General features: G+C 64.7%; 46 protein-coding genes and 1 riboswitch (2 of these 47 only partly in view). Of the genes, 18 read left to right on the top strand and 28 right to left on the bottom strand.

The genetic code is table 11. From position 1 onward, the window contains the following. The 7 genes from AC25Y4_RS08110 to AC25Y4_RS08080 all read right to left on the bottom strand — a co-directional run. Positions 1–33 carry the start of a cytidine deaminase gene (locus tag AC25Y4_RS08110; RefSeq protein WP_488119883.1) on the bottom strand. It extends 402 nt beyond the left edge of the window, so 33 of the gene's 435 nt are visible here — the first part of the coding sequence; its start codon is at positions 31–33; the stop codon falls past the left edge of the window. Positions 34–48: 15 nt separating this feature from the next. After that, positions 49–1,278 carry an ABC transporter permease gene (locus AC25Y4_RS08105; RefSeq protein WP_488120451.1) on the bottom strand — a complete coding sequence of 410 codons (1,230 nt, stop codon included), beginning with the start codon at positions 1,276–1,278 and terminating at the stop codon, positions 49–51. 65 nt (positions 1,279–1,343) lie between these two features. Further along, positions 1,344–2,594 (bottom strand): ABC transporter permease, encoded by a 1,251-nt coding sequence (locus tag AC25Y4_RS08100; RefSeq protein ID WP_488119882.1) that lies wholly within the window; start codon positions 2,592–2,594, stop codon positions 1,344–1,346. Continuing rightward, the gene (locus AC25Y4_RS08095) at positions 2,591–4,111 is read right to left on the bottom strand and encodes an ABC transporter ATP-binding protein (RefSeq protein ID WP_488119881.1); all 1,521 of its coding nucleotides are present in this window, start codon (positions 4,109–4,111) and stop codon (positions 2,591–2,593) included. The genes AC25Y4_RS08100 and AC25Y4_RS08095 overlap by 4 nt, the downstream gene beginning before the upstream one ends. A 245-nt stretch (positions 4,112–4,356) precedes the next feature. Then, the gene (locus AC25Y4_RS08090) at positions 4,357–5,457 is read right to left on the bottom strand and encodes a BMP family lipoprotein (protein WP_488119880.1); all 1,101 of its coding nucleotides are present in this window, start codon (positions 5,455–5,457) and stop codon (positions 4,357–4,359) included. 184 nt (positions 5,458–5,641) lie between these two features. Next, on the bottom strand, positions 5,642–6,703 hold the full coding sequence (locus AC25Y4_RS08085) for a BMP family lipoprotein (RefSeq protein WP_488119879.1): 1,062 nt from the start codon (positions 6,701–6,703) through the stop codon (positions 5,642–5,644). A 74-nt stretch (positions 6,704–6,777) separates the two neighbouring features. After that, a complete protein-coding gene (locus tag AC25Y4_RS08080) occupies positions 6,778–7,899 on the bottom strand; it encodes a mannose-1-phosphate guanylyltransferase (protein WP_488119878.1) in 1,122 nt (373 codons plus the stop codon). A 193-nt stretch (positions 7,900–8,092) separates the two neighbouring features. On the opposite strand from AC25Y4_RS08080, the gene sdhC reads away from it, so the two are divergent. From sdhC to AC25Y4_RS08060, 4 genes are read left to right on the top strand one after another with little or no spacing between them, the layout of a single operon-like run. Beyond that, positions 8,093–8,509: a succinate dehydrogenase, cytochrome b556 subunit gene (gene sdhC, locus AC25Y4_RS08075; protein ID WP_488119877.1), complete on the top strand. Its 417-nt coding sequence runs from the start codon at positions 8,093–8,095 to the stop codon at positions 8,507–8,509. A 13-nt stretch (positions 8,510–8,522) separates the two neighbouring features. Next, entirely contained in the window at positions 8,523–8,978 is a 456-nt protein-coding gene (locus tag AC25Y4_RS08070; RefSeq protein WP_488119876.1) for a succinate dehydrogenase hydrophobic membrane anchor subunit, read from the top strand. An 18-nt stretch (positions 8,979–8,996) separates the two neighbouring features. Beyond that, positions 8,997–10,814, top strand: a complete 1,818-nt coding sequence (gene sdhA / locus AC25Y4_RS08065) for a succinate dehydrogenase flavoprotein subunit (RefSeq protein ID WP_488119875.1) — start codon at positions 8,997–8,999, stop codon at positions 10,812–10,814. A 2-nt stretch (positions 10,815–10,816) separates the two neighbouring features. Then, complete coding sequence (locus AC25Y4_RS08060; protein ID WP_488119874.1) at positions 10,817–11,575, top strand: succinate dehydrogenase iron-sulfur subunit; 759 nt, start codon at positions 10,817–10,819, stop codon at positions 11,573–11,575. Between the two features lie 154 nt (positions 11,576–11,729). On the opposite strand, the gene AC25Y4_RS08055 is transcribed toward AC25Y4_RS08060, so the two are convergent. Continuing rightward, positions 11,730–11,861, bottom strand: coding sequence for a hypothetical protein (locus AC25Y4_RS08055; RefSeq protein WP_488119873.1), 132 nt, complete (start codon positions 11,859–11,861; stop codon positions 11,730–11,732). A gap of 4 nt (positions 11,862–11,865) precedes the next feature. Beyond that, entirely contained in the window at positions 11,866–13,932 is a 2,067-nt protein-coding gene (locus AC25Y4_RS08050) for a DUF7927 domain-containing protein (RefSeq protein WP_488119872.1), read from the bottom strand. Between the two features lie 183 nt (positions 13,933–14,115). On the opposite strand from AC25Y4_RS08050, the gene AC25Y4_RS08045 reads away from it, so the two are divergent. From AC25Y4_RS08045 to AC25Y4_RS08025, 5 genes are read left to right on the top strand one after another with little or no spacing between them, the layout of a single operon-like run. After that, a complete protein-coding gene (locus AC25Y4_RS08045) occupies positions 14,116–15,249 on the top strand; it encodes a YihY/virulence factor BrkB family protein (protein ID WP_488119871.1) in 1,134 nt (377 codons plus the stop codon). A gap of 9 nt (positions 15,250–15,258) precedes the next feature. After that, positions 15,259–16,104, top strand: coding sequence for an exodeoxyribonuclease III (locus AC25Y4_RS08040; protein ID WP_488119870.1), 846 nt, complete (start codon positions 15,259–15,261; stop codon positions 16,102–16,104). Positions 16,105–16,134: 30 nt separating this feature from the next. Then, a complete protein-coding gene (gene trpS, locus AC25Y4_RS08035; protein WP_488119869.1) occupies positions 16,135–17,142 on the top strand; it encodes a tryptophan--tRNA ligase in 1,008 nt (335 codons plus the stop codon). Further along, the gene (locus AC25Y4_RS08030) at positions 17,142–17,720 is read left to right on the top strand and encodes a GNAT family N-acetyltransferase (RefSeq protein WP_488119868.1); all 579 of its coding nucleotides are present in this window, start codon (positions 17,142–17,144) and stop codon (positions 17,718–17,720) included. Before trpS ends, AC25Y4_RS08030 begins: the two co-directional genes overlap by 1 nt. Beyond that, positions 17,717–18,463: an HAD family hydrolase gene (locus AC25Y4_RS08025; protein WP_488119867.1), complete on the top strand. Its 747-nt coding sequence runs from the start codon at positions 17,717–17,719 to the stop codon at positions 18,461–18,463. Before AC25Y4_RS08030 ends, AC25Y4_RS08025 begins: the two co-directional genes overlap by 4 nt. A gap of 177 nt (positions 18,464–18,640) precedes the next feature. Here the strand turns inward: AC25Y4_RS08025 and AC25Y4_RS08020 are convergent, their stop codons facing one another. The 4 genes from AC25Y4_RS08020 to AC25Y4_RS08005 form a co-directional block, all read right to left on the bottom strand. Beyond that, entirely contained in the window at positions 18,641–19,525 is an 885-nt protein-coding gene (locus tag AC25Y4_RS08020) for an endonuclease domain-containing protein (RefSeq protein WP_488120450.1), read from the bottom strand. A gap of 559 nt (positions 19,526–20,084) precedes the next feature. Next, positions 20,085–21,599, bottom strand: a complete 1,515-nt coding sequence (glpK, locus tag AC25Y4_RS08015; protein WP_488119866.1) for a glycerol kinase GlpK — start codon at positions 21,597–21,599, stop codon at positions 20,085–20,087. A 54-nt stretch (positions 21,600–21,653) separates the two neighbouring features. Further along, positions 21,654–22,415 carry an MIP/aquaporin family protein gene (locus tag AC25Y4_RS08010; protein WP_488119865.1) on the bottom strand — a complete coding sequence of 254 codons (762 nt, stop codon included), beginning with the start codon at positions 22,413–22,415 and terminating at the stop codon, positions 21,654–21,656. Between the two features lie 140 nt (positions 22,416–22,555). Further along, the gene (locus AC25Y4_RS08005) at positions 22,556–24,277 is read right to left on the bottom strand and encodes a glycerol-3-phosphate dehydrogenase/oxidase (protein WP_488119864.1); all 1,722 of its coding nucleotides are present in this window, start codon (positions 24,275–24,277) and stop codon (positions 22,556–22,558) included. A 118-nt stretch (positions 24,278–24,395) separates the two neighbouring features. Here AC25Y4_RS08005 and AC25Y4_RS08000 point away from each other — a divergent pair, with 118 nt between their 5' ends. The 5 genes from AC25Y4_RS08000 to ribH all read left to right on the top strand — a co-directional run bounded on the left by AC25Y4_RS08000 (position 24,396) and on the right by ribH (position 29,111). After that, on the top strand, positions 24,396–25,382 hold the full coding sequence (locus AC25Y4_RS08000; RefSeq protein WP_488119863.1) for a sugar-binding transcriptional regulator: 987 nt from the start codon (positions 24,396–24,398) through the stop codon (positions 25,380–25,382). Between the two features lie 68 nt (positions 25,383–25,450). After that, a riboswitch (FMN riboswitch) is annotated at positions 25,451–25,582 on the top strand. A 110-nt stretch (positions 25,583–25,692) separates the two neighbouring features. Then, a complete protein-coding gene (ribD, locus tag AC25Y4_RS07995; protein ID WP_488120449.1) occupies positions 25,693–26,688 on the top strand; it encodes a bifunctional diaminohydroxyphosphoribosylaminopyrimidine deaminase/5-amino-6-(5-phosphoribosylamino)uracil reductase RibD in 996 nt (331 codons plus the stop codon). Position 26,689: 1 nt separating this feature from the next. After that, on the top strand, positions 26,690–27,349 hold the full coding sequence (locus tag AC25Y4_RS07990; protein ID WP_488119862.1) for a riboflavin synthase: 660 nt from the start codon (positions 26,690–26,692) through the stop codon (positions 27,347–27,349). Then, the gene (gene ribA / locus AC25Y4_RS07985; RefSeq protein ID WP_488119861.1) at positions 27,346–28,644 is read left to right on the top strand and encodes a GTP cyclohydrolase II; all 1,299 of its coding nucleotides are present in this window, start codon (positions 27,346–27,348) and stop codon (positions 28,642–28,644) included. The genes AC25Y4_RS07990 and ribA overlap by 4 nt, the downstream gene beginning before the upstream one ends. Then, the gene (gene ribH / locus AC25Y4_RS07980) at positions 28,641–29,111 is read left to right on the top strand and encodes a 6,7-dimethyl-8-ribityllumazine synthase (protein ID WP_488119860.1); all 471 of its coding nucleotides are present in this window, start codon (positions 28,641–28,643) and stop codon (positions 29,109–29,111) included. The genes ribA and ribH overlap by 4 nt, the downstream gene beginning before the upstream one ends. 84 nt (positions 29,112–29,195) lie before the next feature. Here ribH and AC25Y4_RS07975 read toward each other — a convergent pair whose 3' ends face one another. Continuing rightward, on the bottom strand, positions 29,196–29,639 hold the full coding sequence (locus AC25Y4_RS07975) for a DUF2269 family protein (protein WP_488119859.1): 444 nt from the start codon (positions 29,637–29,639) through the stop codon (positions 29,196–29,198). Between the two features lie 172 nt (positions 29,640–29,811). Between AC25Y4_RS07975 and AC25Y4_RS07970 the strand changes: the two genes are divergently transcribed. Both AC25Y4_RS07970 and AC25Y4_RS07965 read left to right on the top strand, forming a co-directional pair. Beyond that, complete coding sequence (locus AC25Y4_RS07970; protein WP_488119858.1) at positions 29,812–31,176, top strand: MFS transporter; 1,365 nt, start codon at positions 29,812–29,814, stop codon at positions 31,174–31,176. A gap of 114 nt (positions 31,177–31,290) precedes the next feature. Next, a complete protein-coding gene (locus AC25Y4_RS07965; protein ID WP_488119857.1) occupies positions 31,291–33,243 on the top strand; it encodes an ABC transporter ATP-binding protein in 1,953 nt (650 codons plus the stop codon). Between the two features lie 12 nt (positions 33,244–33,255). Here the strand turns inward: AC25Y4_RS07965 and AC25Y4_RS07960 are convergent, their stop codons facing one another. The 3 genes from AC25Y4_RS07960 to AC25Y4_RS07950 all read right to left on the bottom strand — a co-directional run bounded on the left by AC25Y4_RS07960 (position 33,256) and on the right by AC25Y4_RS07950 (position 41,992). Then, positions 33,256–37,134, bottom strand: coding sequence for an SCO7613 C-terminal domain-containing membrane protein (locus tag AC25Y4_RS07960; protein ID WP_488119856.1), 3,879 nt, complete (start codon positions 37,132–37,134; stop codon positions 33,256–33,258). A 138-nt stretch (positions 37,135–37,272) separates the two neighbouring features. Next, entirely contained in the window at positions 37,273–40,332 is a 3,060-nt protein-coding gene (locus AC25Y4_RS07955; RefSeq protein ID WP_488119855.1) for an alpha-mannosidase, read from the bottom strand. A gap of 160 nt (positions 40,333–40,492) precedes the next feature. Beyond that, complete coding sequence (locus AC25Y4_RS07950; RefSeq protein WP_488119854.1) at positions 40,493–41,992, bottom strand: MFS transporter; 1,500 nt, start codon at positions 41,990–41,992, stop codon at positions 40,493–40,495. A gap of 55 nt (positions 41,993–42,047) precedes the next feature. On the opposite strand from AC25Y4_RS07950, the gene AC25Y4_RS07945 reads away from it, so the two are divergent. Further along, positions 42,048–42,614, top strand: a complete 567-nt coding sequence (locus AC25Y4_RS07945; RefSeq protein WP_488119853.1) for a TetR/AcrR family transcriptional regulator — start codon at positions 42,048–42,050, stop codon at positions 42,612–42,614. Positions 42,615–42,651: 37 nt separating this feature from the next. On the opposite strand, the gene AC25Y4_RS07940 is transcribed toward AC25Y4_RS07945, so the two are convergent. Next, a complete protein-coding gene (locus tag AC25Y4_RS07940) occupies positions 42,652–44,499 on the bottom strand; it encodes a phosphoenolpyruvate carboxykinase (GTP) (RefSeq protein ID WP_488119852.1) in 1,848 nt (615 codons plus the stop codon). Between the two features lie 131 nt (positions 44,500–44,630). Between AC25Y4_RS07940 and AC25Y4_RS07935 the strand changes: the two genes are divergently transcribed. Then, entirely contained in the window at positions 44,631–46,073 is a 1,443-nt protein-coding gene (locus AC25Y4_RS07935) for a helix-turn-helix domain-containing protein (protein ID WP_488119851.1), read from the top strand. A 30-nt stretch (positions 46,074–46,103) separates the two neighbouring features. Here the strand turns inward: AC25Y4_RS07935 and AC25Y4_RS07930 are convergent, their stop codons facing one another. The 10 genes from AC25Y4_RS07930 to AC25Y4_RS07885 form a co-directional block, all read right to left on the bottom strand. Further along, a complete protein-coding gene (locus AC25Y4_RS07930; RefSeq protein ID WP_488119850.1) occupies positions 46,104–46,871 on the bottom strand; it encodes a 3-hydroxyacyl-CoA dehydrogenase in 768 nt (255 codons plus the stop codon). 1 nt (position 46,872) lies between these two features. Further along, on the bottom strand, positions 46,873–48,054 hold the full coding sequence (locus AC25Y4_RS07925) for a thiolase family protein (protein ID WP_488119849.1): 1,182 nt from the start codon (positions 48,052–48,054) through the stop codon (positions 46,873–46,875). 69 nt (positions 48,055–48,123) lie between these two features. After that, entirely contained in the window at positions 48,124–52,524 is a 4,401-nt protein-coding gene (locus tag AC25Y4_RS07920) for an FtsK/SpoIIIE domain-containing protein (protein ID WP_488119848.1), read from the bottom strand. Then, positions 52,521–53,402: a hypothetical protein gene (locus AC25Y4_RS07915; RefSeq protein ID WP_488119847.1), complete on the bottom strand. Its 882-nt coding sequence runs from the start codon at positions 53,400–53,402 to the stop codon at positions 52,521–52,523. Before AC25Y4_RS07915 ends, AC25Y4_RS07920 begins: the two co-directional genes overlap by 4 nt. 26 nt (positions 53,403–53,428) lie before the next feature. After that, entirely contained in the window at positions 53,429–54,106 is a 678-nt protein-coding gene (locus tag AC25Y4_RS07910) for a hypothetical protein (protein WP_488119846.1), read from the bottom strand. Continuing rightward, entirely contained in the window at positions 54,103–54,708 is a 606-nt protein-coding gene (locus AC25Y4_RS07905) for a hypothetical protein (RefSeq protein ID WP_488119845.1), read from the bottom strand. The genes AC25Y4_RS07910 and AC25Y4_RS07905 overlap by 4 nt, the downstream gene beginning before the upstream one ends. After that, entirely contained in the window at positions 54,705–56,171 is a 1,467-nt protein-coding gene (locus AC25Y4_RS07900) for a hypothetical protein (protein ID WP_488119844.1), read from the bottom strand. The genes AC25Y4_RS07905 and AC25Y4_RS07900 overlap by 4 nt, the downstream gene beginning before the upstream one ends. Before the next feature lie 49 nt (positions 56,172–56,220). Next, positions 56,221–56,511 carry a hypothetical protein gene (locus tag AC25Y4_RS07895; protein WP_488119843.1) on the bottom strand — a complete coding sequence of 97 codons (291 nt, stop codon included), beginning with the start codon at positions 56,509–56,511 and terminating at the stop codon, positions 56,221–56,223. A gap of 81 nt (positions 56,512–56,592) precedes the next feature. After that, entirely contained in the window at positions 56,593–56,889 is a 297-nt protein-coding gene (locus AC25Y4_RS07890) for a WXG100 family type VII secretion target (RefSeq protein ID WP_488119842.1), read from the bottom strand. A gap of 273 nt (positions 56,890–57,162) precedes the next feature. Continuing rightward, positions 57,163–57,671, bottom strand: the 3' portion of a protein-coding gene (locus tag AC25Y4_RS07885) for a TrmH family RNA methyltransferase (RefSeq protein ID WP_488119841.1). It continues 289 nt past the right edge of the window; 509 of the gene's 798 nt are visible here — the last part of the coding sequence; its start codon lies beyond the right edge, outside the window; the stop codon is at positions 57,163–57,165.

The raw sequence follows: 57,671 nt of genomic DNA, 5'->3' as shown, positions 1-57,671 counted from the left end.
GGCTGACACCTGGTTGTCGGATACTGAATCCACGCTCTGACTTCCTGCCTACGACTTTATGTACGGTTTACCGGATGCGGCAGGGCCTCTGGACTTGCCCACCAGCCCCGCCACGGCAAAGATCGTGACCAGGTACGGCAGCATGAGCATGAACTCGCTCGGCACCGGGGACCCGATAATGCTGAGCACGTTCTGCAGGTTGCTGGCGAAGCCGAACAACAGGGCGGCGAGCGTGGCCCTGATGGGATCCCAGCGGCCGAAGATGACGGCGGCCAGGGCGATGAACCCGGCGCCCGCTGTCATTTCCTTACCGAAGGCGCCCACCGAACCAAGCGTGAAGTACGCGCCGCCGAGTCCGGCGATCGCGCCGGCGAGTGAGACGTTCCAGAACCGAGTCGACGTCACATTGATACCGACGGTGTCTGCCGCCTGCGGGTGCTCACCGACGGAACGAAGTCGGAGTCCCCAGCGCGTGTGGAAAATGCCGAAGTACACGGCGGCAACGGCGATGTACATGATGTACACGATGAGCGTCTGACGGAAGAAGACAGGCCCGATGATCGGGATCTCAGACAGCAGCGGAATGTTGATCCTGTCGAACCGCGGCGGCTGGTTGAGGGTCGCGGCGTTCGGGGCAAGCACCTGGGAGTAGAGGAACCCGGTGAGACCGGTGACGAGCACGTTGAGCACCACACCGACGATGACCTGGTCAACGAAGTACTTGATCGCGAACGCGGCGAGCACGAACGACACCAGCACACCGGCGACCATGGCAGCCACCAGACCGAGCAGCGGCTGACCGGTGAGCGAGGCAACCAGGGCAGACGTGAAGGCGCCGGCGAGCAGCTGACCCTCGATGGCGACGTTGACGACACCGACGCGCTCAGAGATCACGCCGCCGAGCGCACCGAAGATGAGCGGCACGGCCAGGCTTAGCGACCCGAAGAGCAGTCCGGGGACGGGGATCGTCGCACCAGCGGATGCCCAGGCCAGGAAGCCGAGCAGCGCCAGGAACGCAAACACCGAGATGAGCCAGAGTGGCGTCTTGCGGTGCGTCTGCACCATCCAGACGCTCAGCAGGGCGATGGCGAGCAACAGGATCGTCACGACGATACCGGTGGCCCTGGTGGGCAGCAAGAGATCGGGCAGCTGGATCAGGTCGTCTGAGGTGGACAGCTGCATGGTGCTGACACCGTCACGGCCGAAGACGACAAGCAGCACGAACGAGAGCACGGTGAACACACCGAGTGCGATCGGCGTCTTCCAGCTCTTGATCATGGCGACGGCCGGTCCGGCAGTCGGTTCAACCGGCTGGGTGGGCTGTGAAACGTGGGCTACCGTACTCACTTTGCAGCCACCTCCTTGGTGACAGACGGGAGTGCGCGGCGCGGAGTTGAGCCCGGCGCCGGCAACCGGAAGATCGCGCGCACCAGCGGCGGTGCTGCGATGAAGAGAACGATGAGCGACTGCACGACGAGCACGATGTCGACCGGCACACCCTCGGCCGCCTGCATGGCGAAGCCACCAGCCTTGAACGCACCGAACAGGATGCCGGCGACGAAGACGCCCCACGGCTTCGAGCGACCGAGCAGCGCAACGGTGATGGCGTCGAAGCCGATGCCGGAGTCGATGCCGGCGCCGAAGCCACTTGTGGTTGTACCGAGGACCTGGTTGATTCCGGCCAGGCCGACGAGGCCACCGGAGAGCAGCATCGCGTAGACGTACATGCGGCTGACGTGGATGCCGGCAACGCGCGCAGCGTTCGGATTCACACCGACTGCCTTGAACTGGAAGCCCAGGTTCGAGCGGGAGAGCAACCACCAGGTGAAGATCGTTGCCGCGATCACCAGGATGAAACCGAAGTGCAGGTTGTAGTTCGGACCGAGCAGGTCGAAGAACACGGCTGTCTCCTTGGCCGCCGGGCTCTTCGGGTTGTTCGATCCAGGCGTCTTCAGGAATCCGTCGCGCAGCAGGTAGCTGACCAGGTAGAACGCCACATAGTTGAGCATGATCGTGGTGATCACCTCATGGGCTCCGGTGCGAGCTTTCAGCAGACCGACGATTCCGCCCCAGAGCGCACCGCCCAGGATGCCGGCGACGAGCGCGACGACCATGTGGAGGCCGTACGGCAGGTCGAGTGCGAACGCCACCCAGCCTCCGAGGGCCGCTGCGATGAGCATCTGGCCACGGCCACCGATGTTGAACAGTCCGACGCGGAAGCCCAGCGCGACACCGAGGCCGGCAGCGATCAGCGGTGTGGCGAAGGTGAGCGTCTCGGTGAGTGGCTTGATGCCATCAGCGAATGACGGGCGACGGAAGTTGTAGATCGAGCCCTGGAAGAGCGCAGAGTATGCCCCTGACACCGAGTTCCATACAGCGGAGAGCAGGTCGCCAGGACGGGAGAAGAAGTATCCGGCGCTGGCCTGCACCTCTTTGTCGGTGAACGCGATCATGATCGCGCCAACAATGAGTGCGAGCACGACGGCAAGGACGGAGATGATCGCGCTGCCCGTCGTGATCTCGCGGAACATGGTGTGCCAGCGGGAAGGTTCCTCCACCTGGACTGGTTTGTCGGGCACGTGACTGTCGCTCATGCGGCAGCTCCTTCTCCTGCGGGCGATTCGCCAGCCATCATGAGACCAAGGTCAGAGCGGGGGGTGTCTCCTGGGACGATGCCGATGATGCGTCCGCGGTACATGACCATGATTCGGTCGGCGAGGGCTGCAACCTCGTCCAATTCTGTTGAGATGACGATGACCGGCGTGCCGGCATCGCGAGTGGTGACAATGCGTTCGTGGACGAACTCGATAGAGCCGACATCGAGGCCACGGGTGGGCTGGGCCGCGACGAACAGGCGGAGGTCACGGCTGAGTTCGCGGGCGAGCACCACCTTCTGGGCGTTTCCGCCCGACAACTGACTGACCTTCGTCTCAATGCCCTGCGAGCGAACGTCGAATTCCTTGATCTTCTCCTCGGCGAATGTCGCCAGGTAGTCAAGCTGCAGGTTCCAGTGCTTCACGAACGGCTCCGTGTCGGAGCGGTCGAGCATCAGGTTCTCTGCAATGGTGAATTCGCCGACCAGGCCATCTTCGTTGCGGTCTTCAGGCACAAAGCCGACGCCGGCGTTGAGTACCTTGCGCACAGAGAGCCCACGCAGCGATTTTCCGTCGAGAGAGATCTCCCCGACGACACGCGGCTGCAGGCCGAGAAGCGCTTCGGTGAGTTCGGTCTGGCCGTTGCCCTGCACGCCGGCGATGGCGAGGATCTCGCCTTCCTTGACGTCGAAGCTGACGTTGTCGACGACGATGTTGCCAAGCGGGTCGAGCACGGTGAGGTTTGTGACGACCAAGGCCGGCTTGCCCGGCGTGGCCGGAGCCTTGTCAACGGTGAGGTCGACGGCACGGCCGACCATCATCGTGGCCAGCTCTTCGTTGCTGGCTGTCGGCGATGCTTCGCCAACGACCTTGCCCAAGCGGATGACGGTGATCCGGTCAGCGACTTCGCGCACCTCCCGCAGCTTGTGCGTGATGAACACGATGGAGGTACCGGTCTCCTTGAGCTGGCGCATGATGGCCATGAGCTCATCGGTCTCCTGCGGGGTGAGCACAGCCGTCGGCTCATCGAAGACCAGCACGCGTGCGTTCTGAGACAACGCCTTGATGATCTCAACGCGCTGCTGCACACCAACGGGCAGGTCTTCGACAAGCGCATCGGGGTCAACGTCGAACCCGAAGCGGTCAGAGATCTCCCGCACGCGCTTCCGCGCCGCGGCCAGGTCGAGCCGACCACCGAATTTGGTCTCTTCGTGCCCGAGCATCACGTTCTCCGCCACGGTGAAGACGGGAATCAGCATGAAGTGCTGGTGCACCATGCCGATGCCGGCGCCCATGGCATCGCCGGGACCTGAGAAGCGCTGGACGGTGTCGTCCAGCAAGATCTCGCCCTCGTCGGCCTGATACAGGCCGTAGAGAACGTTCATGAGCGTGGACTTGCCCGCGCCATTCTCGCCAAGGAGGGCGTGGATCTCGCCGGCCTCGACAGTGAGGTTGATGTGGTCGTTCGCGACCAGGGCACCGAATCTCTTCGTGATACCGCGAAGTTCAAGCTTCATAATTCCTGATTCTATTGAGTGGACCAACGAATGCATGCTCGTCTGCACCAAAGTTGTGCCGTCTCGGTACTCGCCGCTCATATGTTAGCGAAGGGACGCGACTGAGCCGGGGCGCCGCCCGTCGGCGACGCTCTCGACCCAGCCTTTAACGAAGTTGGGGAGGCCAGCAATCGCTGGCCTCCCCCTCCATGTATATCTGTGTTGCTGTACTGCTGTGTTGCTCTACTGCGTGATAGCTAGAAGCGTTACTTCGGTGTTGCGGGCGACTCGACCGTGATCTTGCCGCTGATGATGTCTGCCTTCAGTGCGTCTACTTCCTTGACGAGAGCAGGGTCAACCTTGGACTCCCAGTCGTGGAGCGGTGCGAGGTCAACGCCCTTGTTCTCCAGCGTTCCGATGTACGGGTCAGCTGAGAAGTCGCCGCCTGCCGCGTCAACGATGATCTGCTGGGTGGCATCCGTCATCTGCTTCATGACTGAGGTGAGGTACAGCGGCGCGAAGTCAGGCGCGGTCTCGAAGAGGTCGCTGTCGACACCGATGATGGCGACGTCCTTGCCGGAGTCTTCGATGGCCTGGGCAGTGCCCTGGAAGAGCGGGCCGGCGACCGGGAGGATGATGTCTGCGCCCTGGTCGATGAAGCCCTGGGTGATGACCTTGCCCTGGTTGATGTCGTCGAACGAACCGGCGAAGTTACCGGTCTGAGCGTCCTTGTCCCAGCCGAGGACCTTGACGTCAGTGCCCTTTGCCTCGTTGTAGTACGCGACGCCGTCAGCGAAGCCATCCATGAAGATGGTGACGGACGGGAACTGCTGTCCGCCGTACGTGGCGACGGTTCCGGTCTTGGTGGTTCCTGCAGCCAGGTAGCCGGCGAGGAATGCGGCCTGCGCGGTGTCGTACAGAACCGGCTTCACGTTGTCGAGTGTCAGCGGGCTGAAGTCGTCGTTCGACAGCGAGGAGTCGATGATGGCGTACTCGACGTCGGTGTTGTCCTGTGCGGAGTCGCGCGTGGCGTTGGCCAGTGCGAAGCCGACGGTGAGGATGAAGTTACAGCCCTGGTCGACCATGCTGCTGACATTGCTGTCGTACTGGTCGTCGGACTTCGACTCTGCCTGCTTGAACTCGACGCCGAGTTCATCGGCAGCCTTGGTCATGCCGTCGTAGCTCGACTGGTTGAAGGACTTGTCGTCGAACCCACCGAAGTCGGAGACGATGCAGGGCAGGAAGTCCGCCGCAGCTGCGCTGCCCGAGTTGTCTTCAGTCGGGGCAGGGGCACACGCGGCGAGCAGTGCGACTACTCCCAGCGCGGCAAGGCCGCCAAGCGTGGCCTTACGGGTCGTGATTGTCAAAATGACCTCCAAGATGCGCCCTGCGGCGGATCGCACGGGCTGTGTGGAGTCAACGTTACCGAATGTTGCACTGCTCAGATGAGCAAACTGGGGCTACGAACGAATGGTTACAAAGTCGCTACATTTCAGGCGACTGTTCGTAACAATTACCCCCCTCAACACCGCTCTGTGAGCGACGCCTGCCCTACTTCGGCGTCGAGGGTGACGTCACCGTGATGGTGCCGTCGATGATCTCGGAGCGCAGCCCGTCGATCTCCGCGTCGAGCTCGGCCGATACCCGGTTGGCAAGATCGTGATAGGGCGCGATCTCAACGCCGCCGTTCGCGAGAGTGCCGACGAATGGGGTGTTGTCGAATGTCCCGTCGATGTCGTCGCCGATGATCTTCACCACGGCATCCTGGGTGTTCTTCAGGACGCTGGTCAGCAGGACGGGCTTGAACTCAGCCGGCAACGTGTCGTAGCCGTCGTTATCGACCCAGATCACGGCGACATCGGTGTTCTCGGCTGCAGCAGCCGCTGCGCCCTCGCCCACCTGCCCTGCGACAGGCAGGATGACATCCGCTCCCTGGTCAATGAACGCCTGGGTGTACGTCTTTCCCTTATTGATGTCTTCGAAGTCACCCGTGAACGTGCCGTCCTGGGCTGCCTTGTCCCAGCCGAGCACCTGCACGCCGGTGCCGTGCACCTCGTTGTACTTCGCGACGCCGTCGACGAAGCCGTCCATGAAGAGGGTGACAGGGGGCTGGTTGCCGCCGCCGAAGGTGGCGACCTTGCCGGTCTTGCTCACACCGGCAGCCAGGTAGCCGGCCAGGTATGCCGCCTGCGCCGTGTCGAAGACGATGGGCTTGATGTTCTCTCCGTCGACCTGCTCATCGACGATGGAGAAGTGCACGTCGGGGTTGGCCGTCGCCTCTGCGATTGTCGCATCTGCCAGTTCCCATCCGACAGTCAGCACGAACTGGCATCCGGTATCGACGGCCTGGGTGACGTTGGGCGCGATGTCACTCTCGGAGTTCGACACGATGGCGTTCACATCGATGCCGAACTTCTCCTCTGCCGCCTGCAGCCCTTCCCAGCTTGACTGGTTGAAGGAGCGGTCTTCCAACCCGCCGGAATTCGTCACCATCCTGGCGCAGTAGTCGGCCTCAGACGACGCGCTGTCCGTGCTCGGAGCTGGCGCGCATGCCGCGAGCATGGCAACGGATGCCAGGGCAACGGTGATTGGGATGAGACGACGGCGTGACATGGAACCCCTCTGTATCCTGCAACGGATGTGTCCTGCAATATTCAGCGCGCCTCATGGCCACGCTGGGATCGATCTTAGAGAACGTCGCTCGAGCCCGATAGCTTGAGTGCGTCGACGACGGACTTTACCTTCTGCGCGTTCGCGCTGGTGGTAACCAGGAGTGCGTCTGGCGTGTCGATCACGACGATGTCTTCGACGCCGATGAGCGCGATCATGCGACCGGTGTGGCTCACGACGATTCCGCTGCTTGAGTCGGCAAGCACGCGGGCGCCCTCCCCCAGGATGGCGAGGTCACGCTTGCGTCCGCCGGAGTGCAATTTGGCAATGGAGGCGAAGTCGCCGACGTCGTCCCAGTCGAACTGGCCGGGGATGACGGCAAGGCGACCGGCTGCCGCGGCCGGCTCTGCGACCGAGTAGTCAATGGCGATCTTCTTCAGCGTCGGCCAGACCTTGTCGACGACGGCGCCGCGTTCAGGGGTGTCCCAGGCCTCGGCGAGTTCGAGGATGCCGGCCAACAGCTCCGGTTCTGACTCACCGAGCTCTTCGAGCAGGCGGTCGGCGCGGGCAATGAACATGCCGGCATTCCATAGGTAGTGGCCGTTGTTCACGTACTTCTTGGCCGTGGCGAGGTCAGGCTTCTCCACGAACGAGTCAACGGAGAGCGCGCTCGGGGCGCCCTCGATCTCCAGCTGCTTCGCACACTTGATGTACCCGAAACCAATGGAGGGCTCGGTGGGCTGGATGCCGATGGTCGCGATGTAACCGGCATCGGCGGCAGCAACGGCCTCCGCAACGGCAAGTCGGAACAGCGGCTCGCTCTTGATGACGTGGTCGGCGGCGAACGAGCCGATGATGACGCCCGGCTCGCGCTTGTTCAGGATGGCGGCGGCGAGACCGATGGCAGCAGACGAGTCGCGCGGCTCGCTCTCCAGCACCACGTTCTGGTCTTCAAGCTCTGGCAGCTGGGCTTCAACGGCTGCGCGGTGTGCCCTGCCTGTGACAACCATGACGCGGCCGGGGCCAGACAGCGGCACCAGCCGGTCCCAGGTGTCGCGCAGCAGGGTCTGGCCGGAGCCGGTGAGGTCGTGCAGGAATTTGGGGGCATCCGCTCGGGAAAGCGGCCACAGCCGCGAGCCGATTCCGCCCGCGGGAATAACGCTGTAGAAGCGGTCAATCGGTCGGTTGGAAGTGCGCATCAGGCCAGACTAGCCGGTGGTGTGCGTTCGGGCATGGGAGCTCGAACCCGCCTCGCGTGTCAGGAGGGTCTCGCCGATTAGGGTGTCCTAAACGGCGCGCGCGCTTCAGCCACAACTAGACTGGACCCACGTGCTCATGGAGCATCGACTGCCCCTGTTCAATGGGGCACTACTCAGCCAGGGAGGGTTGTTCATGCCAGATACGACGGCAGGAACACTGACATCTCAGCAAAGGACGACGTCGCGTCGCCCCGCAGGAACCTTGTACAGGGGCCGCGAGGGCATGTGGTCGTGGGTTCTTCACCGCATTACCGGTGTCGCAATCTTCTTCTTCTTGCTGGTGCACATTCTCGACACCGCGCTGGTGCGCGTGAGTCCCGAAGCGTACAACGCAGTGATCGGAACCTATCAAACGCCCATCATGGGCCTCGGCGAAGTGGCCTTGGTCGGGGCAATCGTGTTCCACGCATTCAATGGTTTGCGCATCATCCTGATCGACTTCTGGAATGCGAAGTACTCGAAGATCATGTTCTACATCGTCATCGCACTCTGGGTGATCACGATGCTGGGCTTCGCTCCCCGCCATCTCATCAACGTCTTCAGCCACTAGGAGGGGGAACACAATGTCAACCACCATCGAAGCCCCCCGCAGCCCGTACTCCCGTGACGCACGCGCCAAGCGCGGTGTGAACTGGGAGAAGTGGGGCTGGATCTACATGCGCGTCTCCGGCGTGCTGCTCGTTGTGCTGATCTTCGGCCACCTCTTCGTCAACCTGATGCTCGGTACGGGTGTCAGCGCCCTCGACTTCGCGTTCGTCGGCGGCAAGCTGTCCGACCCGTTCTGGAAAGTCTGGGACGTGCTGATGCTGTGGCTCGCCCTCATTCACGGCGGCAACGGCATGCGCACCATCGTCAACGACTACGCCACCAGCCGCACGACGCGCGGCATCTTCAAGGGCGCCATCCTCGCGGCAGTCGTCGTGCTGATCGTGCTCGGCACCCTCGTCGTCTTCACCTTCGACCCCTGCCCGGCCGGCGCGCCAGCCGACCTTCTTCCCTCGTTCTGCCCGGCCAGCTAGGAGCTGCAAAAACCCACCATGACTACGGATGCATCAGTGACAGCGCCCGCGGAGTCCACCGTTATTGACGGCGTGCACTACCACCAGTTCGACATCGTGATCGTAGGAGCCGGTGGTGCCGGTATGCGTGCCGCCATCGAAGCCGGCCCCAATGCCCGCACTGCGGTCATCTCGAAGCTCTACCCGACCCGGTCACACACCGGTGCCGCGCAGGGTGGCATGGCTGCCGCCCTCGCCAACGTCGAGGAAGACAACTGGGAGTGGCACACGTTCGACACCGTCAAGGGTGGCGACTACCTGGTTGACCAGGACGCGGCGGAGATCCTCGCGAAGGAAGCCATCGACGCGGTCATCGACCTCGAGAACATGGGTCTGCCGTTCAACCGCACGCCTGAGGGCAAGATCGACCAGCGTCGCTTCGGTGGACACACCCGTGACCACGGCAAGAGCCCGGTTCGTCGGGCCTGCTACGCCGCAGACCGCACCGGCCACATGATCCTGCAGACGCTGTACCAGAACTGCGTCAAGCGCGGCATCAACTTCTTCAACGAGTTCTACGTGCTCGACCTGATCATGACCAACGTCGACGGCGTCGACCAGCCGTCTGGTGTTGTCGCATACGACCTGTCGAGCGGCGAGCTGCACGTCTTCCAGTCCAAGGCGATCATCTTCGCCACCGGCGGTTTCGGCAAGATCTTCAAGACGACCTCCAACGCACACACCCTTACGGGCGACGGCGTCGGCATCATCTGGCGCAAGGGCCTGCCGCTCGAGGACATGGAGTTCTTCCAGTTCCACCCGACCGGACTCGCCGGCCTCGGAATCCTCCTTACAGAGGGCGCCCGCGGCGAGGGAGCAATCCTCCGCAACGCCTCTGGTGAGCGGTTCATGGAGCGCTACGCCCCGACTATCAAGGACCTCGCACCCCGCGACATTGTCGCGCGCTGCATGGTGAAAGAGGTCGCAGAGGGTCGCGGCGCTGGTCCGAACAAGGACTACGTCTACCTCGACTGCACGCACCTCGGTGCAGAGGTGCTCGAGACCAAGCTGCCAGACATCACGGAGTTCGCACGCACCTACCTCGGTGTCGACCCGGTCACAGAGCCGGTGCCGGTCATGCCGACCGCGCACTACGCGATGGGTGGCATCCCCACCAACGTCAACGCCGAAGTGTTGCGCGACAACACCACCGTCGTTCCCGGCCTGTACGCCGCCGGCGAATGCGCCTGCGTCTCCGTGCACGGCTCCAACCGCCTCGGCACCAACTCGCTGCTCGACATCAACGTGTTCGGCAAGCGTGCAGGCAACAACGCCGTCGAGTACGTGAAGACGGCCGAGTTCACCCCGCTCCCAGAAGACCCCGCCGGTTTCGTGCGCGGCCTGCTGGAGAGCATCCGCACCTCGACCGGCACTGAGCGCATCTCCGTCATCCGCAAGGAACTGCAGGAGATGATGGACCAGAAGGCCCAGGTGTTCCGTACAGACGAGTCCCTCGCCGAGGTCACGCAGACGATCCACCTGCTGCGCGAGCGCTACAAGAACATCGGCGTGCAGGACAAGGGTCGTCGCTTCAACACCGACCTGCTCGAAGCCGTTGAGCTCGGATTCCTGCTCGACCTCGCAGAGGTCGTCGTCTTCTCCGCCCGCAACCGCAAGGAAAGCCGCGGCGGACACATGCGAGACGACTACCCAGACCGCGACGACGCGAACTACATGAAGCACACGATGGCGTACCTGACCGGCGACCCGCATTCAGCGGATGCCGCTGACCACATTGCGCTGGACTGGAAGCCTGTCGTCATTACGCGCTACCAGCCCATGGAGAGGAAGTACTAACGGTGAGCACAGCAGTAGTCGAGACGCCGGTGATTTCAGACACCATCGAATCATTCACCGTCACCCTCATCATCCGCCGCTTCAACCCAGAGGTGGACGACGAGCCGTACTGGCAGGACTTCGACGTCGAGATGTACCCGACGGATCGCATCCTCGACGCACTCCACAAGATCAAGTGGGAACAGGACGGCAGCCTCAGCTTCCGTCGTTCCTGTGCACACGGTGTCTGCGGATCGGATGCCATGCGCATCAACGGCCGCAACCGCCTGGCCTGCAAGACGCTGATCAAGGACCTCGACATCACGAAGCCCGTCTACGTGGAGGCCATCAAGGGCCTGCCACTGGAGAAGGACCTCATCGTCGACATGGAGCCGTTCTTCGAGTCGTTCAAGGAGGTGCAGCCGTTCCTCATGGCAACGAGCGCCCCCAAGGACGGCAAGGAGCGCATCCAGACCGTCGCCCAGCGCGAGCGGTTCGATGACACCACCAAGTGCATCCTGTGCGCTGCCTGCACGTCGAGCTGCCCGGTGTTCTGGACGGACGGCCAGTACTTCGGCCCAGCCGCCATCGTGAACGCCCACCGCTTCATCTTCGACTCCCGTGACGAGAACGCCGCAGTGCGCCTCGACATCCTGAACGACAAAGAAGGCGTGTGGCGCTGCCGCACCACCTTCAACTGCACAGAGGCATGCCCACGCGGCATCCAGGTGACCCAGGCCATCGCCGAGGTCAAGCAGGCCATCATGCGCGGCAAGCCCTAACAGGCTCTGCACAAAGAAACGAACGCCCGGACAAATGTCTGGGCGTTCGTTCTTTTTCGCGGGCTGGGTAGTCCTTCACTGAGCCAGCCGAGTGTTCGGTCAGTGTGCCTCAGCCAGTTCCTGCCCAGCCGGTGCCTGCTCAGTCAGCGCCTACTCAGTCAGCGCTGCGGTCCCGCGTCGAGCGTCGGGCAGCGGCGAGGCACAACGCCCCGAGGATGGCGAGTCCCCCGCCAAGCGGGATCAGCAGCCCACCGTCGAACCCTGCCGTCGCCAGCCGGCCGCTCACATGGCTAGTTGTCGTTCCGGGGGGGCGTCACGCCTGGTGGGTTGACCGGCGGTGTGACCGGCGGTGTGACCGGCGGCGTTGTCGGTGGGAGGCAGCTCGCTCCGTCTGTCGGGTACGCCAGTGTCACTGCCCCTGTCGGGTTGATCCTGAATTCCACAACGGCGTCAGTGCGCAGGTCATAGAACGGTGCAGCTGGATTGAGCACCCAGGTACCGTTCGCCTGCTGCTCGTACCCAGGCCACCCGATGCCGACGCCGTCCGCATTCACCACGGTCCCCGGCCAGATCGACACTCCCGTGATCGGATCACCACTCACCCATCCGCTCGGATAGGCAATGAGCTCGACCCGCGATGCACCGTTTGCAAGGAGGGCGTCGATGTCGCTCGGCGGAATCGAGGGGTCACGCTGCTCGTACGCTGCCGGTGTCCACCAGATCAACGCGAGCGGCTGTGTTTCCGGGTTGACGTTGAACGGCGTGACGGAGAATCCGACCCGCGCTGCGTCGTTCACGCACTGGGGAATCGCGGCAACGTTCATCGATGCGACCGGTGTCCGTGCGGTGTCGCAGTTGTTGGTCAGGTCGCTGTCGAACCCTGGCCCCTCAACTGTTGAATCTGGGCGCTGCTCGCTTGCCACACAGGCGCCGTTGACCAGGTCGGCGAACGGCTCTGTGTCTGCTCCTCGCTCGAGCTCGCCGACTGTCCCGACGAAGCTCACGCCCTGCACGTCACCCGGCTCGAACCAGCCATCGTGCTGCGCGACGAAGAGACCATCGGAGACGGTGACGGTCCAGTGCCCGTCTGGGTCGGCAGGCGTGAACGTGACGGATGTCGGATCGGCCGTCAACCCGACCGGCAGAGTATCGGTGATCGAGGTGCGCCACGACGGGTCATCGCCCACGTTCGTGATGTCGAGGGTGTGCGTGACCAGATCATTGACTCCGGATTCGACAGCATTGCCATCCGGCGTCGTCGCCGTCTTCAGCAATGCCAGGTCAATGTCGATGACACGGTGATGAGTGGTGCACTTGGCTTTGTCGTGGGGTGGTTTCCCGCCGTGCCCCTTGCCGCCAGAGCCCTTGTCTGAGTCCTTGTCTGAGCCCTTGTCTGAGCCCTTGTCTGAGCCCTTGTCGGAGTCCTTGCCATGGTCCTTCGGTCCATGGCCACCGGAAGACACGCACTCGCCGTTCTCGCCCGGCGTTGCCACGTTGTCGAATTCCTGCCCGAACGCGTCGGTGTTGACCGTCACCACGTAGCTGACGCTCACCGGGTCATCCCCTGGTTCAAGGGTGGGCACGCTCCAGGTGAGCTGGCTGCCGTCGAGGCTGAGATCGTCAGCCAGCGGCTCGACCAGGGATGCATGGGCGGGAATGACATTACTGAGATCGTCGGTCGCCTCTGCATCCGTGATCGTGACGTCTGAGGTGTTCTCGGCCGTCAGCGTATAGGTGACGTTCTGACCCGGGCTCACGGACGAACCGCTGACGGGGTCAGAGGTCTTAGCGAGTTCCCACGACGGGTCAGACGGCTTCGGACCGCCGTGGTGGCCACCCTTGTCGCCGCCCTTGTCGTCGCCCTTGCCTGAACCCTTGTCGTCGCCCTTGCTTGAACCCTTGTCGTCGCCCTTGCCTGAACCCTTGTCGTCGCCCTTGCTTGATTTCGTGCTGTCATCAGCGCTGGTGGCTTCGGTCGGGGCGATCGGTGTCTCTGCCGATGCCGCTGCCGGCACGTCAGCGGGTGATTCTGCGGGGGTTTGGGCTGTTGCCTCTACAGGCGTCTCAGCAACCACTGCTGCGGGTGTGTCGGGTGCTGACCCAGCCGAGTCTCCGCCGGGCGTCGGGTCGCCATCATCCGGAACAGCGGAATCGTCAGAACCCACCGTCCCCTCATCAGCCGCCGCCGGTGAGGACGTCGTGTCGAGTTGCAACAGTACGTCGTCAGCGAATGCGGTGGCCGGCACGCTCAACCCGACAACGGCGAGTATTGCGATGACGGCCAGTGAGAGTGGGGTGCGATTCCGTGTTCCCTGTGCCCCCTTTTTAGGAGGGCGTTTATGCATGTGCGTAGACATGATCAAACCATCCATCTTCGGGTTATGGATAGCTGGCTCGGCTGGGTCAGCACCCGCATACTCTCAGGGGTACCGAGACCCGACAAGACATGAGGAACGTTCAGTTATGCAAAGGCCCCCGAAGTGGGGGTACGGCGCGATCCTTCAGCCGAGAGAGTCGCATCGACTGGTTAGGCTGGCCGGATGACGATCCGCACGCTGATCACCCGAATTACGGCGCTCATCACCCGGATCACGGCCTGGGTCATGGCGCTGAAGCCCGTGCGCGTCTTCACCCACTTCGCGGAGAGCAACGGGGCCATCCTGTCTGGCGGCATGGCCTACCAATCGATCTTCGCCGTTTTCGCCGCAATCTGGGTGGGCTTCTCGATCGCCGGCCTGTGGCTGAAGGCACATCCTGCCGTCCTCGACGCGCTGATCCAGCTGATCAACCAGTCGGTTCCCGGCCTCATCGGCAGCGATGGCAATGGCGTCATCAACCCCGACCAGTTGACGAGCGCATCCATACTCGGCTGGACTGGCGCGCTCGCCCTCGTCGGCTTGATCGGAACAGCTCTTGGCTGGCTGTCGACCACCAAACTTGCCGTCCGCACAATCTTCCAAATGCCACGAGACACCACCTTCTTCGTGCTTGAAAAGGCGCGTGAGCTCGGATTGGGCGTCGGCTTCGGCCTGCTGCTGATCGTGTCAGCGTTGATTTCGATCGCCAGCACCGAGGCGCTGTCCTGGCTGCTCGGCCTGGTCGGCATCCCGCAGGATTCGTTCTGGGCAACTCTCTTCGTTCGTGTCAGCGGTCTCCTCCTGGTGTTGGCCATCGACACCGTGACGCTGGCCGTGCTCTTCCGCGTGTTGTCGTCGGTGCGCATCCCACTCCGCCGTCTGGTCACCGGATCCCTGTTCGGCGCCATGGGACTGGGCGCACTCAAAGTCCTCGGATCATCGCTGCTCGGTGGCGCAGAGCGCAATCCGTTGCTCGCCGCGTTCGCCGTGATCGTCGGTCTGCTGATCTGGTTCAATCTGACGAGCACCGTCACCCTGCTCGCCGCATCCTGGATCGCCATTGGGATGCAGGACGCAGGCCTCTCCCCCCGCACCCACGCCGCCGCCGATGTCGAAGAGGCACAACGGCAACGCGAAGCGGAGGCGCTGCGGCTGGCGTCGGAGGTTGAGCTCCGCGAAGCGCGCGAACGATACGAAACTGCTCCCTGGTACAAGCGGCGGTCGGCGGCCAGGCAGGTGCGCGAAGCGGAGGACAGGGTCAGGGCATACGCCGCGGACGATGACGGCGAGGGCAGCGATGTCACCGGCCCAAAGTAGGATTGAACCATGCCGTCTACGCCTGCCAAGCCGCTTCGCATCGCCAGCATCAACACGAACGGCGTCCGCGCTGCGTTCCGCAAGGGAATGGGTGATTGGCTGAATGCACGCGATGTCGACATCCTCGCAATACAAGAGGTACGAGCATCCACTGAAGACCTGCAGGGACTCCTCGGTCCGGAGTGGAGCATCCTGCATGACCCGGCAACCGCAAAGGGTCGCGCCGGCGTTGCAATTGCCAGCCGAGGGGCCGCCAGTATTCACCGTGTCGAATTCGGTGCAGACGACTTCGACAGCGCAGGGCGCTGGCTCGAGGCCGACTATGACGTCAACGGTCGCATCGTCACCGTCGTGAGTACCTATGTGCACTCCGGTGAGGTGGACACCCCCAAGCAGGTCGAGAAGTACAAATTCCTCGACGCCATGATCGAGCGCCTGCCAGAGGTCGCCTCCCACAGTGAATTCGCCGTCGTGATGGGCGACCTGAACGTTGGACACCGAACGCTCGACATCAAGAACTGGAAGGGCAACGTCAAGCGTGCCGGCTTCCTTCCAGACGAGCGCGCGTACTTCGACCGCATCCTCGGCGCCGAAGGCGACGCAGACTACAACGCGGGCGCAGGCCTCGGCTGGGTCGACGTCGGACGCGCGGCCGCCGGCGAGGTCGAAGGACCGTACACCTGGTGGTCATGGCGCGGCCAGGCATTCGACAATGACACCGGCTGGCGCATCGACTACCAGCTCGCGACTCCCGCCCTGGCAGCAACCGTCACGAACTATGTCGTGGATCGGGCGAACGCCTACGACGAGCGATGGTCCGACCACGCGCCCGTCGTCGTCGATTACGCCATCTAACCTCGCCTACCCACACCGAAAGTTTGTTCAATGACCGCTAAGACCCGCCTGTATTCAGGCATGCAACCATCCGCTGAATCGCTGCAGCTGGGCAACTACATCGGAGCGCTCCTCAACTGGAAGTCGCTCCAGGAGTCCCACGACGCGTTCTTCTCCATCGTCGACCTGCACGCCATCACCGTTGCGCAAGATCCTGCCCTGCTCAGGGAGAACACGCGTCGCACCGCTGCGCAGTACATCGCGGCCGGCATCGACCCGTCATCATCGACGCTCTACGTGCAGTCGCACGTCGCTGCCCACTCCGAACTGGCCTGGTTGCTCAACACAATCACGGGCTTCGGTGAGGCCAGCCGCATGACGCAGTTCAAGGACAAGTCCCTGCGCCACGGCAATGACGCCGTCACCGTCGGCCTGTTCGCCTACCCGGTGCTCATGGCCGCTGACATCCTGCTCTATGACGCCAAGATCGTTCCGGTGGGCGAAGACCAGCGCCAGCACGTCGAACTCACCCGCGACCTCGCCGCTCGATTCAACTCGCGCTTCGGTGAGACATTCGTGATTCCAGAGGCAGACATCCAGAAGGAGACGGCGAAGATCTACGACCTGCAGAACCCGACGTCAAAGATGTCGAAGTCGGCAGAGTCGCACGCCGGCGTCATCTGGGTACTCGATGAGCCGTCTGTCACCGCCAAGAAGATCATGCGCGCCGTGACGGATGCCGACGGTGCGGTTGTCTTCGACCGGGAGAACAAGCCGGGCGTCTCCAACCTGCTCACCATCTACTCGGTGATGGCCGGCCGCTCGATCAGCTCGCTGGAAGACGAGTATGCCGGCCGCGGCTACGGCGACCTGAAGAAGGGGCTCGCTGAGGTCGTCACCGGAACATTCGGTACGATTCGGGAGCGCGTCCTCGAGCTTCTCGCCGACCCGGCAGAGCTCGACCGCCTGCTCGCCCAGAACGCCGATCGTGCCGCAGAGGTCGCCAACGCGACGCTCGCGAAGGCATTCGATCGCGTTGGCCTGCTCCCCCGCCGCTGATGCAACCTGTCGCACTTCAGTCCGATCGGATTCGGCTCAACCAGCCGGTCGCCGCTGACGCCGGACCGATGTATGAGTACTGCCAGGACCCGCTGTTCGAGCGGTTCCTCACCGTGCCGTGGCCGTACAACCACTCAGACGCAGAGACCTTCATCACCCGGTACATTCCGGGCGCGTGGAAGTCCGACCAGGAGTACAGCTGGGTGTTGCGGCTGCTGGACTCAGACGAGCTCATTGGCGTGATCAGCCTGCGCGTCGCGAGCGGCTCCATCGGCTTCTGGCTCGGCGCGCCCTATCGCGGCAACGCATACATTCCAGAGGCGCAGCGCCTGGTCGCCGATTGGGCATTCAGTGAGGGCATCGTCGACGCGATCCACTGGGAGTGCCTGGTCGGAAATGTTGCGTCGGCCCGCGTCGCTCGAAAGTGCGGCTTCACGTTCACCGAGTCAGGGCCCTCGTTGTCCGTGTACCGCGACGGGTCGCACCCTGAGTCCTGGCAGGGCGTCCTGCGCGCAGGGGACGACAGGTCGATCAAGGATGGCTGGCCGAGCATCGTCGAGATCGTCGAGTCTGTATGACGACAACGGCCCCCGCCGTCGTGCTGTTCGATCTCGACGACACGCTGTTTGAACATCGGCGGGCCGTCGACGAGGGGATCGTGCGCCACATCCACGCGCTCGGTGGCGTTTTCGCCGAGACATCCCCTGAGGCTGCCGTCACACTCTGGCATGCGCTGGAGGAAGAGCACTACCACGCCTACCTGGCCGGAGAGCTGGACTTTGAGGGCCAGCGCCGCGCCAGGGCCCGCGACTTCGCTGCAGCGCACGGGGTTAAACTCGGCGACTCAGACTCCGGCGTGTGGTTCGACTCGTTCTTTGAGCGCTATGTGGAGCGCTGGACGCTGCACCCAGATGCGCTGCCATGCCTCGACGCCCTCTCAGCTGCCATTCCCGGTGTGCGGTTCGGCATCATCACCAACGGCGATCTGGCCTTCCAGACCCGCAAGATGACAGCCATGGGGCTCACCGACCGGTTCGAGCACCTGGTCACCTCTGGCGAACTGGGCTTCGCAAAACCGGATGCCCGCATCTTCATCGAAGCGTGCGATACCTTCGGGGTGTCGCCGGCAGACGCCGTCTACGTGGGCGACCGGCTCAGGACGGATGCCATCGGGGCTGCTGCTGCCGGGCTGACGGGAGTCTGGCTCGATCGGATCAACGCGCCGGTGTCTGCCGAGGACGAAGCGGATGCCAGCCGATATGGCGTCATCCGTCTGACAAGCCTGGCCGAACTGCCAGCGGCGCTTCTGGCACTCGCCTAGGGGCGGAGACCCACACGTCGCCCCGCGCCTGTGCGCGTGTGAGGGTGTGTGAGTGTGTGGGTGTGTGGGTGTGTGGGTGTGTGGGTGTGTGGCATAACTCCTGCAGATCACCGGCCGGCAGGCGCCAAACGCCTCAATGTCGCGGGACTATTCGTCCCCTCGATGTTTCTGCAGGAGTTACGCGTGGCGACTGCCCGTGCGGCAGATTTCGACTAGCGCCCGGACGGCAGCGATCGACCGGTCTGGGTTGAACATGATGTCCTGGTACAGCAACCTGAGCGTGATGTAACCGCGCTCTGCAAGTGCTCGATCCCGACTTCGATCGCGCACATGCTCGTCCCAGCTCTTGTGGTGGGCCTGGCTATCGGCTTCAAGGACAACGCATTCTTCGACCACCAGATCTACGCGCCCGATGCCCTCAAACCAGACCTGAAGGGCGTACCGCAGGCCCGCTTGCCTGATGAGTTCCCGCAGTACGGTTTCTTGCCCGGCTTCGGATCGGGCGTCGATCAACGGGCGGAGCGTGCGACGTTTCAGCGGCACCGCAGCAAAGATCGCATCGAGGTCGTGAGTAGAAATACACCTGGCATGAAGCGCCGTGTCGAGCGCAGCCAAGGCGAATACGGCCGGCTGGCAGCGAATGATCTGCGCAACGGCATCCATCGGCCCCACGCAGTATTCGGTACCGTCGGCAGGAGCGAGCAGCGGCTGCCAATGGAGCTCAATTCCGTTTCGCGGAAGGGCGTCGAGCGAGTGCGCGCGGCTAGTTGCGCTCCGGAGCCGGGAGGCTTCGCGATCCAAATGAATGTGGGTGCGGCTGCTGTCGAACGCGAAGATTCCGAGCTCCGCAGCGGCGGAGACACAGGCCAGCCTGCCGCCGACCCGTACGGCTTCGATTGTGTGTTGATCTGTCGCGGGCAACGCATAGTGATCCCGCCGCACTCGTATCAGCTGTATGTCGCGCACGGCTTCGGTGATCTGTGCGCCGGTCATCCCGGATGCCAGCAGGTCTCGCCTGGAGAATATTCGTTGCGTGGTGAACTGCGTGTTTGTTGTGGTCATGCCGAGCACAGTCGCGCAGCCACCCTCCGTGCGGCGTGGCATCCCCGAGACTGTGGAGAGACAGCTCGCGACACCGGTTGTGCATGAGTCCTGCTCCGCGAGTTGATCCCGGGCCAGGACCGCCGAATTCCGGGCATCGTTCCTTGCTATGCACGAATGTGCAGGAGTTACGCAGGTGAAACCCGGTGTAGCCGAACTCGGGCAATCCGTAGCGGACGGGGTGCCAGCGGTCGGCACCTGCCCGGCGGCTCAGTACGCCTAGCTCCATGGGTGCACAACTCCTGCCGGTTTGAGCAGCCCAGCTGCGTGACCGCGAACTTCCGAGGATGCCGTGCGGCGCGATCGCCAATTGCAGGAGTTATGCAGAACTACAACAGCGGGAGGTTGCTGTGCCGCGACCGGGAGCGAGGAGCGAGGGCGGGGAGTGGAGAGCGGGGAGCGGGGAGCGAGGAGCGAGGAGCGGGGGGCGGGGGGCGTGCGGTGTGGGGTGTGGGGGGTGCGCAACGAAAGGCCCGGCCCCGCGTGAGCGGAACCGGGCCTTCGTGTATCGGTGCTGGTGTTACTTCACGTCTTCGTCGACCCAGTCGAGGGTCTTCGTGACGGCCTTCTTCCAGTTGCGAAGCAGACGCTCGCGCTCTGCGGAGTCCATGTTGGGCTCCCAGCGTGCGTCTTCCTGCCAGTTGGCGCGAAGCTCGTCGAGTCCGCTCCAGAAGCCGACGGCCAGGCCTGCAGCGTACGCAGCGCCAAGTGCCGTGGTCTCAGCAACGACGGGGCGAACGACAGGAACGTCGAGGAGGTCAGCCTGGAACTGAAGCAGCAGGTTGTTGGCGGTTGCACCACCGTCGACCTTGAGCTCGGTGAGGGGAACACCGGAGTCAGCGTTGACAGCGTCAAGCACCTCGCGGGTCTGGAATGCGATTGCCTCCAGCGCTGCACGAGCAATGTGTCCCTTGTTCACGTAGCGGGTCAGACCCACCAGTGCGCCACGAGCATCCGAACGCCAGTACGGCGCGAACAGTCCGGAGAACGCCGGCACGAAGTAGGCTCCACCGTTGTCTTCGACGGTGGCGGCCAGAGCCTCAATGTCTGCAGCAGAGTCGATGATGCCGAGGTTGTCACGCATCCACTGCACGAGTGAACCGGTGACAGCGATCGAGCCCTCGAGCGCGTAGTGCACGGGAGCGTCGCCCAGCTTGTAGCCGACGGTAGTGAGCAGGCCGTTCTTCGAGTGGATGATTTCCTCACCCGTGTTGAAGATCAGGAAGTTGCCGGTGCCGTAGGTGTTCTTGGCTTCACCCTGGTCGAATGCTGCCTGGCCGAACGTCGCGGCCTGCTGGTCGCCCAGGATGCCGGCGATCGGAACTTCGCGGAGCAGGCTGTGCTCGTTGACGGTGCCGTAGACCTCAGAGGAGGACTTGATGGCGGGAAGCATCGACTTCGGCACGTCGAACGCTGCGAGGATCTCGTCGTCCCACTGCAGGGTCTCGAGGTCCATGAACAGGGTGCGCGAGGCATTGGTCACGTCGGTGGCGTGGACGCCGCCTTCGATTCCGCCGGTCAGGTTCCACAGCACCCAGGAGTCGGTGGTGCCGAAGAGCAGGTCGCCGGCTTCAGCCTTTTCGCGGGCGCCTTCAACGTTTTCCAGGATCCAGACGATCTTGGTGCCGGAGAAGTAGGTGGCCAGCGGAAGGCCGACCTTCTGCTTGAAGCGCTCGATGCCGCCGTCTGCTGCGAGGCGGTCGACGATGGACTGCGTGCGGGTGTCCTGCCAGACGATGGCGTTGTACACGGGCTCGCCGGTGTTCTTGTCCCAGACAACAGCAGTCTCACGCTGGTTGGTGATACCGACGGATGCGATGTCGTGGCGGGTCAGGTTGGCCTTGGACAGTGCCTGGCCGATGACCTCACGGACGTTGTTCCAGATTTCCTTGGGGTCGTGCTCGACCCAGCCGGCCTGGGGGAAGATCTGTTCGTGCTCGAGCTGGCCGGTCGAGATGATCGACCCTGCCTTGTCGAAGATGATGGCCCTGCTACTGGTCGTTCCCTGATCGATGGCGAGTACGTATTTTGCCATGGCTAACTCCTTCGTTGCGATTTGCGGGGATTATGCGGGTTCAGACGGATGCCGTTAGGCGAGGATCGGCAGCAGGACGAGCGAGGCCCAGCCTGCGAGAACGCCACCGATGATCGGGCCGAAGACGGGAACCCACGAGTAAGCCCAGTCCGAGCTGCCCTTGCCCTTGATCGGCAGGAAGAAGTGCGCGATACGCGGGCCGAGGTCACGCGCAGGGTTGATGGCGTAGCCGGTCGGTCCACCGAGGGACGTACCGATCACGATCACGAGCAGCGCGACCGGCAGTGCTCCGAGAGCAGCGAGGCCGCCGTCGCCCTGACGTCCGCCACCGAAGCCGATGACGACGAAGACGAGAACGAACGTACCGATGATCTCGGTGACCAGGTTCCAGCCGTATGAACGGATGGCAGGACCGGTTGAGAAGACGCCGAGCTTGTTCGCGGCATCCGGTTCAGCGTCGAAGTGCTGCTTGTACGCGAGCCAGACGAAGACTGCGCCGATGATGGCACCGATCATCTGGGCTGCGATGTACGTCAGCACAGAGACGGGGTTGACCGGAACGCCTGAGCCGAACTCGGTGGCACCTGAGGCAACGAGGCCCAACGTGACAGCGGGGTTCAGGTGTGCGCCTGAGTTGTACGAGACGATGACGCCAGAGAAGACCGCGAGGCCCCAGCCGATGTTCACCATCAGGAAGCCGCCGTTAAAGCCCTTGTTCTTCACAAGCGCGACGTTGGCTACAACACCACAACCAAGCAGCACGAGGAGGGCAGTTCCCACCAGTTCCGCGAGAAATACAACACCAAGATTGTCCACGTTGACCTTATTTCTTTATTTCTGGGAGGCGCCAGTCATGGCGCGCCGACTAAGGGATTCAAGAACCCTGTAAAACCGTACCGAGGCCCGGTGGGGGCCTCGGTACGGTTTACGCGCACGTTCGTGCAGAATTCCCAGCCTTAAGCCGCGGTCAACGTTCCCGATGTCGTGCCGGAGAGCTGGACGCCATGGGCGTCAGAAAGTTCAGCTACGGCAGCATCAATCTCGCTCTGGCGACGCTCGGCGCTCCAGCCGAGAACGGGAGCAACGATGTCGGTGATTTCGACGAGGAGGTCGGTGGTGAGACCACCGACGAACGCCATGCTCGTACGGCGCAGCAGGATGTCGATAAGGTGCACCACTGACTCGGTGCGAGCCAGGTATTCGATCTCCCTGCGCGAGTAGTCCGCGTTGTTCGCGAGCGGCTCGTCGGTGTCTTCGGTCATGAACTCGATGACGTCGGTAGCGCGAGTGCCGTAGCGTGCGAGCAGCGCAGCAGCACGGGGCGCACCCACCTCATCGCCGTTGGCGGCGATCCATACCTGGTGCGCGGCATCCGTCATGGGGAAGTCGCGGCCGCCGCCGATGGCGAGGCCCTCGGTGGAAACCTTGCGCGGCATATTGATGAGCTTCAGGATGTCGTTGCTCAGGTGTTCTGCCAGGGCGCGGAACGTGGTCCACTTGCCACCGACGAGGCTGAGCAGGGTGCCGGTGCGAGCCTCAAGCGGGCTCGACTCGATGCGGTAATCGCGCGACACGAACCCGGGTGCCTCGTCGTCGTGACGGGGCAGCGGGCGAACGCCTGCGAAGCGGTAGACGATGTCAGAACGGTCAACGGCAACATCTGGGAAAACGTGCGCGACCAATTCGAAGAAGTAGTCGATCTCCTCGTCGGTGCAGCGAATCGGCTTGGTCATGTCGTGTTCGAGGTCGGTGGTTCCAACCATGACGCGGCCCTTGAGCGGGTAGATCAGCACGATGCGGCCGTCGCTGTGCTCGAAGAAGATCTCGCGTCCGCCGGTGGCGGCCAGGAGTGCCGGGTTGTCCATCACGATGTGTGAGCCCTTGGTGCCGCCCATGAAGGTGCTGGCCGCGCCAAGCGCCGAGTTGGTGAGGTCGGTCCATGGGCCGCTCGTGTTGACGACGACGTCAGCTTCGAAGCTGAACTCTTCGCCGGTCACGGTGTTGCGCAGGCGCACGCCGTTCTCGTCCATACCGATGGCTTCGACGTAGTTCGCAGCGCGAGCGTGCTCGCCGGCAGCCAGGCCATCGCGCAGCACGTCGAGAGCGAGGCGCTCAGGGTCGTGCATCGACGCGTCGTAGTAGGTGGCGGTGTACTTCACGCCGCTGTTGAGCTTCGGCAGCTGCTTGAGGGATTCCTTCGCCCCACGGAACTCGTGGCGCGGAACGCTGCCACCGTCACGGGAGAAGGAGTCGTAGAGCACGAGTCCTACCTTGATGAGCAGTGCGCCACGTTCCTGCGGAGCACCCTGCTTGTGGGTGAGGAAGCGCAGCGGGGCGCTCATGATGCCGGAGAACGTGGAGAAGATCGGCACCGTCGTCTTCAGGGGCTTGACGTAGTGCGGAGCGATCTTGATCAGGGCGTTGCGCTCGGTCACCGACTCCTTGACGAGACGGAATTCACCGTTCTCGAGGTAGCGGATGCCGCCGTGAATCATGTGCGACGACGCACTCGAAGCGCCGGAGACGAAGTCGCCCTTGTCGACGATGGCCACGTCAACGCCCTGCAGGGCGAGGTCGCGGAATGTTGCGATCCCATTGATGCCAGCACCGATGATGAGCACGCGTGCTTTCGGTCGGCCCTGGAGTACGGCCTGGGAGTTCGCCACTGATTCCTGCATTTGTTTCTCACCTCTTGTGTAAAGCCGGCAGCCCGCTGGGCCACCGTACGAATCTCTTAAGCTTGGACGGTTCGACACAAACGGTCAAGCTGTGTGAACATATGTGCAAGGAGTAATCATGACCCTAGCCGAATATCCATCCCACTCAGACCGCACTCGCGATGCCCTCACCGCCGCGCACCTGTACTACATGCAGGACCTCACGATGGATGCCATCGCCCACGAACTCCACACGTCACGGTCGTCGGTGTCTCGTTTGCTCAGTCACGCGCGCGCCAGCGGCCTCGTCGACATTCAGATCCGGTCTCCCCTCGACGCACCGAGCCGCCTTGAGAAGGAGATCCTCTCCCAGTTCCAGGTGACCGCGCATGTTGTGCCCGTCCCCGACCACGCCAGCGACGTCGATCGACTGGAACGCGTCGCCCTGTCCGTTGCACGGATTCTCGGCCAGTACTTCGACTCAAACATGACAATGGGCGTCGCCTGGGGTTCAACAATGAGCGCCATCAGTCGCCATGTCACCCCCAAGCAAACCCACAACTCGCAGATCGTGCAGCTGAACGGCGCCGGCAACATGCGCACGACCGGAATCGCTTACGCGAGTGAGATCCTGCGCCGGTTCGGAGACGCATTCGGCGCCCACGTGCAGCAGTTCCCCGTGCCGGCGTTCTTCGATGACCCCGCCACCAAGGAGGCGATGTGGCGGGAGCGCAATGTGACGCGACTCATCGATATCCAGGCCCACATGGATGTTGCACTCTTCGGCCTTGGCTCACCATTCTCTGAGGTGCCGAGCCACGTGTATGCCGGCGGCTACCTCGAAGAGGCCGAATACGCCTCGCTCAGCGAATCCGGCGTGGTTGGCGACGTGGCGACGGTGTTCTTCAGGGCAGACGGCTCGACTGACGACATCCCGCTGAATCTGCGCGGCACCGGCCCAGACTTCTCGGTGCTGCGCCGCACCCCGCGACGCATCTGCGTGGTCTCTGGCAGCTCCAAACTCTCCAGCCTGCGTGGCGCCCTGGCCGCCGAACTCATCACCGACCTCTACGTCGATGAAGGAACCGCGCGAGCGCTGCTCTATCCCTCGGCGGCCGGCAGCTGACCGTTTCATCGGCAAAGTTCGCCGAACACCCCGAAGCAGCACGCTTTCGGCTATAACTGAAGATAAGAAACGTGCTCCGGGGTCGGTGTGAGTCCGAACCGGCGGTGAAAGTCCGCGAGCTGGTACTTCTTTGCGAAGTGCCGGTTGAGCTGGTGAAATTCCAGCACCGACGGTTAAAGTCCGGATGGGAGGCGCACGAATCGGCGAGTCTTGCGACCCGTCGACGGCAACGCCTGCGTGCACGCCAATCCCCGGAGTTCGTACCAAACGAACGAGGGTGGCGGTGGACGAAGCACTGATCGAGCGCACAATGCGCCGCGCACTCTCCCTTGCCGCCAACGGCCCTGCCGATGGCGTCAATCCGCAGGTGGGCTGCGTCATCCTCGCTGCAGACGGCTCCGTGCTCGCCGAGGGCTGGCACAGGGGCGCAGGCACCGCACACGCAGAGGTCGATGCCCTGTCGCAGCTCGCCCCAGGCCAGGCCGCCGGCGCCACCGCCGTTGTGACCCTTGAGCCCTGCAACCACACGGGCCGGACAGGACCATGCGCGCTCGCCCTCATCGAGAGCGGGCTTGCCAGGGTCGTCTATGCGACCGAAGACCCCGGACACCACTCCGCCGGCGGGGCAGAACGCCTCCGCGACGCCGGAGTCCGGGTGACGCCCGGCGTGCTCCGCGACGAGGCCGAGGCGTTTCTGGCCGACTGGCTCGAGGCGGCCAGCCTCGGCCGCCCCGTCGTGACGGTGAAATGGGCATCAAGCCTCGACGGTCGCGCTGCGGCCAATGACGGCAGCAGCCAGTGGATCACCGGCACGATCGCGCGAGCGGATGTCCACACCCGGCGCGGTGCCGCCGACGCCATTGTGGTCGGAACCGGCACCGTCCTGGCCGATGATCCGTCACTCACCGCCAGAAATGCCGATGGCACGCTGCTGCCGCACCAACCCATTCCTGTCGTCATCGGACGACGGATGATTCCGTCGACCGCCGCCGTGTTCAGGCACCCGCATGCTCCCCTGTTCTACCGGACCGGTGAGCTCACGGAGGTGCTGGCCGACCTCCGAGAGCGCGGCATCCGGCGCGTATTCGTCGAAGGCGGTCCGACGCTGGCCAGCGCCTTCGTCAAGGCTGGGCTCGTCGACCACTACCTGATCTACCTTGCTCCCACGCTTCTCGGCGGCTCACGGCTGGCGCTCGGCGACCTCGGCGTCGGCAGCATCGCCGACCAGCTGAAGCTGACCATTGACAGCGTCGAGCGACTCGGCGATGACCTGCTCGTTTCTGCACACCCAGATAGAAGGATCTGACATGTTCACTGGAATCATCGAGGAGCTCGGCGTCATCGAGAAGATCGAGAGATCGCGGGACGCTGCACGCTTCACGATCAGGGGTCCATTGGCCGTGGCAGACGCCTCGCACGGCGACTCGATCTCGGTGAGCGGGGTGTGCCTCACCGTCGTCGACCAAACGCCTGACACGTTCACCGCTGACGTCATGGCGCAGACGCTGCGCATGTCGACGCTCGACGCCGCCAGCGTTGGTGCGCCGGTCAACCTCGAACGCGCCGCCCTGGTCGGCGACCGGTTGGGTGGACACATCGTGCAGGGCCACATCGACGGCACAAGCACCGTGCTCGAGATTCGCCCAGGCGACGCCTGGCGCGTGTTGCGCTTCAGTCTCTCCCCTGAGCTCGCCCCCCTCGTCACCGACAAGGGGTCCATCGCCATCGATGGCGTCTCCCTCACCGTGAGCGCCATCAGTGACGCTGACGAGCTCGACCAGTGGCTTGAGGTGTCCCTCATTCCAGAGACACTCATCGCAACGACGCTCGGCGGCCTGGCCGTCGGCGACTCCACGAACATCGAGACCGACATCCTCGCCCGCCACGCCGCCAGGATCCTGGCGCTGGCTGAAGCCGAACGGCGCCGCAGCACCACCGCGCAGACCCCAACAAGGAGGGCATCATGAGCCTCGCCGATATCCCCACAGCTCTCGCACAGCTCCGCCTCGGACGGCCCGTCATCGTGGCAGACGACGAAGGCAGGGAGAACGAGGGCGATGTCATCATCTCCGCCGAACTCGCGTCCCAGGAATGGCTGGCCTGGATGGTTCGCAACTCCTCCGGCTTCATCTGCGCGCCGATGACGAATGAAATCGCCGATGCGCTCGAACTCCCAGTGATGGTGGCGGAGAACCAGGACCCGCGCGGCACGAACTACACGATCACGGTAGACGCCGCCGATCGGTTGAGCACCGGCATCAGTGCGGCAGACCGGGCGCACACGCTGCGTGTGCTCGCCGATCCGGCATCCGTTCCCGCCAGCCTGAATCGGCCCGGCCACATCCTGCCGCTTCGCGCCATGGACGGCGGCGTGCGCGAGCGCGACGGGCACACCGAAGCAGCCGTCGACCTGATGAAGCTGGCCGGGCTGTCCCCTGTCGGCGCCATCTCAGAGATTGTGGCCGACGACGGCGAGATGATGCGCCTCCCAGGCCTCATCGAGCTCGGGGAACGGGAGGGCATCGCTGTCATCACGATCGCTGAGCTCATCGATTACCTGAACGACGTGCACCCTGACCCCCTCGATGCCGTGCAGCCAATGGTTGAATCGTCGCGGGTCGACTTCGAGGTGGAGACGCTGGTGCCGACCGTGCACGGCGACTTCAGGATTCGGGCATACCGGGACCGCATGACCGGCGCAGACCACGTCGCCATCGTCGCCGGGGCGCTGGGCGACGGAGCTCTCGTCCGCGTGCACTCAGAGTGCCTCACCGGCGAAGCGTTCGGGTCGCTCAAGTGCGAGTGCGGTCCGCAGCTTGATGCTGCGCTGGAGACCATCCACCAGTTCGGCGGCGTTGTCATCTACCTGCGCGGCCACGAGGGTCGGGGCATCGGCCTGATCAACAAGCTGCGCGCATACAAGCTGCAGGAAGAGGGGCTCGACACTCTCGACGCCAATGTGGCCCTCGGACTGCCGATCGACGCCCGCGACTACAGCGCGGCAACGGCGATCCTGAAAGACCTGAACCTGGGCGCTATCCGGCTGTTGACCAACAACCCCGAGAAGGTGCGCCAGCTCGAAGCACACGGAGTGAGCGTGCGGGAGCGAGTGCCCCTCATCGTCGGCGTCGGCGAGCACAACGAGGAGTACCTGGCCGTCAAGCGCGACCGCATGGGACACGACATCGACACGCAGTCCCCACAGAGCTCAACCACCCCCCGCACGATCACGTACAGCACAGTCAAAGGAAGCGCACTATGAGCGGAGCAGGCTCCCCCATCATCGACATCGACGGCCGCGGGCTGAACGTCACGATCATCGCCGGCCGCTGGCATGACGTGATCACCGATGGACTCATCGCAGGCGCAACCCGTGTGCTCGAGGCCTCAGGTGCGACCTACTCGCTGGTCAGGGTTCCGGGCAGCTTCGAACTGCCGGTCGCCAGCAAGGTGGCCCTGGAAAACGGAGCGGATGCGGTTGTCGCTCTCGGCGTCATCATCAGGGGCGGCACTCCGCACTTCGAATACGTGTCGGCAGCGGCAACGGATGGCCTCACTCGCGTCGCGCTCGACACGGGCAAGCCCGTCGGCTTCGGCGTGCTCACCCTCGATGACGAGCAGCAGGGCCTCGATCGTGCCGGCCTGCCGGGCTCGAAGGAGGACAAGGGAGAGGAAGCAGCAACGGCTGCCCTGGCCACCGCGCGGGTGCTGGCCGAGCTGCGCGCTTAAAACACAACGCGAGAGCGCACTTCTGGTCGGGTTGGCTCAGGCCAACCGACCAGAAGTGCGCTCTCGCGTTTTAGTGCGTTGGGGTTACGGCTTCCAGACCATCAGCACGACGACGATCACGAGCAGCAGCGATGCGATTCCGCTTCCCGCGGCGATTGCCGGGTAGCCGGCGGATGCAGCCGAGGTTGTCGACGATGACTGGAGGGCATCCGCTGCCTTGCGCATGCTCGGGACGACCAGGAACAGGCTGATCGCCAGCGCGACCACGTACAGGATGATGGACCAGAGAATCCACGGGGTGCCGATCGACAAGTTGTACTTCTCATCTGCCATGCCCATCGCGCCGAAGCCGAAGAGAACGACGGCGAGCGAGAGCAGGCTGAAGATGTTCGTTGACTTGGCCAGACCCGCGACCTGTGCACCATTTCCGGCTCGCACAGCGCGCATGGCCGTCATGGGCAGGATCGCCATCGGGCCGACGATGAACACTGCTGCGACAACGTGCAGCACATTGAATACGGTTTCCATAGACACAGCTTAATGAACCCAGCCAATTCGCACGAAACTTTGTGCAGGCGTATGGTATTCAGACGGCCGCCACAAGCGGCCGCCTTTGTTTTGTGCCGTTCGATGCACTTGCCGCGTGACCAGACGCGCCCGCACCACTGCCGCTTACATACTGCCTCGGAGTCTCTCCTCAATGTCTGCACCAGCCACATCCATCGACCACGCGCCAGCCGCACCACTCAATCCAAAGAGCCGGGTCATTCTGGCCAGCCTCATCGGTACGACGATTGAGTTCTACGACTTCTACGTCTACGCCACGGCCGCTGTCCTCGTCTTCCCCCATCTGTTCTTCCCCACCGGGGATGCCACAACGGCACTCCTCGCATCGTTCGCCGTCTTCGGCGCCGCGATGGTGGCACGCCCGCTCGGCGCCGTCTTCTTCGGCCACCTTGGCGACAAGGTCGGACGCAAGACAACCCTCGTTGCAGCCCTCCTCACCATGGGCATCGCAACGTTCCTCATCGGATTGCTGCCGACGTACGCCATGGTCGGCTGGTTCGCCCCACTGCTGCTCGTCGTGCTTCGCCTCGCCCAGGGCTTCGCGCTCGGTGGCGAGTGGAGCGGCGCTGCGCTGGTAGCCACGGAGAACGCCCCGAAGGGCAAGCGTGCCTGGTACGGCACGTTCCCGCAGATGGGTGCGCCGATCGGCTTCATCATCGCCAACGGGCTGTTCCTGATCATCGCCGCCGTGCTGCCCTCCGACGACCCGACCATGCCGTCGACCGCATTCCTCGAATGGGGATGGCGCATCCCGTTCCTGTTCTCGGCTGTCATGGTGATCGTTGGACTCTGGGTTCGCCTCCGCCTCGTGGAGAGCGAAGCATTCTCGAAGACCGTGAAGAGCGGCAAGGTTGTGAAGTTGCCACTCGGCACCGTCATCCGCTCAAACTGGCGGGAACTCATCCTCGGCACGCTGTTCATGCTGGCCACCTACGTGCTGTTCTACCTGATGACCACGTTCTCGCTCAGCTACGGCCGCGCTCCCATCGCGCCCGCAGAAGGCGCACAGCCGGGTCTCGGCTACAGCTACAGCAACTTCGTGCTGATGCTCATCTTCGGCGTGGTCTTCTTCGGCGTCTTCACCCTGATCTCCGGGCCGCTGGCCGACAAGTACGGTCGTCGCAAGACGCTCATCTGGGTGACAGCCGCGATCATCCTCTTCGGCCTGGTCTGGGTGCCACTGCTCGGTGCCGGCTTCGTCGGCGTCATGTTCTGGCTGGTCATCGGCTTCAGCCTGATGGGTATGACGTTCGGCCCGATGGGCGCGCTGCTGCCGGAGCTGTTCCCGACCAACGTGCGATACACCGGCTCGGGCATCTCGTACAACGTCAGCTCGATCCTGGGCGCCGCTGTCGCACCGTTCATTGCGGTGTGGCTGTGGTCCATGGCCGATGGCAGCCCGGTCCTCGTCGGCCTCTACCTCTCGATCATGGCCGTCATCACCCTCGTCGCGCTGGTCATCAGCAAGGAAACCAAGGACGTCGACATCGATCGCTAGTCGCGAGCACGGTGCGCTGCGATAGACGCCGCGCTCCACCGTTCCACCACGAAGGCCCCGGGGAACCGGGGCCTTCGTGCGTATGCGCTCAGCCGCACCGGTTAGGCTCATTCGGTGAGCACCTCCACCCGTAATGCCAGCACTGCCAGCACGCCGAAACCCAGCGGCTCCCCCACGTCGAAGACCCCGCGCGGCCTGCGTCGCTCGTCGCGCGACACCTCAGGGCCTCGCGCCACATTCAGCCAGCTGCTTCCCTACTTGTTCGAGCACAAGAAGGTGCTCATCGTCGTCGCTGTACTCAGCATCATCGGCGCCGCAGCGAGCCTCGCGCAGCCCCTGCTGGTCAGCCAGGTCATCGCCCTCGTCAGCAACGGCGACACGCTCGGCTCCCTCGTCTGGGCGCTCGTCGCACTCGTGGTGGTGTCTGGTGTGATCAGCGGCTACCAGCACTACCTCCTGCAGCGCACCGGTGAGGGTGTCGTGCTGTCAAGCCGCCGCAGGCTCGTCGCGCGGATGCTGCACCTCCCCATCTCCGAGTTCGACACGCGTCGCACGGGCGACCTCGTCTCGCGCGTTGGCTCAGACACCACGATGCTGCGTGCTGTACTCACCCAGGGCCTGGTCGACTCCATCGGCGGAGCGCTCACATTCGTCGGTGCCCTCATCGCCATGCTCATCATCGATCCGGTGATGCTCGGACTCACCGCCCTCGTGATCGGCGTGTCGATCACGGCGGTCACCCTGCTGTCGCAGCGCATCCGCAGCGCCAGCCACGCGGCTCAGTCCAAAGTCGGCGACCTGGCCGCCAGCGTCGAGCGTGTGATCAGCGCGGTGCGCACCGTGCGTGCCGCCAATGCGACAGAGCGCGAGATCGCCGTCGTCGACGCGGATGCCCAGGGCGCCTGGCGCATGGGCATCAAGGTCGCAAAGATCTCAGCTCTCGTCGTTCCGATCGCCGGAATCGCCATGCAGGTGTCGCTCCTCGTCGTTCTGGGCGTCGGTGGCTACCGTGTCGCCAGCGGTGCGATCACTATCGCCGACCTGGTCGCGTTCATCCTGTTCCTGTTCATGATGATCATGCCGCTCGGCACCGCCTTCGGCGCCCTCACCTCTGTGAACGCGGCGCTTGGTGCTCTCGGCCGCATCGAGGAGATCATCAACCTGCCCGCCGAGGACCAGTTCGACCGCGACATCGCCCCGCTGGCCATCGCAGTGGGCGCCGCGAACGTCCTGGTGAATCCGGATTCACCCGCGATCGAGTTCGACGACGTGCACTTCGCGTACGCCGCCGCTGCTCCCGTTGTGGATGCGGAAACCGAACTGAACAATGCCACCCGCGCAGCGGCATCCGCTGCGGAGGAGCCTGTCGCGGCGGACTCCGTACGCCAGCCGGTGCTGCATGGCGTGTCCTTCAGCGTTCCGCGTGGCAAGCGCACGGCGCTTGTTGGCCCGTCTGGCGCCGGCAAGAGCACGATTCTCGCGCTCATCGAGCGTTTCTACGACCCGACGGCGGGCACGATCCGCTTGGGTGGTCTCGACATCCGTGGCCTCGAACGTGACGCGCTTCGCTCCCAGCTCGGCTACGTCGAACAGGATGCTCCGGTGCTCGCCGGCACGCTCAGGGACAATCTGCGGCTCTCAAGCCCCGATGCCACAGACGAGGACTGCATCAGGGTGTTGCACGCCGTGAATCTCACCGAGGTGCTCGAGCGTGACCCTGCAGGGCTGGACGCCCCCGTCGGCGAAGACGGCGTCATGCTCTCCGGCGGAGAGCGCCAGCGACTGGCCATCGGTCGCGCACTGCTGGGCGCCGCGCCGATCCTGTTGCTCGACGAGTCGACGTCGAGCCTCGATGGCGTCAACGAGCAGAAGATGCGTGAGGCCATCGACGCCGTCGCGGAGAACCGCACGCTGATCGTGATCGCCCACCGCCTGTCGACCGTTGTCGATTCCGACCAGATCGTGGTGCTCGACCACGGCCAGGTCGTCGGCACCGGCACGCACTCCGAATTGGTGGCATCCACGCCGCTGTACCGCGACCTGGCAAAGCACCAGCTGCTGGTCTAACACCGGTTCGGACTAACCGAGGTCTCGCATCCTGGCGGTGAAGCCGCCACCGTCCGCGCCCTTTCGCTCCGACGTGATGGCGATCACCAGCAGCACGGCCCCGGCTGCGGCCAGCGTGATCCACCACAGCAATGGGTTGATCGTCTGGCCGATCTGAACCGTGAAGACCACGACGATCTCGATAGGCAGCACCGCGAGTCCCAGCACGAATGGCGCGGCGAGGCGCTGCACAGACCCGATCAGGATCGCCGCCAGCGCGAGGCTCATCACGAGAATGGCGCGCCAGGTTTGCGGGTCGGTTCCGGTGGCAAGCACCGATGGCAGGAACGTCACGATGATTCCTGGGGCAAGCACCCGCCAGGATCCGACGAAGCCATTCGGCCAGGTCGTCCAACTGGCGCGGGCAACGTTGGCGGCGATCCCCGCCGCTGCGGGCTGCCGGCGCATGGCAATGATGCCGGCACCCAGCAGGGCAAGGCCGAGCGGGAGCGAGAATGCTTCCACCCGCAGTTCCCGCTCACTCCAACCGGCGACCGCCGTGCACCAGGCCAGCGCGAAGATGAACCATGCCGGCGGCAGGGTGCTCACCCCGGTGCGGGCGCGGGCCACCACAACGAGCATGAATCCGAGCAGCCCCAGCGTGAGCAGCATGAGCGTTGCGATCGAGAACGCATCAAGACGGATCGCCGTGATCGGTCCAACCACCAGGAGAGCCATGGCCGCTGCGTATCGCCAGCGGGACGGCGCACCGGACACCGCGCCAGATGATGCGCTCAGCGCACTCGGCGTAGGCGTGCTCACCGCAGCACTGTCGCCCAGCAGATAACCGGCAGCGCCGGCCAGCATCGCCGCGATCGCACTGACAACCAGCACCTGCACCATGAGCAACGCCGGGGCGTCGAGGGCGAGTCCGTCGACGCCCCACCCCCAGCGCATCGCCTGGACTGCACCGGCCCCCGCCGCGACGATCGCTGCGACGAGTGTCGGCCGGCGCAGGGAACGCAGCCGATCGGGGTTGTCTCCGAGCGGCGTTCGCAGGGCGACTGCTGCAAGGACGATGAGGGCAATGGCCGCGCCGAGCAGCCCGTACGTACGCCACGGAATGATCCCCGCCGCACCAGAGCCGCCGACGGCGAGCACGATAACGCTCGGCACCACGGCCACGGCCAGGCCGGTGGCGAACAGGGCGATGCCGGCCCTGCCACGCGCAACGGTGATCGCACCGACGATCACGGCGGCGAGGGCAGGGGGCAGCAGGTACGGCTCAAGGACATCCACACCCTGGATCGCCCAGACGCACCACAGCGCGCCCGTCCAACTCGCTGCGGCCGCCCACCAGGCGTGGCGACGGTGCGTGCTGAACGCGGTGGCCGCAGCTCCTGCACCGAGGATGACGAGCACCAGGAACGTGGTCTGCAGGCCAGCAGCCGTGCGCACCAGGGCGAGGATCACGGTGAGCGCCGCCGTCACGAGAGCTGAGATTTCGATCCAGGTGCGGGAGACATCCGCTTCGACAGCAGAGATGCCACGTCGGCGGAGCGAATCGGCGATGAGCCCGGCCGCCGGGAATGTGCAGGCGACGATCGCGGCGATGACGGGCAGCACGATCGGCGAGCCACTCGAGGCGAAGACCTGCGCGCCGAGACACACGACGACGACCGACAGTGACGGTACAAGCAGCGATGCCGCCGCGGCCCGCAGCACCAGCGTCATGCCGGGGCGACGCGTCACCATCAGGGTGAGGGCGAGGGCGAATGCGAGGCCGGTTGAAAGGGCCGTCCAGCCGCTTCGCACCAACAGCACAGCGACAACGCCCATGACGAACGGCACGGCAGAGACGAGCAGCGTGGCATACCAGCTCCGCGGCGACAGCCAGCCGGTGAGGGTGACGCCGAGCGCGACGAGCAGAGCGATGGCCGTAGTGAGGCAGAGCACAGCGATGGTCTCCACCTGGGCGAGGCTGAGCGCCGTGGCGATGATGATGAGCGCGTAGGCGTAGCCGACCCCCACATAGTTCGGGTTGCGGGTGGCCGGCATGGTCAGCGACACCACGCCGAGCACGAGTACGGCTGCTGCGCCCACCCACACGATGGTGTCCTGCTGGAGCCAGCCGATCAGGGCAGCGAGCACCAGCAGCGCGTGCGCACCGACGATGAGCGGCCGTCGCAGCGACGGATCAGCCGTGTTGAGTGCAGGGACGAGAACGAGCGCGAGGCTCAGGCCAGTGGCCAGTACGAACCCGGTGACGGACTGGGCCGCCCCATCGAACCCGCTCCATCCCGTCACGGTGAGCATGGTCAGCATCGCCAGCCACAGTGCGCGCGTGCGGGCTCGACGACCAACGGATGACACGACATCCGTTGGCTCGACCGCCGCCCGTCGCAGCGCCCACGACTCGGCCAACGACACCGCGGCAAGTGCGCCGAGACCGAGGATGACGGCCAGGCCGACGGTGGGTGACAGGGTGGGGAGTGTCGAGTTTCGGCCAGGCCAGCCGAGGCCCATGATGCTCGCAGTCACGGGTTCGATCGGCGAGAAGAGCTGCTGGGCGGCCAGGATGAGCGTCGGCACGGCACTGGCGACCGCGATGGTTCGCGCACCGTTCAGGAGTTCGGTGCGATTGGCTGTCACCGGTCGGCGGAGTGCGGCACCGATCACCACGGCCACCCCGGTCGCCAGCGGCACGATGGCGAAATACCACGATGGCTCTGTGAGGTCGGCGGCGAATGGCAGGATGCCGATGGCCGCCGCGGCGAAGGCGCCAGCCAGGAAACTCCAGAACCGGGCGAGGCCATTCCAACTGCCGATCATGGCCACCGCGGCCAGCACGGCCAGCATCGCTGCGCTGCCGATGACCTGTCCTGGTCCGTCGACAGGCACCCCGAACTGCACGAGCAGCAACTGGATGATGGCAATCGTCACGGCGCCGACCTGCAGGACGGTCGCCGTTACCTGCTCGGCGCCGAGGACGGAGCCGAATCTGGATTCGAGCACGCGCAGCATCCGCTGCACGCCAAGCACCACGATCGCTACCGCGAGGCTGCCGAGCAAGAATGACCACAGGGTGCCGCCGGCTGCACCGAAGAAGCCAGGTGTCAGAGCAATGCCGACCACCGCGACCCAGAGCCAGGTGCGGATCTGTGTCCTGGCGCCGAGGAGCAGGAAGAGAGCTGATGCGAGGAGCGTGCCGATTCCCGCGAAAACGTACCCGCTGACACCAGCGGGGGCAGCCTGCGCGAACGCCCAGACGTCGAGGGCGGCAAAGACTGCGGCAAGCGCGCCAACAGACTCGGCAGAGAACTGCAGGCCGCGGCGGGCGAACAGCCACGCGCCGGCGATGAACGCGACGGTGATCACCGCGATGATCGTTGTTCGCGTGGCGAAGCTCGTGAGGTCTGGGTTGAGGAACGTGAAGACGAGTGCGGCCACCGCCAGCAGGCCGGCTCCGGCGACGGCGAGCACCGACTGCACGCTGATCTGCGAGCCGGAAGCGTTCACCGGGCTCGGCGGTGATGCGGCGGCGGGTGTCGATCCTGCCGCGGGTGCGGGTGCGGCAGCGAGGGCTGGTGCACCAACTGGCATTGTGGGCACCGCGGATGCCGAAACGGCGGTCGCAGCTGGCACCCGATACTTAGCGGATGCTCCATACGCAGCGGGTCGAACCGTGGGCAACCGGGCGACCAGCGCCTGGCGAACGGCAATGGCCTCTGCGACTCGTTTCGACGCGTTGCCCAGCTCAGCCCCGAGCGCCCCCGTCACGTCAGCACCGCATTCGCGGCACGATCCCGCGCGGCCGAGCGTCCCACTGCAGCGGGGACAGAATCGCCAGTCGACGATTCGCCTGGCACCTTCTTCCCAGTTCATGTCCGCGCTCGTCGTCGTTTTCCCCATGCGCGCAGTCTAGGTGTGTGGCGGCCGCGTTTGCCCGTTCTGAACAGCATTTTTGTTCGTCAGCGCAAAGCGCGTGACCCAGCCTCTTAAGCCAGGTATCCGTCGGCGAGTATCCGGCTACAAGCTACGCGCTGGGAGCTAGGAACGCAGGTAGCGGAGCGTCACCAGCTGGAACGGCCGCAGCTCCAGCTCGGTCGCAGCGCCCTCCTGTGAGAGCGACGCTCGCGTCTTGGCGAGCGGGCGCTCGAGCAGGTCGGTTTCGACGACCTCCGTTGCATCGAACGAGCGGATGACGCGCGCCCGCGACCGGGACCCGTGCGCCTCGTACAGCCGCACGATCACGTCGCCGCTCCGGTCTTCGGCCAATTTGACGGCCTCGATGACCACGGCCGGATTGTCTACGGAGAGCAGCGGCGCGAGTGTCGTCGATGCGACCGCTGTCACTGTGCGGAGGGGAACGTTCAGCCGATAGCCTTCGGCAATCGCCTCCGGAATGCCGGCGCCCACCCGCAGCGACACAGCGAGGTGGTGCCAGCCCTGGTCGGATTCCGGATCGGGGTAGAGCGGGGCACGCAGCAGCGACAGCCGCACGGTCGTCGTGGTGCGCCCCGCGGCATCCGCCCCTCTCTCGATGTCGTGACCGTAGGTGGAGTCGTTGGCGACGGCAATGCCGTAGCCGGGCTCGCCAACGTGCACCCAGCGGTGGGCGACGGTTTCGAACCGCGCAGCGTCCCATGATGTGTTTCGGTGTGTCGGCCGGTATACATGCCCGAACTGGATCTCCGACGCCGCCCGGTCGGCATGCACATCGAGCGGGAACGCCAGCTTCAGCAGCTTCTGGCGCTCGTGCCAGTCGATGCTGAGCGCAATGTCGATCGTCGGAGAACCCGGCTCAAGCGTGACCGTTTCGATGATGAGAGACGATCCAACCATCCGTACGATGCGAACGCCGGCACGAGCATGACCTCGAGCCCCGCCGTCTGGATCGGGTAGCGGGGCAATCTCAACGCTGACGGCGGTCGTCAGGTCGGTCACGGTATTCCGGTAGTTCGCGTCAAGATCCCAGGCGTCCCACTGCGCCGGGGTGTCGCGGTGCAGCTGCAACAGGTTCGCCCGCGAGCCAGCCGGAATCACCTCGCGATCGGCAACGAGGTCGCGCACCGAGGTGAAGAGCCCGTCAGTGTCGATGGTGACCGCGACAAGCGCGTTGGCCAGCACGAACCCTGACGCTGAGCGAATCGCCGTGGCGGCACCAGAAACGGATGCCGCCTCATGGCCCCCAAGCGCCGGCACGCCGTCGAGGGCGAACGGCCCGGCATTCACCTCCACCGTCTGGTCCCCCTCGCCCGCCAGCGCACGCACAGCCGTCTCGATCACACCCGTCAGCGACTGCGCAACCAACGCATAGTTGCGTTCAGCTTCGCGATGTACCCACGCGATCGCTGACCCGGGCAGGATGTCGTGAAATTGTTGCAGCAGCACCGTGTGCCAGGCCGCTTCGAGCGCGGCGTACGGGTATTCGGCGCCGGTGCGCACGGCAGCCGTCGTTGCCCACAGCTCCGCTTCGCGCAGCAGCCGCTCGCTCTGCCTGTTCCCCTGTTTGGTGCGCGCCTGCGACGTGTATGTGCCGCGGTGGAATTCCAGGTACAGCTCCCCCGCCCAGACCGGCGGCAACTCGTACTCCGCCTCTGCCGCCTCGAAGAAGCGGCGCGGGCTCGAGAGCTCAACCGTCGGCGACCCTTCCAGCGACGCAGTCCGGCGAGCGGATGCGATCATCTCAGCAGTCGGCCCGCCACCGCCGTCTCCCCACCCGAACGGAATCAGCGAGGTGTTCGCCCTGCCCTTCTCCGCGTAGAGCCGTTCTGCCCTGGCCAGCTCGACAGCAGACAGCTGGGAGTTGTAGTCGGCGACTGGGGGGAAGTGAGTGAAGATGCGACTGCCGTCGATTCCCTCCCAGCGGAAGGTGTGGTGCGGGAACACATTCGTGTCATTCCAGGAGATCTTCTGCGTGAGGAACCAGCGGGAGCCAGACGCCAGCGCAATCTGCGGCAATGCGGCAGAGTAGCCGAACGAGTCCGGCAGCCAGACCTCCAGCGGTTCGACGCCGAATTCCTCGATGAAGAACCGTTTGCCAGCCACAAACTGCCGCACCAGCGATTCTCCGCCGGGCAGATTCGTGTCGGACTCCACCCACATGCCGCCGACCGGCACGACATTACCGGCCGCGACGGCCAGACGTACCCGTTCAAACAGCTCTGGGTAGAACAGCTTCAGCCAGGCATACTGCTGGGCGGATGACGCGGCGAACACGAAGTCAGGGTTCTCGTCGATCAGGCTGAGCACGTTTGAGAATGTGCGTGCCACCTTGCGGACCGTCTCACGCACCGGCCAGAGCCACGCGCTGTCGATGTGGGCGTGCCCGACGGCGTGCAGGTGGTGGGCGCTGGCGTTCGCCGGCTTGGACAGCACGTCAGTGAGGGCCAGGCGACCGGATGCTGCGGTGCCAGACACATCGTCGGGGTCGACCGCGTCGAGACAGCGCTCAAGTGCCCGCAGAATGTCAGCGCGTCGCGGCAGCGTCACCGGCAACTCTCGCATCAACCCGTTCAGAGCCCAGATGTCCTGGACGAGTTCCCACACCGGGAGGTCCCTGAGCGCGGCATCCGCTTGCCTGAGCGTGTAGATGGGCGCACTGCCGGCCGTTGCCTTGTCGCCGAGGAGCGTGGGAGCGAACGTCCAGTCGCCGGCGAGGTCAGGGTTGCTCGCGGCCTCGATGTAGAGGTCGATGGCGTCGCCCGGGCACCCGGCAACGGGCACGCGCCGACTCCGCGATTCGACAGCCTTCAGGATCTGGCCGTCTGGCGCATAGGCGGTGCCTTCGACTTGGAAACCGGGCGCTACCCCGTTGAATCCCAGGTCGACGACAACCTCGAGCACGCTGGCGTTGTCGCTCCCCCAGCCCTCAGGGACAACTCCGGTGAGGTGAAACCACGTCGTCCCCCATGGTGTGCCCCAGCTGCTCCCCGCCTCGAATCGAACGAACTGCTGCCGAACTGCCTCTGCAAATGGCACCGGTTCGTCTGGCACGTCCCACGCCTCGATCGACAGTGGTGAGACCGCCCGATAGATCGCCGGCTGCAGTCGCTCCCGCACGAATCGGTCGATGCGCAGCTGCAACTGTTCGCTGTCGTCATGCATTCGCCATCACCCCCTGCCCCAGGCCGCATGCCTTTGGAATGCTGCCGGTGGCATGGGCAGCCTATGCCGGTACGGGATGAGTGGCATGGGGTGGGGCATACAAACGCAGAAGCCCCACGAGTCATCGACTCGCGGGGCTTCCGTCAGGCTGGCTGGGGCATTAGCCCATGTGCACGACGCCAGAGGTATTCATCAGGTCGCTCTTGTTCGGGCGAATGAGGAAGAACGCGATCGGAGCAGCGAGCAGCATGAGCCCGCCGGCCCAGATGAACGCGGTCGAGTATCCGCTGACGAGCGCCTCAAGGTGCACGGTCGACGACGCAGGGTTGCTCGACAGGTATGCCGAGATCGCGGCGGTGTACAGCGCGGTGAAGAGCGCGGTACCGATCGAGCCGCCGATCTGCTGGGTTGCGGTGACCGCGGCGCTGGCGACGCCAGCGTCGTGCTCATCGATTCCCGACAGGGCAACGTTCTGCAGCGGCACGAAGACGCAGGCCAGGCCGATTCCGAGCAGGATGAGGCCAGGCAGCACCTGCAGGACATAGTTGCCCTCCATCGTGATGAATGACATCCAGCCGAGGCCGATGGCCGCGATGATGGGGCCGACGGTCAGCAGCGGGCGCACGCCGATGCTGGGCAACAGCTTCGACAGGAACGGCACGCACGCCATGATCGAAATCGTCATGGGCAGCGAGGCGAATCCGGACTGCAGCGGCGTGTAGCCGAGCACGATCTGGAAGTAGAAGATCAGGAACAGCAGGCCACCGAGCAGCGCAGAGCCCGTGAGCATCGAGACCAGGAATGCACCACCGCGCACCTTGTTCGCAATGACGCGAAGCGGGAGCAGCGGGTTCGACACCTTCGACTCGACGAGCACAAAGACGGCGAGCAGCACGACGCCGAGCGCGAGGAAGCCGATCGTCTCAAGGCGTCCCCAGCCGTTTTCCGCCTGCGCGAAACCGTAGACGAGCGACGCGAGACCGGCGACGACGAGGATTGCACCTGGCAGGTCGTAGCGGGTGTTGCCGTGTGCGCGGCTTTCCCTGATCAGTGGGATGCCACCGATGATCGCGATGAGTGCGATCGGTACGTTGACGAGCAGGCACCAGTTCCAGCTGGCGTACTGCGTGAGCACGCCACCGAGGAGGAGGCCGATGGCCGCGCCACCACCACCGATCGCGCCGAAGACAGCGAACGCCTTGATGCGGTCTTTTCCGCCGGGGAACGTGATCGTGAGGATGGCCAGTGCCGCAGGGGCGAGCAGTGCCGCGAATGCACCCTGCAGGCCGCGGGCCAGCAGGAGCATTTCGGTGGACACCGCGAAGCCGCCGATGGCGGACGCGACGGCGAAGCCGATCATGCCGACCATGAAGGAGCGCTTGCGGCCCCAGTAGTCAGCGATGCGGCCACCGAGCAGCAGCAGAGAACCGAACGCGAGCGCGTAGATCGTGACGACCCACGTGCGGTCGCCGTCAGTCATGCCGAGATCAAGCTGGGCATCGGGGAGCGCGATGTTCACGATGGTGCCATCGAGAATCACCATCAGCTGGCCGAGCGCCAGAATAGCGAGCAGCCACCAGCGTCTGGGATGTGCGGAGTGGTCGACCGGCGCGTTGGGCTGGTCTGAGGATGATGAAACGGTTGAGGTTTCGGAAGACATCTAAGCGGTGGGATCCTTTTCAAACGAACTGGTTAGTTGGGTTATGATTATAGCCATGAGAAGCGACGGACAAGCGACACGGGAACGAATTCTCATCGCAGCGCGCGCAGAGTTCGCGGCGTACGGGCTTGCAGGTGCCCGCGTCGATCGCATCGCGGCAGCAGCGAACGCCAGTAAGGAACGTCTCTACGCATACTTCGGCGACAAGGTCGCCCTCTTCGGCGCCGTCGTCGATCTGAACCTCGCCGACGTGAACGCAGCCGTGCCTCTCGACGCGTCAGACTTGCCGGGATTCGTCGGCCGCGTTTACGATCACGCCACCGAGCACCCTGAGCATCTCCGGATGCTCGACTGGGCACGCCTGGAAGGCCAGCGCCTGCCAGGCCACCAGTCTCCCTGGCGAAGCCCGGCAGAGAATGCCTCGATCAGCGAGGCGCAGCGCGCCGGAAGCATTGATCCGAGCTGGGACCCACAGGAGTTCCTGACCGTGCTCCTGTCGATAGCCACGGCGTGGGCGTTCTCCCCAGCAGCGTTCAACCACACCGGGGAGAAGCCATCTCCGGAGCTCTCCGCCCGCAGACGCGCAACGGCCGTCGAAGCGGCGCGCAAGCTGCTCAGCTGACCCACCACGTCGACGGCCGTGACGCCATCCCTGTGCGCTAGTCCTTCAGGTGGTACCGGAGGCTCGCCAGCTCAGCGTTCATGGCTGCGGGAACCCGGTCGCCGAACTGCGCGAAGTACTCCTCTGTGAGGTCGCATTCGGCTCGCCACGACGCGTTGTCGATGCGGAAAAGCTGATCGATGGCATCCGTTGTGAGGTCAAGCCCGTCGAGGTTGAGGCCGTCCTCGCCTGGCAGCACACCGATCGGGGTGTCGACGGTGTTGGCTGTGCCTTCCAGTCGACGCACGATCCACTCGATGACGCGTGAGTTCTCGCCGAATCCCGGCCACAGGAAGCTGCCGTCGTCACCCTTGCGGAACCAGTTGACCTGGAAGATGGCCGGGGCGTTGATGCCGAGGTCCTTGCCGACGCGCAACCAGTGCGACCAGTAGTCGGCCATGTTGTAGCCGCAGAACGGCAGCATCGCGAACGGGTCGCGGCGCAGCTCGCCGACGGTGCCCTCCGCCGCTGCCGTCTTCTCAGACGAGATGGTGGCGCCCATGAAAACGCCATGCTTCCAACTGCGAGCCTGGGCGACCAGCGGCACGTTCGTTGCCCGTCGTCCACCGAAGAGGATGGCGTCGATCGGCACGCCGCCGAGCGCCTCCCAATCGTCAGCAATGGACGGGCACTGCGCGGCCGATACGGTGAATCGCGAGTTCGGGTGTGCGGCCGGGCGCCCTGATGCTGGCGTCCAGTCGTTGCCCTCCCAGTCGATCAGGTGCGCGGGCGCCGTTTCGGTCAGACCCTCCCACCACACGTCACCGTCGTCGCGCAGCGCCACGTTCGTGAAGATCGTGTTTCCCCACAGCGTGTTGACCGCTGTGGCATTGGTGAGCTCCCCGGTTCCGGGAGCCACACCGAAGAAGCCGGCCTCTGGATTGATGGCCCAGAGTCGTCCGTCCTCACCCTGCCGCAGCCAGGCGATGTCGTCGCCGATCGTCTCGACCCTCCAGCCGGGGATGGTCGGGCGCAGCATGGAGAGATTCGTCTTGCCGCAGGCCGACGGGAACGCGGCAGCGAGGTGGTACGCACGACCCTCGGGGGAAATCACCTTGACGAGGAGCATGTGCTCGGCGAGCCACCCCTCGTCGCGGGCCATGACGGATGCGATCCGCAGCGCGAAGCACTTCTTGGCCAGCAGTGCGTTGCCGCCGTAGCCGGAGCCGAACGACCAGACTTCACGGGTCTCAGGGAACTGCACAATGTACTTCTCGTTGTTGCACGGCCACGAGACATCGCTGCGCCTGGCACCGTTCGATTCGATGAGTGGGTAGCCGACGCTGTGCACGGTCCGCACCCAGCTCTCACCGGCCTCGATCATGTCGACGACGGTATCCCCCATGCGCGTCATGATCCCCATGTTGAGGACCACGTACGGCGAATCGGTGATCTCGACGCCGAGCTGCGAGATCGGGCCGCCGAGCGGTCCCATCGAGAACGGCACCACGTACATCGTGCGGCCGCGCATACTGCCCTCGAACACGCCGTTCAGCGTGCTGCGCATCTTGTCGGGGTCTGCCCAGTTGTTCGTGGGGCCGGCGTCGTCTGGATCGGAGGAGCAAATGAAGGTGCGGTCTTCCACCCTGGCAACGTCTCGCGGGTCTGACCGCGCTAGGAAGCTGTTCGGACGCCACTCCGGGTTCAACCGGATGAGTGTGCCCTCTGCCACCAGCTGCTTGGTGAGGAGGTCAGCTTCACGCAGTGTTCCGTCGCACCAGACGATCTCGGCAGGCTGGGTCAGTCGGGCAATGCCATCCACCCACGCCTGCAGGGCGGGATCTGTGGTGGCAGTCCGACGCTGGGTTGTGGTGCTGCGTTGTACGGAGAATTCCGTCATGGTCATGATCTGGCCTTCCTGGTGTGCCCACCCGGTGTGGTGAAAACTCGTGATCTGCATCCAGAATGCGGCAGAAATTACGCCAAGAACCAGAAAATACCCGTTAAGAATTGTGTTTCTTTCACTATTCTTAAGAAATGGGACCTCCTGCATCCGATCTGGTGACACTGGGACATCGCATCCGTCACTACCGCGGCGAGCGCGGACTGACCCTCGACCAACTCGGCGAGCGCGTCGGCCTGGCCGGCAGCCAGCTCTCCCTCATCGAGAACGGCAGGAAAGAACCACGACTCGGGGCACTCGCCGACATCGCGGCGGCACTCGGTGTCACGGTCACCGATCTTCTGAGTTCGGAGGCGCCGAACACGAGGGCTGCGCTGGAGATCGAGTTGGCGCGCGCCCAGGGCAATGCGCTCTACGCCTCGCTCGGGCTCCCGACCGTCAAGGTCACCAAGGGCATGCCCCTTCCAGCTCTCGAGTCACTGGTTGGCCTGCATCGCGAGCTGTCACGTCGCGCCAGTGAGGCGATCGCGACCCCAGAGGAGGCCAGGAGAGCCAACACAGAGCTGCGCGACCTGATGCGGGTGCGCAACAACTACATGCCAGACATCGAGGAACTCGCCGAGGAACGCGTGCGGGCCTCTGGCCACACCTCTGGCGCCCTCACCCACCGCGAGGTGAGCGTCATGGCCGAGCAGCTCGGTTTCTCGCTGCTCTACGTGAACGACCTGCCGAGCTCCACCCGGTCGGTGACCGACCTCGCCAATGGCCGCATCTACCTGCCGCCGGCATCGATCCCCGGCGGCCACGGCCTCCGCTCCATGGCCCTCCAGGCCATGGCGCACCGGCTGCTCGGCCATGAGCGACCGTCGAGTTACGCCGAGTTCCTGTGGCAACGGCTGGAGATCAACTACTTCGCTGCCGCCTGCCTGGTGCCAAGGGATGCCGCGCTCAAATTCCTCACGACAGCCAAGAACGAACGGGAGCTGGCCGTCGAAGACTTCAGGGATGCCTTCGGTGTCACCCATGAGGCCGCGGCGCTCCGCCTGACCAACCTGGCGACATCCCACCTCGACATGACATTGCACTTCCTGCGGGTCAACGGAGACGGTGCCCTGCAGAAGGGGTACGAGAACGATTCCCTGCCGCTGCCCGTTGACGTGACCGGGTCGATCGAAGGCCAGTTCGTCTGCAAGCAGTGGAGCGCGCGCAGCGCGTTCACGCACAACAACCGCACCACCGAGTTCTACCAGTACACCGACACCCCGGCCGGAACTTTCTGGTGCGCCACCCAGACAGGGTCGACGAAGGACGGCGAATTCTCGATCAGTGTCGGCGTGCCGTTCACGGAAGCCAAGTGGTTCAGAGGTCGAGAGACCACCCAGCGGGCCGTGTCCCGCTGCCCCGACGAGTCGTGCTGCCGCCGGCCAGTCTCGTCTGTCGCCTCCCGCTGGGCCGGCAAGGCCTGGCCGAGTGCGCGCTTGCACGCCCATGTGCTCTCACCGTTGCCCTCTGGAACGTTCCCCGGTGTCGACGACGGTGAGGTCTACGCCTTCCTGGAGGCGCACGCCGCCGAATAACGGGCGCTTTCCTGCAGAGGGGCGTCTCGGCTATTTCGACTGCATCCTGATCGCGCCATCGAGCCGGATCGTCTCGCCGTTCAGCATCGGGTTCTCGATGATGTGGCGCACCAGTGAGGCGAACTCCGCTGGGTCACCCAGCCGTGACGGGTGCGGCACCTGCGCACCCAACGACATCCGGGCCTCCTCCGGCAGCGCACGCAGCATGGGTGTGTCGAACAGCCCTGGTGCGATTGTCATCACACGGATGAGGGTGGACGCGAATTCCCTGGCCAGCGGCAGGGTCATCGCCGCGACGCCGCCCTTCGACGCTGAGTACGCCGCCTGGCCGATCTGACCGTCGAACGCAGCCACCGATGCGGTGTTCACGATCACGCCGCGCTCGGCCGTCGCGCCCACCGACTCCGTGGTTTGCATGGCAGCGGCCGCCAACCGGATGACGTTGAACGTGCCGATGAGGTTCACGCCGATCACCCGCTCGAACTCGTCAAGTGCTTGCGGGCCTTCTCGCCCAACGGTGCGCGCCGCTGTGGCGATACCGGCACAGTTGACGACGATACGGAGCGGGCCACGCGCCCTGGCCGCCTCAACGGCGATGTGCACATCCCCGGCCTTGGTGACGTCGCCGGCGATGAACTCGGCTCGTTCGCCGAGCGCCGTCACGATCTCTTCGCCCGGCGCCCCTGGCAGATCGAACAACACAACGTTCGCCCCAGCGTCGTGCAGGGCAGTGGTCGTGGCCAGACCGAGGCCGGAAGCCGCCCCGGTGACCAGCGCAACGCATCCGTGAATCTGCATGTCACAGCCTCTCAATGATCGTGGCGTTGGCCATGCCGCCGCCCTCGCACATGGTTTGCAAACCGTAACGCCCGCCAGATGCCTCGAGTTCATTGACGAGGGTGGCAAGCAGTCGCGTTCCGGAGGAGCCGAGGGCATGGCCGAGGGCAATCGCCCCGCCCCGTGGGTTCAGCTTCGCGGGGTCGGCAGCCAGCTCGCGTTCCCAGATCAGCGGCACCGAGGCGAAGGCCTCGTTCACCTCGTAGACATCCAGGTCATCGATCGTGAGTCCGGCCCTCTGGAGGATGCGGTGGGTCACCGGGATGACGCCGGTCAGCATGAGCAGCGGGTCGCTGCCCGTGACGGCGAAGGAGTGAAATCGGGCGCGGGGACGGAGGCCGAGCTGCTCTGCACGCTTCGCGCTCATGATGAGGGCAGCGGATGCGCCGTCGGTGAGCGGCGATGAATTGCCGGCGGTGATCTGCCAGTCGATCTCGGGGAAGCGTGCGGCGAGTTCCTCTGTGCGGAAGGCCGGTGTGAGGGCGGCAAGGGCGGCGGCGCTCGTGCCAGGCCTGATCGACTCGTCGGCGCCCACCCGGCCATGGGGGGTGATGATGCTGACCAGCTCGTGGTGGAAGTCGCCGCGAGCCGCGGCATCCGCTGCCCGTTGGTGTGAGCGCGCCGCGTAGTCGTCGAGTTCGTCGCGTCCGAGGTCCCAGCGCACGTTGATGAGCTCGGCCGACACGCCCTGCGAGACCAGGCCGTCAGGGTAGCGTTCGTGCATCATCTGGCCGAATGGATGCTGCCCAGCCACCGACGAGCCCAGCGGCACGCGGCTCATCGACTCGACGCCGCAGGCGATCACCACGTCGTAACTCCCGGCGATCACACCCTGCGCCGCGAACGTTGCGGCCTGCTGGCTCGACCCGCACTGCCGGTCGATGGTCACGGCAGGAATGTACTCTGGGAAGCCCGCAGAGAGCACGGCCGTGCGGGTGATGTTGTTGCTCTGCTCCCCCACCTGGCTCACGCACCCGCCGATCACGTCATCGACGAGAGCGGGGTCGAGCCCGTTCCGGCTGACCAGTTCCCCCAGCACCGCCGCGAGCAGGTCGGCCGGATGCACGCCAGAGAGCGCGCCTCCCGGCTTTCCCCGGCCAGAAGGCGTGCGAACCACATCGACGATGACAGCATCGTTGCTCATGCGCACAGCCTAGAGTGGCAGGCGACGCCGGTCGAGAGCCTGCGACTCATGACCGCTCAAGAATGCGGATCAGCTGGCGCCGCGTAGAGGCGCGAGTGCGTCGTTGATGGTGCCGATCGTGCCAAGCACGGGTACCTGCAGCGTGATCAACTCGCCAGACCCGAGGTGAACGAGTGCGCGCCCTGGACTGATCTTGGACGAGATCATGGAGCGTGCGACCCGTGCGCCGAGCAGGTCGCCGTCCACAGTGCTTTGCGGGGAGAGCAGTGCGCCGCGCCGGTTCTTCTTGAGGTCGACCTGCCAGCCGGCGAATCCCGCGCAGATCTCCGCGGCGTTGCCGCCCAGGATGAGGCCACGCCGACAGTCGCCGGCCGAGCGGATGTACGCCCGCAACCAGGTCTTTGCCGGGGCATCCATCAGCATCTCACCGTCGTCTACGATGAAAACGACGGGTGTGCCGTCAGGGTCGAGCAGCGGCGCGAGGTCGCCTTCGGTGAGTTCGGTGTGGGTCAGTACCGCGCGAACACCCGGCGCCCCTGCGAGGTCACGAAGTGGGCTGGCGCGAGGACAGGCGATCACCAGTTCTGTGCCGGTCCGGAGCAGGGAGTGGGCCATCACCGCCAGGAGCGTGCTGCGCCCCGACCGAGCCGGACCCGCAACGACGAAGGTTGGGGCGTCGCGTTCGAGATTGATTCCGTGGGCAACCAGCTGGTCGCCGCCTACCCCAAGCATCGCCCACATCGGGGTGTGCTCGTCTCCGTCGATCGCGAACTCGAATGCCTGGTCGATGTCGAGCGTCGATGGCAGGTCATCGACGCGGAACGGGCGCTGCGCGGGGCCGACGAGCTCCTCCCGCACGGTGAGCTCTGCGCCAAGCGTGCGCACTTCCTCGCTCTGCGCCTGCCCGGCCGGGTCGAGACCGAGCATCGCCACCTGCACCTCAATACCGCTCCCGGCACGGAACCCCCGGCCAGCGACGACCTCAAGCGGAATGGTCTTGTGGTTGAGGTCAGCGAGGCTGTAGTCGAGGCGATCGGTGAGGCGAAGGATGAGCTTGTCGTCGCACAGCACTGCCATGCGACTGGTCAACAGCGTTCTGTCTCCCGCGATCACGAGGTGCACACCCGCGCTCGCTCCGTCGCGCAGCAGTGACTGGATGGCTTCGGTCAGTCGGCCGTTGTCCAGCTCGCCGAGAGTGCTGGCGAAGTTGTCCCAGCGGTCGATGAAGAGCAGGATGTGCGGCAATGCGTCTGCGCTGCTCGCGCGTTGTTCGGCGATGTTCGCGAAATTACCGGCGCCGAGCAACTCGTGCCGCCGCAGCATTTCCACGCAGAGGCGATCGATCAGCCGGGCAGAGCGCTCCGATTGGCTGCGCTGGGTGATCGCGCCGCAGTGCGGCAGGGCAGCGAGCGAGGCCAGCGCCCCATTGCCGCAATCGATCCCGTAGAGGTGCAGGTCGGCGACCGTGTTCGACGTGGCGGCGCTTGCTGCGATGGTGCGCAGCGCCTGCGAGCGCCCGGAGCCTGGGGCGCCCACGATGTACAGGTGCCCAAAGCGGTCGAGGTCGATGGCCGCGCTCTGCTGCGCCTGGCGCGCGGGAATATCTTCGAGTCCCCAGGCGAATCCCGCAGCAGTACCCGATGCGAGGGAGGCCAGCGACAGCGATTCGACAAGAGGAGGGAGCCATGGGCTGTGCTGGCGGGGAATGCCGAGAATCGCGCTCGCCGCCTTCAGCGAATCTACGAGTATTGAGAGATCGGTCGTGGCAGCGGATGTCGTCGCAGGCCGGGGCGGCACGGGTGCCGGTAGCGAGAATTGCGACCAGGTGAGTGGCTGCACGAATGTCGGCCGCAGCGGTGCCTCATCGGTGGTGACCTCGCTGGTTCCCCCCACGCGAGCGGTCTGGAATGGAACGATCGACGCATGACCCAGCCGCGCATAGGCGCGACCTGGTATCGCTTTGCTGATGCGCGCAGCATCCGGAATATCGATGACGTCAGAGCTCTCGCCCGCATCCGTCATGCGCAGCGCGATGCGCAGGTTGGTATTTGCCCTGATCTCAGGAGAGATGACGCCGGACGGTCGTTGCGTTGCCATCACGAGGTGCACGCCAAGCGAGCGGCCGCGCTGGGCGATGCCGATGAGTCCGGCGACGAAGTCGGGCAGCTCCTTCGCCATTGCTGCGAACTCGTCAATCACGATCGCCAGCCTCGGCAGGCTATCGCCGGAGCCCCCACGGGCACGATGCAGCTGGTAGTCCTCGAGGTCCTTCGCCCCAGCGAGGGCGAGCAGGTGCTCGCGGCGCACGAGTTCGGCGCGCAGTGAGCCCAGTGCCCGCTGCACGAGATGGGAATCCAGGTCGGTGACCATTCCAACGGTGTGCGGCAGGTCGACGCACCCGCTGAACGCTGCGCCGCCCTTGTAGTCAACGAGCACGAATGTCATCTCGTCTGGGCGGTTTGCGACTGCGAGCGAGGCAACGAGGGTCTGCAGGAACTCCGACTTGCCAGCGCCTGTCGTGCCGGCGACGAGTCCGTGCGGTCCGTCGCGCACGAGGTCAATCGCGAATGGGCCGTCGAGAGAGACGCCGATCACGGCTCGTGTGGAACGGCCGTCCAGATGCCAGCGGGACACGATCGACTCGCCCGTCGGTTCTGGCAGGTCGAGCACGTCGAGCAGCCGGGCGGCGTGCGGGAGCAGGCCGTCTGCGTCGGACAGGCTCACGTCGCGAATCGGGGCAAGCCTGCGCCCAACCTCATTGAACCAGCGTGGGTGGATCACATCGGGGTCGACGTGTTCGATGTCGTCGGCATTCTGTCGTTTGACGACCATCTCGCCGCCATCGCCGTGCACGACGACGGCCGTGCACTCCTCAGGCAGCTGTCGCTCCTCGTCATCGAGGCAGACGATGTGCACACCGACGTCGGCCCCGTGCGTGAGCAGGGTGACGACGCCGGGCATGGCGCGCAGCCTGCGGGCTCCGTCGAGCACCACGAGCACCTCTGGCGAGAACCGGGTCTGGCGTGTCGCCCCCGTCGTGGTCAATTCGATACGCTCTGTCACGAGCTGCCCGAGTTCGGCGACGCGTCGACCCAGGGTCTCGGAGTCCGTGGCGGTGAGCGAGAGTGCGTCTTGGCCGAGGCCAGGCCGCGAGTGGGGCAGCCAGTTCACCCAGTCCCAGGCGTCCCCGGCATCGGGCGCGCTCAGAACGTAGACCTGCAGGTCGCGCGGGCTCTGCAGCACCGCGAGCTGGCCGACCAACCAGCGGCAGGTGTGGCGTGCGCTCGCGCCGTGACCTGCGATGCCGATGACGCCGCTCTCGGCGAGTGACAGCGTCACTGGCACGCGACGCGTCGTGCCGGTGTAGTGGCGGCGATGCTCAGGCATTGCCTGATCTTCGAGCTCGACAGCGCTCGGTAGGTCGGCAGTGCCGAACCGCACGAGCAGATGATCGGGGTCTGTAGCGCGTCGCTCCCACAGTCGTCGTGTGGGGACCGCCGCTACGAGCAGTAATTCCGCGGCATCCGGTGCCCCCGTTCGACGACGATGCTGCTCGGCCTCCACGGCCAGTTCGATGCTGTGATCGATGTCGGCAATGTTCGCTTTCCATGTACGCATGAGCCGACGGTGGCTCTGCTTGCCGTTGCGTCGAGATGACAGGGTGGAGCCGATCATCATGACGGGAGACATCAGCGCGAAAAGCAGGTAGAACGGCTGCTTGAGCAAGACGGCCATCGCGACACCCATCACCGCGGGGATCATCGCGGTGATCCATGGCATCGAATTGCGAGTGGGAGCCGCTGGTGGTGCTGGGCGACGGAACATTGCGGCGGGAACCGGCGGAAGCAGTCGCGGTGGCCGGTTGAAGTCCAGCCAACCCCCGTCGGTCGACGAAACGAGATCGGCGTCGCTCAGGGCGATCGGATGTACTTCGACCACAGAACTCCCGATACGCAATTGGGCGTGCGGTGACCACGCTTCGCTGGTCTCTGCGAGAGTCTTCCCCTCAAGCACGAGACCCTTCTGCCCGCTCCCGGCGCGCACCGTAACGCAGCCGTCGCTGTCGAGCATGGCGTATCCCAGCGCCTCGCCCAGGTCTGGCCCGAACACAGCGCTCTCGTCGGTGGCGAGGCAGATCGCCGTTTCACCGATAGTGAGCCCGTGCACGCGGCCCGTGTCTGGGCCGCCCACGTAGCGAAGCTCGACGATGCCGAGCAGGGGCCGCTCGGGCTGAGGAGGCGCGCCAATGTGCAACACCGCACCATCCCTCAGCCCGCTGGTGCCGAACGTGCGCGGTGTCACGCCGTTCGACTCGAGCGGGGCGACAGCCCTGTGGCCGAGTTGCGCGTGGATCGCGCGCACGACGTCGGTCAGCGGCGTAGCTGCCTCTGCATCGACCAGCACAGTGGTGTCGACGGCGGCATCCATAGCGTCGCTGCCAACGTCTCGCACGGTGATGATCGCCCTCACGAGGGGATCCCGGCCCTGGTGGGCATTTCGGTCGTGACTGGCAGTGCGGATTCCGGGTCCCAGCGCGCAGCGGGCAGGAAGTCGCTCGTGACCCACCCATTGGCATGGGCGGTGAAGCGCCACCGGGCGTCACGAACCGCGCTGACGACGACAACGGGCCAGCGACACTCGTGGGATTCGAGAGCACGCACGAGTTGCGCGGTCGTGGCGTCGTTCGGCAGGTGGGCGACGAATGTGAGACCAACAGCGCCGGACGCAACGGTGTCGGCAAGGTTCTGCACGGCTGTGGTCCTTGTTGGGTGAGGTTCGGCGTTGGTGTCGAGACCCACCAGCTCCGCATCAGTGGTTCCCCACGGACGGGTAGCGGCTTCGGCAATCCAGCGTGCAGCGATGCGGCGGCGGGAGACCTGGTCGCCCTCGATGCTGACGAGCCCGCGTGCCTGGGTGAGGTCGATGAAGACGCGGCCGGCCTGGCCGACCCCGAGCGTTACGATCCCGGTGAAGGGGTTCATCGTTGTCGGAGTCAACGGCGCCGCCTGCAGCGCGAGGAGGTCGGCGGTCCAGACCAGACCGGTAGCGCTGGTGCGCCACGGCGCAGGTGGGTGCGACGCGGGCGAAGCGAGGTGCACGGCGATCGAGTTCTCCTGCAGCATGACCATCACCACTCCAGGCACATGCCGCTGTTCGCTGTGGCACGCCGCAACGAGTGCCTTCAATGCGTGGTCAACGATCCACGAGGCGTGGCTGTCGGAGAGCACCTGGTGCGCGCTCAAACTCTCGGTGAAACGACGGTGTCGACGCCAGTGTATTGCAGTCGGCACCGCGAGGGCTGCGGCGGCGAGGAAGACCAGAATGCTGGCGGCGATGGCGATGGTCATGGGTCTCTTCGATTAGTGAAACAGGGCTAGCGGGAATGAATCTGGGCCAGTCGCTCCTCGAGGTCGCTGTGGTCGACACCCGGCACGTCTGTCCAGCGGAAGCTCAGCATCAGCGCGTCGAAGAGAGCAACAAGTGCGTCGGAGAGAGCGGCAACCGGATGCTCACCAGAGGCCGCCGAGAACGACAGCACCACCCAGCGCCCCTCCCGATGCGGCACGCTGATCGTGTATACGATCTGCCGTGTGATCATCGCCGGCCAGCCGTCGCGCGGATCGACGCGCACGATTGAGCTATCAGTGCGCGCAGCGTGTGCACCATCGATCGTGTGGAGGGTGGCGTCGTCGCTGCCGGCGAGGATATCGGCCAGCACCGCGCCAGGGTCACCGATTCCGTCGTCATCGATCTCCGACTCTACAAACGAGGCCGGCACGTTAACGCCGTTGACCGGACGCACCGGCACGTAGACCGCGCTTGCACCCGCCTCGCGTGCCTCGACAACCATGCCGGTGATGCTCCTGCGCAGTTCATGGCGCCATGGTTCGGCTGTGTCGCGTGGCAAAGAATCCGGGAACGCTTCTGCCACTATCTCGTCAATCATCGATCGCAGCACCGACTGTTCTCCCACGCCGGCCGGCAGCCGCATCCAGCCCGGAGGCAGGGCGATGAGAAAGGATGCCTGAGGTGCGGTGATCGTTGGGGTCATGCTTCTGGTCCGATCGTCACGTGAGCGAGTAATTCTTCGAGCAGCGGGGAGAATTGCGGAACGAGTTCTAGTTGGGAGGTGCGCCACGTGAGCACGACGACAACATCGCCGGTCTGACGTGCGCACGCAATTGTTGCCCAGATCGCGCCGTCATCGTCGAGGTCGAGTCGCGTGACGCGGATACCGTCGCCATCCGTAATGTCATCGACTGTCGGCCTGTCGATAGGCAGTCCGCCACTGGCCCCAGCAGCCTCACTCAGGTCGAGGGGCTCGTGTCCTGCGGCGGCGACGCTCACGATGACCGGCAGCGGCCAATGGCCGATCAACCCAAGGCCCACGACGAGCACCTCGTCGTAGCTCAGCGCTGCAGAGAACTCGAGCAGTGTGTCCAGGGTCGCGTTGTGGTCAATCGGGCCCGGTGGTGGCCCGTCGGCAATCACCTCGGATTCAGCTTCGGATTCGGACTCCGCGAGCAGTTCGAAAAGGGTGATCACATCGGCCCGCCACTCCACGATGTCGCGTGGCGCGGCCGGTATTGTCATCCATTCGTGTGGCTCGATGTCGAGCGACCAATTGACTGGTGGCGTTGCTGACGGGATCATGCTTTGGGAGTCGTCAGGTCGGTCTTGCCCGCGTAATACTCGGGGAACAGCGACGACCGGTCCGTGTCGGTGCCGAACCCGGTGGGATTCACCGTCCACTTCATGACGTTGGCCCCGAACGACCCCACCACCCGACCGGCGTTGGCGTAGTACCACCACGGAATCGCTTTCGGAACTATGCCGAACTCGGTGTGCATGGCGAGCTGAAGTTTCTTCAGATCGCCCACGCGATCGGTGGAGAAGAACCTGTCGAAGCGATATTTGCCGCCGAACTCGCGCACCTTCGCAATATCGTTTGGTCCCCAACCCTTGGTGGCGACGTTCCACCACTGCGGCTTGATCGCCGCCTTCGATCCGATTTGGGTGGCGTGCCCCACCCCGATGTCTCTGGTGATGGTCCGTAGCCGCTGGTCGATCGCGCCGATCCGCTTTATAGCCGCTGACACAGGTATGCGTCCAGCCAGGCCGTCTGCCCAGATCTTCTGACGCTTCGCTGCCGCACCGGCAGACTTCAGGCCGACCTTGACGGCGACCTTACCGCCCGCACCTACCGCGCCTTTCGCCGCGCCGGCGGTGCCCCGCGCAATCGCCGCAACGTGGGCCGTTTGCACGATCCGTGCGACGACAACGCCAACGCCGATCAAGACGACACCGACCACCGCGATGATGAAGTCGAGCCAGGAGCCCTCACCCATCGCGGCAAGCGCGCCAGTACCAATAACAGAGGCAACGGCGACGATTGCACCGGCAAGGGCGGCAGCGCCCAGCCCTGGGATGAAGAACGCCAGCACCGCGAGCGCGACGCCGATCCACATGAGCACCTTCACGAAGATTTTGAGGAATTTGAGGAAGCCCTCTCGAAGTTTGTACTGCCAGGTGTCGACAAGGCCGTCGTTCCACGCACCCCGAATCGTGTTCGACGCAGCCTTCCCCGCGCCGTTCAGCGCAGCGAGGGTCTCCTCCATGCGACGACGCGCCTGCCCGCTGGCATCGGCGGCCGCGGACAGTGCCGTCGTGCGCGCGTGGATCTGGGCGTTCTCTTCTGTGGTGAGCGCAGGAGCGTCAGCAGCCCGCTGCGCACTGGGGTCTGGCATCCCTGTGGCGCTTCCTGCCGCCCCGGCTGCGGCCTCGGCCTCGGCCAGTGCGCGCGCGGATTCTGTGCGGGCACTGTCAAGTGCCGGGCTGTAGCTGGCGAGAGCGCGAGACACGGCGTCGTAACGACCAGAGGTTTTGGTGAGCGAGGCGGCGACATCTGCGCTGCGGGAGCGAATGGCGTCGGCGGATTGGCCCTTGAGCTCTGTTGTGTCGCCAGAGCCGATGCGTTGCAATACTGCCGCCTCGCTTGCGATTGTCTCCGCGATCTTCGCGTAGTACGTAACCAGGAGGTGCAGTTCGTCTGGGTCTCCCGCGACAGGGTCTGCAGGGTGATCCAGCAGTTGCCAGTTTCCGGAACGAGCGGGCATGGTGGGTCCTTTCAGGACGTTCTGGACTGTCGGAAACGAACGGGAATCGTCATTCTGTGTCGGTGGAGAGACCGTCAGCTATCGACTGTTCCGTCGCACGCCACGCTTCGCTCATGTCGTGGATTTTCTTCTGCAGGTCGTTGACGGCCGTCGAGATCTTGCCGCGGTGGATCTTCCAATTGCTGACGAACTCGCCCATTGCCGCGGTCACATCTCGCTGGCCCCAGACATCGGCATCTTCCTTAACCCGGTCGCCTGCTGTGTTGAACTCGTGCGCGATCTCAACGAGCTTGGCCGATGACTCTTCGAGAACTGCTGACGTGACAATGAGGTCTGGCATGCTGCAAGGAGTCCAATCGTGAGGTGGCAGAGGGAAAGGAGGGCGCGCGCGGAACCACCGGCGCCCTCCTGACGGGGTTTTCTACTTGGCGAGGGCGCGCGCGAGCTCGGAGTCGGTCGACTCAAGCGCGTCGGCGGCGGCCGTGAGGTACTGGCTCATGCCCATGAGGCCCTGGATCGTCTTCGTTGCACCGTCGTTGAACTCCTGGTACGAAGAGCCGAATGCCACTGACGATTTGTCGGTTACGTAGCCGCCGCTGATGAGACCGTCGACCAGGGTCTTGAGCTCGCGCAGCTTCGATTCGATTTCCTGCTCGCCGTTGTTGAGGCGGGTGGAGGCGTCGCGCATGTCGCCGTATGTCACATTAAGGTTTGCCATGAGTCGCTTTCGTATCGTTGATGAAACCTCCGGCTGGCGCTGAAGACGGTGACAACGATACCGATCGGTTGACCCTCTAATGGGGGCAGGCGGAAGGACTTCACCAAGCGTTAATGTCCCGGTCAGCGACAGGTCCGTCATTAGGGGGACATACACACGGCGTCTCACGAAACGTGAAGAGCGAGCCCACCGATCGAAGCCCGCCGTTGAATGCAAGAGATGCACTCATGCACTTTCCTATGCCGGGGTGCGGACGAAGGGTATGGGCAGGTTTCAGCCGGAGAGCGCCCACATCGCGACAGCGCTGGCCGCGGCGACATTGAGCGAATCGATGCCGTGTTTCATCGGGATCTGCACCACGCTGTCCGACGCGGCGAGCGCATCTGCCGTGAGCCCAGGGCCCTCAGCGCCGAGCACCAGGGCCAGCCGATCGTGGTTCGTGCCGTCGAAGTCGCGCAGGCTGACGGCATCCGGTGTCAGGGCGAGTGCCGCCACGTGGAATCCGTGGCGGGTCAGCAGCTCGCGGGTCGTTGTCCAGTCCCCCGTGCGCGTCCACGGCACCTGCAGCACTGTTCCCATGGATACCCGGATGGCGCGTCGATAGAACGGGTCGGAGCACCGCGGCGTCACCAGGATGGCGTCGGCTCCGATCGCGCCGGCCGAGCGGAAGATGGCGCCGACGTTCGTGGGGTCTGCGACGTCCTCCAGGATGACGATGCGGCGGGCTTCGGCCAGAAGTTGATCGGGGTCTGGCAGTGCAGGGCGATTCATCGATGCGATGA

This window comes from Leifsonia sp. Y878 (assembly GCF_057669685.1).
Note: the sequence above shows the minus strand (reverse complement) of the source record. Positions and strands in the feature narration are given on the sequence as shown.

Bases quoted from the DNA above. Each gene is read 5' to 3' on its own strand.
- AC25Y4_RS08100 (WP_488119882.1), bottom strand. From the start codon at position 2,594: ATGAGCGACAGTCACGTGCCCGACAAACCAGTCCAGGTGGAGGAACCT.
- AC25Y4_RS08040 (WP_488119870.1), top strand. From the start codon at position 15,259: ATGCCGTCTACGCCTGCCAAGCCGCTTCGCATCGCCAGCATCAACACG.
- glpK (WP_488119866.1), bottom strand. From the start codon at position 21,599: ATGGCAAAATACGTACTCGCCATCGATCAGGGAACGACCAGTAGCAGG.
- AC25Y4_RS07950 (WP_488119854.1), bottom strand. From the start codon at position 41,992: ATGTCTTCCGAAACCTCAACCGTTTCATCATCCTCAGACCAGCCCAAC.
- AC25Y4_RS07900 (WP_488119844.1), bottom strand. From the start codon at position 56,171: ATGCCCGCTCGTTCCGGAAACTGGCAACTGCTGGATCACCCTGCAGAC.
- AC25Y4_RS07930 (WP_488119850.1), bottom strand. From the start codon at position 46,871: ATGCAGATTCACGGATGCGTTGCGCTGGTCACCGGGGCGGCTTCCGGC.
- AC25Y4_RS07905 (WP_488119845.1), bottom strand. From the start codon at position 54,708: ATGATCCCGTCAGCAACGCCACCAGTCAATTGGTCGCTCGACATCGAG.
- AC25Y4_RS08045 (WP_488119871.1), top strand. From the start codon at position 14,116: ATGACGATCCGCACGCTGATCACCCGAATTACGGCGCTCATCACCCGG.
- AC25Y4_RS07910 (WP_488119846.1), bottom strand. From the start codon at position 54,106: ATGACCCCAACGATCACCGCACCTCAGGCATCCTTTCTCATCGCCCTG.
- AC25Y4_RS07915 (WP_488119847.1), bottom strand. From the start codon at position 53,402: ATGACCATCGCCATCGCCGCCAGCATTCTGGTCTTCCTCGCCGCCGCA.
- AC25Y4_RS08005 (WP_488119864.1), bottom strand. From the start codon at position 24,277: ATGCAGGAATCAGTGGCGAACTCCCAGGCCGTACTCCAGGGCCGACCG.
- ribD (WP_488120449.1), top strand. From the start codon at position 25,693: ATGCGCCGCGCACTCTCCCTTGCCGCCAACGGCCCTGCCGATGGCGTC.
- AC25Y4_RS08105 (WP_488120451.1), bottom strand. From the start codon at position 1,278: ATGATCAAGAGCTGGAAGACGCCGATCGCACTCGGTGTGTTCACCGTG.
- AC25Y4_RS08030 (WP_488119868.1), top strand. From the start codon at position 17,142: ATGCAACCTGTCGCACTTCAGTCCGATCGGATTCGGCTCAACCAGCCG.
- AC25Y4_RS07925 (WP_488119849.1), bottom strand. From the start codon at position 48,054: ATGAGCAACGATGCTGTCATCGTCGATGTGGTTCGCACGCCTTCTGGC.
- AC25Y4_RS08000 (WP_488119863.1), top strand. From the start codon at position 24,396: ATGACCCTAGCCGAATATCCATCCCACTCAGACCGCACTCGCGATGCC.
- AC25Y4_RS08070 (WP_488119876.1), top strand. From the start codon at position 8,523: ATGTCAACCACCATCGAAGCCCCCCGCAGCCCGTACTCCCGTGACGCA.
- trpS (WP_488119869.1), top strand. From the start codon at position 16,135: ATGACCGCTAAGACCCGCCTGTATTCAGGCATGCAACCATCCGCTGAA.
- sdhC (WP_488119877.1), top strand. From the start codon at position 8,093: ATGCCAGATACGACGGCAGGAACACTGACATCTCAGCAAAGGACGACG.
- AC25Y4_RS08085 (WP_488119879.1), bottom strand. From the start codon at position 6,703: ATGTCACGCCGTCGTCTCATCCCAATCACCGTTGCCCTGGCATCCGTT.
- AC25Y4_RS08050 (WP_488119872.1), bottom strand. From the start codon at position 13,932: ATGTCTACGCACATGCATAAACGCCCTCCTAAAAAGGGGGCACAGGGA.
- AC25Y4_RS07960 (WP_488119856.1), bottom strand. From the start codon at position 37,134: ATGGGGAAAACGACGACGAGCGCGGACATGAACTGGGAAGAAGGTGCC.
- AC25Y4_RS08020 (WP_488120450.1), bottom strand. From the start codon at position 19,525: ATGACCACAACAAACACGCAGTTCACCACGCAACGAATATTCTCCAGG.
- AC25Y4_RS08025 (WP_488119867.1), top strand. From the start codon at position 17,717: ATGACGACAACGGCCCCCGCCGTCGTGCTGTTCGATCTCGACGACACG.
- ribH (WP_488119860.1), top strand. From the start codon at position 28,641: ATGAGCGGAGCAGGCTCCCCCATCATCGACATCGACGGCCGCGGGCTG.
- AC25Y4_RS08080 (WP_488119878.1), bottom strand. From the start codon at position 7,899: ATGCGCACTTCCAACCGACCGATTGACCGCTTCTACAGCGTTATTCCC.
- AC25Y4_RS07970 (WP_488119858.1), top strand. From the start codon at position 29,812: ATGTCTGCACCAGCCACATCCATCGACCACGCGCCAGCCGCACCACTC.
- AC25Y4_RS07935 (WP_488119851.1), top strand. From the start codon at position 44,631: ATGGGACCTCCTGCATCCGATCTGGTGACACTGGGACATCGCATCCGT.
- AC25Y4_RS08095 (WP_488119881.1), bottom strand. From the start codon at position 4,111: ATGAAGCTTGAACTTCGCGGTATCACGAAGAGATTCGGTGCCCTGGTC.
- AC25Y4_RS07990 (WP_488119862.1), top strand. From the start codon at position 26,690: ATGTTCACTGGAATCATCGAGGAGCTCGGCGTCATCGAGAAGATCGAG.
- sdhA (WP_488119875.1), top strand. From the start codon at position 8,997: ATGACTACGGATGCATCAGTGACAGCGCCCGCGGAGTCCACCGTTATT.
- ribA (WP_488119861.1), top strand. From the start codon at position 27,346: ATGAGCCTCGCCGATATCCCCACAGCTCTCGCACAGCTCCGCCTCGGA.
- AC25Y4_RS07945 (WP_488119853.1), top strand. From the start codon at position 42,048: ATGAGAAGCGACGGACAAGCGACACGGGAACGAATTCTCATCGCAGCG.
- AC25Y4_RS07890 (WP_488119842.1), bottom strand. From the start codon at position 56,889: ATGGCAAACCTTAATGTGACATACGGCGACATGCGCGACGCCTCCACC.
- AC25Y4_RS07940 (WP_488119852.1), bottom strand. From the start codon at position 44,499: ATGACCATGACGGAATTCTCCGTACAACGCAGCACCACAACCCAGCGT.
- AC25Y4_RS07955 (WP_488119855.1), bottom strand. From the start codon at position 40,332: ATGCATGACGACAGCGAACAGTTGCAGCTGCGCATCGACCGATTCGTG.
- AC25Y4_RS07895 (WP_488119843.1), bottom strand. From the start codon at position 56,511: ATGCCAGACCTCATTGTCACGTCAGCAGTTCTCGAAGAGTCATCGGCC.
- AC25Y4_RS07975 (WP_488119859.1), bottom strand. From the start codon at position 29,639: ATGGAAACCGTATTCAATGTGCTGCACGTTGTCGCAGCAGTGTTCATC.